The sequence below is a fragment of the Streptomyces pseudovenezuelae genome, assembly GCF_001513955.1.
Lineage (GTDB): Bacteria > Actinomycetota > Actinomycetes > Streptomycetales > Streptomycetaceae > Streptomyces > Streptomyces pseudovenezuelae.
Genome location: NZ_KQ948144.1, coordinates 1,343,041 through 1,399,600, shown reverse-complemented (window position 1 = coordinate 1,399,600; position 56,560 = coordinate 1,343,041). Strand labels below are relative to the sequence as shown.

Genomic DNA, 56,560 nt, shown 5'->3' with positions numbered 1-56,560 from the left:
TATTTCATGCTGGTCGTGCTGGGGGTGCTCGGGACCGGACTGGTGGCAGGGGTGTTCTGCGCGTTCTCGGCGTTCGTGATGAGAGGGCTCGCCGCGTTGCCGCCCGCGCAGGGCGTCGCCGCGATGAACGCGATCAATGTGAGCGCCGTGCGGCCGCCGTTCATGGCCGTGTTCGCGGGCTCCGCGGTGCTGTGCGCGGTGATCGCGGTGGTGACGTTCGTGCTGTGGCCGGACGAGGGGACCGTGGAACTGCTGGTGGGCAGCGCGCTGTATCTGTTCGGCGCCTTCGGGCTGACGACGGTGGCGCACGTGCCCCGCAACGACGCCCTGCTCAGGCTGGATCCGGGCACCCCGGAGGCGACGGCGTACTGGCCGACGTACGTGCGCGAGTGGACGATGTGGAACCACGTGCGCGCGATCGCCTCGGGCGCGGCGGCGCTGGCGTACATACTGGCCCTCACCTGAGCGCACGCACCGCTTCGCCGGCTCGGAGAAGACGCCGTCCCCGGTTGCTCACCGGCGCTCCCCGGCACTCCCCGGCACTCTGCGCGAGTGGCCGAGGAGTCGTATCGTGGCCGGAAGATGTTCCGCAGGAGTGCCGCTCGATGACGCACGGCCACGTCGGACGCGTCAGCGTCACCAGCGTGAGCGAGGAAGACGGCCATGGCCGATCCCAAGGGATTCATGACCACCCCGCGTCAGGACTGGCCCCGCCGGCCGGTCGAGGAGCGGGTCCGGGACTGGGACGAGGTGTACGTCCCCGGGGCGCTGCTGCCCATCATCACCGAACAGGCGGATCGCTGCATGGACTGCGGCATCCCGTTCTGCCACGAGGCCTGTCCGCTGGGGAATCTCATCCCGGAGTGGAACGACCTGGTCTCGCGGGAGGACTGGCGGCAGGCCGCCGACCGGCTGCACGCGACGAACAACTTCCCCGAGTTCACAGGGCGGTTGTGTCCGGCGCCGTGCGAGGCGGGGTGCGTGCTCGCCATCAACCAGCCGGCGGTCACCATCAAGAACGTCGAGGTGGCCGTCGCGGAGCAGGCCTGGGAGCTCGGGTTCACGCCGCCCCGGCCGCCGGACCGGCTGTCGGGGCGGACCGTCGCGGTGATCGGGTCGGGGCCGACCGGGCTCGCCGCGGCCCAGCAGTTGACGCGGGCGGGACACACGGTGGCCGTCTACGAGAAGGACGACCGGCTCGGCGGGCTGATGCGGTACGGCATCCCCGAGTTCAAGATGGAGAAGCACCATCTGGAGCGGCGGATCGAGCAGATGCGGGCCGAGGGGACGAAGTTCCGCACGTCCACGGCGGTCGGGCGGGATGTCGGAGCGGCGGAGCTGCGCACGCGGTACGACGCGGTCGTGATCGCCACCGGGGCCACGGCGTGGCGTGAACTGGACGTGCCGGGTCGGGAGTTGGCCGGGGTGCAGCAGGCCATGGAGTATCTGCCGCTGGCCAACCGGGTACGCGAGGGGGATCTGGCGGTGTCCCCGATGTCGGCCGCCGGGAAGCATGTGGTGATCGTGGGCGGGGGTGACACGGGGGCGGACTGTCTGGGGACCGCGGTGCGCGAAGGCGCCGCTTCCGTGACCCAGTTGGACATCTACGCCCAGCCGGGGGGCGAGCGGGACGAGGATGCCGAGCCATGGCCCACGTATCCGAAGATCTACCGGTTGTCGGCGGCGCACGAGGAGGCCGGTGAGCTGCGGACGGCGCCCGCGGCCGACGCGGACGCCCGGTTGTTCGCGGCGTCCACGCTGCGCTTCACCGGGGACGCGGACGGGCGTGTGCGGTCGCTGCACCTCGTCGAGGTGGACGCGGCGCGGCGGCCGGTGGAGGGCACGCAGCGGACCCTCCCCGCCGAGCTCGTGCTGCTGGCGCTCGGTTTCTCCGGGCCGGACCGGGGGGACGGCCTGGTGGAGCAGTTGGGGCTGGAGATGGAGCCGCGGGGGACGGTGGCGCGGGATGCGGGGTTCGCCACGAACGTGCCGGGGGTGTTCGCCGCGGGGGACGCCGCTCGGGGGCAGTCGTTGATCGTGTGGGCGATCGCGGAGGGACGGGCGGTCGCGGCGGCGGTCGACCGCCATCTGACGGGCAGCTCGCAACTGCCGGCGCCGATCGGGCCGTACGACCGTCCGATGACGGTGTAGGGCGGGCGCGGCGCGGCCGCCCGGCCGCTCACCGCCGCTCGTCCGTCCCCGCCACCTTCGCCGTCGCCAGGGCCACCCTGTTCCAGGTGTTGATCGTGAGGATCAGGGACAGTACGTGGGCCAGTTCCTGCTCGTCGAAGCTGGCCGCGGCCTGGGCGTAGACCGTGTCGGGGACTCCGCCGTCGGCCACCAGCGTGACCGCCTCGGTGAGGGCCAGGGCCGCCTGCTCCTTCTCCGTGAAGAAATGTCGGGCCTCGCGCCAGACCGGGACCATGTGGAGGCGGTCCTCCGTCTCGCCGGCCTTGCGGGCGTCGTTGGTGTGCATGTGGAGGCAGTACGCGCAGTGGTTGAGGTGGGAGGCGCGGATCTGGATCAGCTCGACGAGCGCGGGGTCGAGGCCCTCGCGGGCCGCCGTGTCGAAGCCGATCAGGGCCCGGAACACCTTCGGGGCGGCCTTCGCGAGGTTCAGTCGAGCCGTGCCGGTCAGCTGCGGGTTCGTCGTCGTCATGTGACCAATCTACGGCCCGGAAAGACCTGCTGTAGGGTGCATTTCCATGGCAGAATCGTGGGTCAATTATGCGGAGCGGATCGGCTCCGACCTGCACCTGGAGCTCTCCGGTCCGGGGAGCAGGCGGGCCGCGCTCATCAGGGCTCTGCGGGACGCGGTACGCGGCGGGCGGCTCGCCCCGGGCACCCGGCTGCCGCCGTACCGCTCGCTCGCCGCCGACCTCGGCGTCGCCCGCAACACCGTGGCCGACGCCTACGCCGAACTGGTCGCCGAGGGCTGGCTCACCGCCCGGCAGGGCTCCGGCACCCGCGTCGCCGAACGGGCCCGGCCGCCGCACTCCGCCGTACCCCCGAAAGCACCCGCAGCACCCGCACCCTCCGCACGCACCGATGCCCCGCACCGCGGCCGGCCCGCCCGGCACGACCTCCGCCAGGGCACCCCGGACGCCTCCTCCTTCCCCCGGTCCGCCTGGCTCGCTTCCTACCGCCGGGCCCTCCAGCAGGCCCCCAACGAGGTCTTCGGCCCCGGCGACCCCGCCGGGCGGCCGGAGCTGCGAGCGGCCCTGGCGGCATACCTCGCCCGCGCGCGCGGCGTGCGGACGGAACCGGACCGGATCGTCGTCTGCTCCGGATTCGCGCACGCCCTGCGTCTGCTCTTCGGGGGTCGGAGCGGGCAGATCCTGCGCGGTCCGCTCGCCGTCGAGGCGTACGGACTGCCCTTCCACCGGCAGCTGCTCGCGGCCGAGGGCGTACGGACCGTGCCGCTCCCCCTCGACGAACACGGGGCGCGCGTCGACCGGTTGACGCGCGAGCGGGCCGTGCTACTCACGCCCGCACACCAGTTCCCCACCGGCGGTCCGCTGCACGCCGAGCGCCGGGCCGCGGTGGTCGACCGGGCACGCGCGCGTGGCGTGGTGGTGCTGGAGGACGACTACGACGGGGAGTTCCGCTACGACCGCAAGCCCGTCGGCGCCCTGCAGAGCCTCGATCCCGAGCAGGTGGTCCTGATCGGCTCGGTCAGCAAGAGCCTGTCGCCCGCGGTGCGGCTGGGGTGGATGGTGCTGCCCGAGCGGTACGTCGGCGACGTGCTCGCGGCCAAGGGCGAGCGGGAGGCCTGGGCGAGCGTGCTCGACCAGCTGGCCCTCGCCGACCTGATCGTCTCCGGGTCCTACGACCGTCATGTACGGCGGATGCGGCAGAGGTACCGCGATCGCCGGGACCGGCTCGTCGCCGCGCTGGCCGAGCGGGCGCCGCACGTGCAGGTCAGCGGGCTGGCGGCGGGCCTGCACGCGGTGCTGCGACTGCCGCCGGGCACCGAGCGGTCCGCCCTCGGGGCCGCGGCCCTGCACGGAGTGGCGCTCGACGGGCTCGCGGATTTCCGCCACCCGGACACGGACATGCCGGCCGACGACGGTCTGGTCGTGGGGTACGCGACGCCTCCCGAGCATGCGTACGGGGCGGCGCTGGAGGCGCTGTGCGGGGCGTTGGCGTCGAGTGGGACGCGGGGGTCGTGAACCGTGGATGGGGGGTGGGGCGAGCAGCTGCCGCCCCTCCCCCCACCCGTCAGTGCTTGCTCATCAGTGATTACCAGCAGTGATTACCCAGCAAGGGAGCAACGAGGTCAGGAGAGCAGGAAGTCGGCCACCCCCGCCTTCGCGCCCTCGATGAACGCGGTCATCTCGTCGGTGGTGTAGATCAGCGCCGGTCCGTCCGGGTCGGTGGACTGGCGCACGGCGATCCGGCCGTCGGCGAGCTTCATCGCCTCCAGGCAGTTGCCGCCGTTGCCGCCGCTCCACGGCTTGTGCCAGCCTTCGCTCCCCAGCTCCCGGGCGGGCATGCCGTTGTAGACGCGGAGGCGGGGCTTGATGCGATTCATTCACAGCTCCTTGCGGAGATCCCGGAGGATCTCCTTCGTGCGATGTGCCGTAGCGGCCTGCGCCGCCATGCGGTCCATGACCTCGAGGTGGGTCGCCACCTCTACGCGCGCGTCCAGATAGATCGCGCCGGTCAGGTACTCGCTGTAGACCATGTCCGGAAGTTCGGGCACGGCGAATCGGAAGAGCACGAAGGGCCCGTACGTGCCGGGGTGCGGCCCGCTCGCGAACGGGGCGACCTGGAGCGTCACGTTGGGCAGCTTCGTCGCCTCGAGCAGTTTGTCGATCTGCGCACGCATCACCTCCGGGCCGCCCACCGGGCGGCGCAGCACGGTCTCGTCCATGACCACCCACAGCCGGGGCGCGCCCTGACGGGTGAGCAGTCCCTGCCGTTCCATGCGCAGGGCCACATGGCGCTCGATGTCCTCGGGGCTGGTCTGGCCGATGGCGCCCGAGCGCAGGACGCCACGCGCGTAGTCCTCGGTCTGGAGCAGACCGGGCACGAAGTGCGGTTCGTACTCGCGGATGAGCGCGGCCGCGCCCTCCAGGCTGACGTGCATCGAGAACCAGCCGGGCAGCACGTCGTGGAAGCGCTGCCACCAGCCGGGACGGTTGGCGTCCTCGGCGAGCTGGACGAAGTCCTCGGCCTCCTGGTCGGAGACGCCGTAGGCCTTCAGCAGCAGCTGGAGGTAGGGGATCTTGAGCCCGACCTCGGCCATCTCCATACGGCGGACGGTGGCGGGGGCGACCCGGAGGATGCGGGCGGCCTCCTCACGCTTGAGCCCGGCGCGTTCCCGCAGGTCCAGCAGGCGCCGACCGAGGACGACCTGGCCGACCGTCGGCGCGGACCGCGGTTCGCTCACGCTCCACCTCCACGAAGTCATGTACGGGCGTCACAGCCACCAGCATGCTGACAGGCCAGCGGCGCCATTCGAAGACCTAATTCGAAGATCTGTACGGATACGAATACCGCTGCGTACGGATCTCCGGTGATCCCAACTGGCGCCGCTCGACATGCTGTTGCGAGCAGTGTGCCACGGCCTCTTACCGCGTCACACAGCACTCTGCATTTTTCAGAGTGACACTTGCCAAGTGTTCACGACGGGGCGATAGTGGCAAGCGTGATTCCGTCCCCGCCCTTAGGAACAGACGCTGCCGAAGACCGCCCCCAGGGTCTCGGTGCCGCCGCGGGAGCAGGCCTCTCCAGGGCCGCTGCCCGGCGCCGGTTCCGTTTCGAGCTGGCCGCGCACCCGGGGTCTCCCGCGCAGGCCAGACGCCTGACGAGGGCGCGACTGACCCATTGGTCGGTCTGCGAGGACACCTGTGACTCAGCTGCCCTGGTGGTCTCCGAGCTGGTGACCAACGCCATCGTGCACACCGCGAGCAGCCGTGTGGTCTGCGAGCTGCACGACAACGACGACCTGGTGCGCATAGCCGTACGTGACGAGGGCTGCGCGCCGGGTGAACCGCATCCGTCCCCGCAGCGCGGCGAAGAGGAGCACGGGAGGGGACTGCTCCTCGTCGACTCCCTCTGCCACGCGTGGGGCGCCCACGAGCACGGTCCCGGTCTGCTGGTCTGGGCGGAGCTGCCGCGCAAGGCGGACGAGCCCCGCGCGGACACCGGCCCGCGCAACGACCTGGGCTGGGGGGCCCGCCCCAAGCCGGTTCCCTCGGGGGAGCCGGGTCAGGGCGACGAGGCCGAGGAGCACCACAGAGCGACGCCCGAGGGGGATGCTCGCGAGCACGGAGCGGGGGGCGCGGGCGCATGGGCGTGAGCAGCGGGTCCGGCGGCCAGGTGCTGACCCTGGACACGCTGGTCCGCCTCGGACGTGGGCTGCGGACGCCGGGGACGCCGTACAAGCTGGCCGTGCCCGAGGGGATGACGGTGCCGCTGGGCTGCGACGCGGTGGGGGTGCCGGCGCCGCTGGGCCGGGAACTGGTGTCCCGGCTGCCACGGGTCGGGTGCGTGTACGCCGATGCCACGCACTGGTGGTGGCTCGTTCCCGCCGACTCCGACTACGCGCTCGAGTGGCCCAGGCCTGCCCAGTACGCCACCGGGGCGGTTGTTCCGGACGCCCCGGTGGTGCCCTCTCTTGTGCGTCGGGGCACGGGGACCCTGCCGTACACGCCGCCGATACCGCTGTACCTGGCGTTGTGCCGGCTGACGGGGACGACGCCCAACTGGTCCCGGCCGGTCAGCTCAGCCGGTTAGCCGCGGGGGCGGGCCCGCGAGGGCTGGTCGCGCCCACGCGGCGGAGCCGCACATCGGCACAGCCCCGAAGGTGTGCGCCCGCGCGCTGCCCGTAATTCCCTCTGCGCCCTGCCCCCGACCAGTCCGCCCCGCCATAGTTGCCCCCGTCCAGCGATCGGGGGAGGTCCACGGTGGGGAAACAGCCGAACGCCGAGCAACCCGGGGTCTCCGAGTCGGAGCGGCTGCTCTTCGGGGGACCGCTGCGCTACGACACGGGGTGGAACTCGCACTCCGACGCGTTCCTGGAGCTGGGGTTCCGGGCCATGGTGGGGCGGTTGCCGGCGCTGCTGTCGGGCAGCCTGCGGCTGGCCTGGCAGGCCGACCGGCAGGCCGCGCGGATCGTGCTGGTCGCCGAGGTCTGCCGGGGTCTGACGCAGGCCGTGAGCCTGCTCGCGGTCAACAGTGTGCTGGGGCGGCTGATCAGCGGGGGCGCGCTGGAGGACCGGCTGCGGGGTGCCGTGCCCGCGCTGGTGACGATGGCCGCCGTCATGCTCGTGGGAGCGGTGTTGCGGGCGGCGTCCACGTACGCCACCGGACGCCTGGAGCCCAAGGTCGAGCGGGTGGCGACCGAGCGGTACCTGGAGCGGGCGGCCACCGTGGAGCTGGCCGCGATCGAGGACCACGCCTTCCACAAGCTGCTGGACACCGCGCAGTACGGCGCCACCTCGGCCCGCCGCATGATCTCGTTCGCGACCCGAGTGGTGAACGCGATGATCTCGCTGATCGCGGCGGCGGGCGTGCTGACCGTGCTGCACCCCGCGCTGCTGCCGCTGCTGGTCACGATGACGATCCCGAGCGGCTGGGGCGCGCTGACGATCGCGCGCCGCCAGTACGAGTCCTTCCACACCTGGGTGCAGCACGTGCGGGCGGGCCGGCTGCTCGGCGCCCTTTTGATCGAGCCGGAGTCGGCGCCGGAGATCCGGGTCCACGGGGTGGGCCCGTTCCTGCTCAGGCACTATCGCGCGATGGCCGAGACGGCGGAGGCGGAGCAGGCCCGGCTGGCCCGGCTCGCGGCCCGCACCGGGCTGATCGCGGCGGCCTGGACGGGCCTGGCGACGGTGGCGACGTACGCGACTCTCGGCGGGCTGCTGCTGGGGGGCGCGATGGCCCTGTCGGTGGCCGGAACAGCCGTGATCGCCGTCCGCACCGGCTCACAGAGCCTGAACACCCTGGTCGTCGAGATGAACGCGCTGCACGAGGAGGCCCTGTTCGTCGGCGACCTCCAGCGGCTCTACGAGGAGGCGTCCAAGTGGGCGATCCCGGTGGGCGGGACCGCGCTCCCGGACGATCCGCGCGAGATCCGCTTCGAGAACGTCACCTTCGGCTACCCGGGTGACACCGCCCGCCCCGCGCTCGACGACGTGACGCTCACCCTGCCGCTCGGCAAGATCGTCGCGCTGGTCGGCGAGAACGGCTCGGGCAAGACCACCCTGGTGAAGCTGCTCGCGGGACTGTACGCCCCCGACCGGGGCCGGATCCTGTGGGACGACGTCGACGCGGCGCACGCGGACCGGCGGCTGCTCGCCGAGCGGGTCGCGATGGTCGCCCAGGACTTCAAGCGGTGGCCGTTCACCGCCCGCGTCAATGTGGCGGTGGGCCGTTCGTCGGCGCCGCTGACCGACGAGCGGGTGTCCGGCGCGGTCGCGGAGGCCGGGGCCGGGGAGGTGCTGGCCGATCTGCCTCGCGGCCTGGACACGCTGCTGGCCCGCAACTTCAGCGGCGGGCACGAGCTGTCGGGCGGGCAGTGGCAACGGCTCGGGATCGCCCGGGCCGCCTACCGGCGGGGCCACATCCTGATCGTGGACGAGCCGACGGCCGCCCTGGACGCCCGGGCCGAGCTGGAGGTCTTCGAGAAGATCCGCGCGCTGGCCGGCACCGGCCAGACGGTCATCCTGATCACTCACCGGCTGGCGTCCGTACGCCACGCCGATCTGGTGCACGTCCTGGAACAGGGCCGGCTCGTGGAGTCGGGCACGCCCGACGAGCTCCTGGCCTCCGGTGGCGTGTACGCGGAGCTCTACTCGCTCCAGGCTGAGCAGTTCACGGCAAAGGTGCCCGCCAAGGAGGCGGGCTGACCTCATGCGAGGGCGTCGGCCGCTGCCTCGCCACTGCGGACGATCACCAGGAACGTGTCGGTCGCCAGGTCCATGACGACCTCCGCCGGCAGCCCCTCAAGACGCCTCGCCTGCGCGAACTCCTCCGCCGGCCACGATCCACGCGGCCCGCCAGCGGGAAAGCGTTCGAGCACTGTTCGCCCGTTCACCACCCTGCACCTCCAGAAAGCGTGTACTCACCCGTAGGAGCACTTGTAGGAGTTAACGCCTTCCGGAGCCCGAAAGCCTCGGTGAGTTGCCGTACTGAGACGTAGTTGACACGGGTTCAGCGCGAAGCGTGAGAGTTCGATTACTCAACGGTCACATCTGTCGCTCTTTGTGTCAGTCCTCGTACTCATCGTGATACCTGATGCGTACGCTGCCTGCGGGCGCGCCGAGAGCGGACGCGCGCCCCTTGGGTTCCTCCCACTCCTCCTGCCGGCCCAGCGCCGTGAGGTCGAGGAAGCTGGTGGTCGAGCCGAGTCCGTCGAGGCCGCGCTCATAGGTCGAGTAGGTGTGAAAGACCCGGTCGCGGTCGCGCAGGAAGCAGCTCACGCCGGGCCGCTCGGCCAGCTCCCCGTCGATCTCCAGGGTGGCCTCGAAGTCGTGGTTGAAGTCACCGCCGTAGGACGAGTACCAGGGCAGGGTCCATCCCATCCGCGCCTTGAACGGCAGGATTTTCGTGTACGGCGCTCTCGACACGGCCGCGAACGTCGTCCCGCGTGCCTTCAGATGGGCGAGATGCCCGATCTGGTCCAGGAACGCGGAGCAGCTGCGGCAGCCCGCGTCCCACTCCGGCGCGAACATGAAGTGGTAGACGACGAGCTGGCCGCGCCCCTCGAAGAGGTCGAGCAGGGTGGCCTTGCCGTCGCCGCCCTCGAAGACGTACTCCTGCTCCACCTCGACCATGGGCAGTCCGCGCCGCTCGGCGTTGAGGGCGTCCCGCGCACGCGTGGCCGCCTTCTCCCTGACCAGCAACTCCGCGCGCGCCGCGCGCCATTCGTCCCGCGTGACGATCTCCGGAAGCGCCATGGGGTCCCTCCTGTACGACGGTCCGTTCGGGGTGGTGACCGCGGGGAGGAGCGGAACTCATCGGTGACGCGGGAGATTCCTTCCGGACGACACCCGCGGCGCGAGCAGCCGGCGGGTCGCCAGGGCGATCTCGGTCTAGGCGCGGGCCGGCGGGACGCCCGGGCAGCAGTGGATGCACTGGCCGAGGGCGAGGAGCCCGGAGGCGTCCCGGGGCAGGTCGAGGCGGTCGGGGCCGGGGAAGCGGGCGGGGTCGTGGTCGGCGGCGGACGGGGAGACCCGGACCGTCTCGCGTGCGGGGCGAGGGCGGTGGTGATGCGGCCACCGGCGGCGCCGCGCTGCCGTAGCGCGAACTCCAGGGAATCCTCCCGCCCTTGGGGCCCCTGCGAGGAGAAGTGGGCCTGTCCGAGGTGCGCGCGGATGCCGCACTCCTCGACGACCGCGGCGACGGCGTCCATCGAGAAGTAGTGGTCGGCGAAGCAGGTGACCCCGCCCCGGATCATCTAGGCGCAGGCGAGCCGGGCCCCCAACTCCACGTCCTTCTCGGTGAGGTTGGACTCGATCGGCCAGACGACGTCGTTGAACCACTCCTCGGTCGGCAGGTCCTCGGCGATCCCGCGCAGGGCGACCATGGGCGCGTGGGTGTGGCAGTTGACGAGCCCGGGAAGGGCGATCTGCCCCCGCGCGTCGATGCGTTCCACGGCGGGCAGTTCCGCGGCCCGCGCGCTGCTGGTCACCGACGCGACGACACCGTCCCGTACGACGATCGCCGCGTCCTGCGTGAACCCGACCCGCTCTTGATCGTCGTGCGTGAGCACCGTGCACGGGGAGATGATGAGACCTGCGGGAGAAGGCGTCATACAGGCACCGTACGACGCGGTCGTGTCCTCGCAGTGGGTGGACCGCGCATTCCGTCGCCGCTCTGTCGCGGCGGCGCGGGCGCGGGCACCCTGGCCTCACCACCGCCCGTCGTACGCCTTCCGGAAGGGGTCCGGCATGCTCGTCGGCACCTGGAACCTAGAGAATCTGATGCTGCCGCACAGCGGCGACGGCGCTCCGGCGACCGAGGCCGCGTACGAGGCGAAGGTGGCGGCCCTCGCCTCCGTGATCACCGCGCTAGACCCGGATCTGCTGGGAGTGCAGGAGGTCAGGCAGGAGGAGACGCTCGCCGACCTGGCCAAGGCGGCCGGCGGACAGTGGCACATCGCGCTCTCCCGGCACGCGGACCGCAGGGGCATCCGGGTGGGCTTCCTGAGCCGTACCCCGATGCGGACACGGCGGGACACCCATGTGTTCGCGGAGAAGCTGCGCCCCGTGCAGGGTGACGACGGCACCGAACCCGACGCGCACGACGGCGAGACCAGCCGCGGCTTCCTCGCGGTGGAGACCGACACCGGGGACGGGGTGCTCCATGTGGCGGTCGCCCATCTCAAGTCGAAGCTGCTGTCGTATCCGGGAGCCGGGGGCAAGAGCCGCTTCCAGCCGCACGACGAGGCAGAACGGGCCCGCTTCGGCGCCTACGCCCTCTACCGGCGGGCGGCCGAGGCGGCGACCCTGCGCGCCGTCGCGGACTTCCTCCTGGAAGGCGCCGGGACCGAACGGGACGTGATCGTCCTCGGTGACATGAACGACGTGGTGAACGCGGCCACCACCCAGATCCTGCTCGGCCCGCCCGGCTCCGAGCTCGACAAGCCGCGCGCGTTCGCCAAGTCCGACCTGGGCGACCCGTTCCGGCTGTGGGACATCGCCCCGCGCATACCGGAGGAGCGCCGCTTCTCCCGCGTCAGCTTCGGACGCGCCGAACTGATCGACCACGTCCTGCTGAGCCATCGTCTGGCCAGGCGTATCGAGGAGGCGGGGACCGGTCTGCCCGAGCACCGGGACGACGCCCTCGTCCTGCCGTCGGTGGACGAGGATCCGCGCAAGCGCGTGGGCACACCCGGTTCGGACCACGCCCCGGTGTGGGTACGGGTGTGACTCCTAGCCGGCGAGGGGCACTTCGGGCAGCCGGACCTCCACGCGCCCCCGGCCCTCGTCGAGCCGGCCGAGTTCGTCGAGCAGTTCGGTGAGCCGGTGGACCTGCTCGGGGGTGAGCCGCCCGGAGTCGTCGAGGTGGACCGCGCACGCGGTGGTCGTGTCGACGATCCGCTCCAGCACGGCGACGATCTCGCCGGTGCCCTCCGAGTGCCGGGCGAGCGCGGGGAGTTCGGCGGCGGCCAGGGCGATGGCGGTGCGCGCCTCGGCGAGGGCGCGATAGGCCTCCCGGCGCAGGGTCCAGCGCCGGGCGCGGGTGTCCTCGGTGGGTGTGTCCTCGGTGGGTGTGTCCTCGGTGCGGGTGCCCTCAATGCGGGTGTCCTCGGCGCGGGCGTCTCGTACGGCTGGTTCGGCGCCTCGCGGGACAGGCCGCCCGGCCTCCCGTAGCACGGGCCGCTCGGTCTCCCGCAGGACATGCGCGAGGTACGCCTCCGCCGCTCTGCCCGCCGCGGCCAGCCGGGACCGCACTCCCCCGCCCCGCTGTCCCGGCATCGGCAGATGCCCGACGAGCAGCACGATGGCGCAGGCGAGCAGGGTCTCGGTGATGCGGCTGGCGGAGGCCTGGGGCTCGCCGCCGACCATCACGAGCGCCAGCACGAGGACGGTGACGACGGCGGTCTGCGCGGCGAAGTGCCGGGTGGCCACGGGAATCAGGGCCCCGCTGACGGCGACGAGCGCGATGAGCCCTTCGGGCCGCGGCAGCACGAGCGCGAATCCGGCGAAGACCAGCGCACCCAGGACGGTCCCGGCGGCCCGGCACAGCACCCGGGAGGCGAGCGGGCCGAGGTCGGGCTTGACGAGGAAGACGGCGGTGGCGGGCAGCCAGTACCAGTGCGCGTGCTCCCCGTACCAATGGGAGTGGTGCAGAGCCTGCGCCACGGCGGCGCTGGCCCCGAAGCAGAGGGCGACCCGCAGCCCGTACTCCCGGCCGCCGGCCCCGAAGACGGACCGCAGCAGGTCCCGGCCGGTGAGCCGGCGCGTGTGCAGATCCTCGCCCCGCCCGCGGTCGAACGCCTCGGCGGCCCGCAGCAGGGCGTCGTCGAGCGCCCGCAGCGCGGGCCCGGACCGGTTGGGCGCGGGCAACGGCCCGGTGTGCGTGTTCTCCCGTACGGCGGCGGCGAGCCGCCGGGGCCCCGCGGAGGCGCGCCCGGGCACCGCTTCCTCCGCCCAGGCGAGTGCGGTGGCCGCCTCGGCGAGCGGCAGCGCGGCCGCGTACTGCGCGTGCAGCCGCCGCTCGGCGGCCGAGCTGGCGTACCGCCGCAGCCGGGGCCCGGTGAGCGCGTCCTGTGCGTGGTCGAGCGCGGCGGTGAGCGCGACGCGGCGGTCGGTGGCGTGCTCGGTGCCCACGGCGTCGAGCAGGCCGGCGACGGCCTCGTACACCGCGGCGACCGCCTCCCGCTCGCCGTCGAACCGGAAGTCCCCGGCGAGGGATCCGGGCGTGGGCAGCGCGAGCCGCAGCGCGAGCAGCCAGCAGCCCCCACCGAGATAGGCGACGGCCCGCAGCCATCCCTCCTCCGGCAGCGGCATGCCCGCCCCGATCGCCGACGCGACGAGCACCTGCGTACCGGCTCCGGAGGCGACGGGCCCGACGGCGCTGACACCGCCGGCGACCAGCCCGACGAGGGTGAGCAGAACGGTGAGGGTCACGGCCCCCGTGTACTCCCCCGCGTACGTCCCGACGATCATCCCGACCGCGCCGGCGAGCGCGGGCACCCCGATCCTCTTCACGGAGACCCGCCGGCTGCCGGGCCGGTCGTTGATCCCGGCCAGCATGGCGGCGATGGCGGCGACGACACCGAGGGAGGTGCGGTCGGCGAGCACTCCGGCCAGCAGCAGCGGCCCGGCGGACAGGGCCCCGCGCACCACGGCACTCCAGGGAATCGGCCCGCGCTGGGCACGAAGGGCGTGGGCGAGCCAGGGCGGTAGGTGCATCCGTACGGCGGGGCGGGACACGGGGCTCCTGTCGTCGGGGGAGGCGGGGGTGCGCCTTCGGGCGACGGTGGCCGGGCGGTGAGCGGTGACCTCCACGGTAGATCCCGTTCCTGGAGGCTCCGGGACTGTTGTGTTACCCGCGTGTGACGATGCATGCAAAAGCCACGTTCTTTATGAACGCAACCCGGAGACCGACAAGGGGACGGACGTGCAGCCGCCGCTCAGTCCACGCGCTCGAACAGGTCCCGCATCTCCTTGACCGCGCGGACGGCCGCCTCGGGCGATGCCGTCAGGGACGCGACGACCCGGTCGGCATCCCGCAGCCCGGCCCGTTCCAGCAGCCGCTTCTCGTTGGTCACCCACTCCCCTCGCGCCGCCAGCACCGAGTGCCCCATCTGTACGGCGGCCGTGGCGAGGGCGCCGGCCGTCTCGGTGAGGCGGCCGGCCGGGGCGTGGTTGGCCTCGGTGTAGGCGAGGGTGAGGCGGGCGGTGTCCCGCCACCGGGCGGCGGCGGAGCTGCGGAGCTTGGCCGGGTAGGCCGCCGGGCGGGGCAGGTCGCCCCTGAGGACCTGGTTGACGGCGAGTTCGGCCACGATCAGGTAGGTGGGGATCCCGGCCAGGTGGAAGAGCAGGGGCTCCACCCGGAAGCGTCCTTGCTCCGCCTCGGCCGACTCCCGTTCCACCACGTCGAGATCCCGGTAGTGGACGTCGACCCGCCGCCCGTCGATCGTCAGCCACGCGCCCCCGTTGAAGACGCCTCCGCCCCAGCCGCCGACCTCGGAGACCTCACCTTCCCAGCCGATCGCGCGAAGGCCGGCGGGGTCGAAGTCGCCGCGGTAGTAGATCGCCAGGTCCCAGTCGCTGTCCGGCCGTTCGGTGCCCTGGGCGCGGGAGCCGCCGAGCGCCACGGCCCGGACGGTGGGCAGTGCGGCGAGACGGTCCGCGGTGGCGTCCAGGAAGGCGGCGTCGGGGAGGGCGGGGGGCATGGGCGCAGCGTACGGAGAAGGCCGGCGTCCGCTCCACGCAATTACGCGATCGGCGACGGCCCGGGGCACAGCCGGGGGCCGTTGTCAGTGGCGCGCGTTATCAATGAAGTCGTCACTGAGTGTCACGACGAGGGGGGATCGACGATGACGGCGTACGAGAAGGACCCGGGTCCGCGAACGCCCCGCACCCATCTGTCCACTGCCGGACTGCGGGCGCGCGGCTGGAGCGCCGGGATGATCCGCCGGCTGCTCGGCGAGCCCGATCTGCGGCGACCCAACCCGTTCTTGCGTACGGCCCCGCCGACCCGCCTCTACAGCGTCGAGCGGGTCGCCGCGGCCGAGCGGAGCGAGGAGTTCAGGGCGGTGTCGGCGGTTGCCGCCCGACGGCCCGCGGCGATGCAGGAGGCCGCGCGGCGCAGACGACGGAAGGTGCTCGCCAGGATCGCGGCGGAGTCGACCGAGACGCCGGCGCTCGCCCCGGCGGCGATCTCCCCGGGGCACCCGGATCGTGCACAGGAGTGTGAACACCGGCGGGGCCCGGAAGTTCGGGGCCCGGAAATTCAGGTGCGCTCCCGTCCCCCGGCCCCCGATGATCGAAAGGTTGTCCGTCGTCCGCCACAGGAGTCCACGTGATCGAGCGCGTCACCGCCCCGGCCCTCTTCCCGCCGCCGACCTACTCCCACGCCTCCGTCGTCGAGGCCGGCACCAAGCTGGCGTTTCTCGCCGGGTCCGTTCCGCTGGACGCCAAGGGGAACCTCGTGGGGGAAGGGGACCCCGCGCGCCAGGCCGAGCAGGTGATCGCGAACCTGCGGGAGCAACTGCACGCGGTCGGCAGCGACTTGGAGCATGTCCTGGCGACCGATGTTCATGTCGTGAGCAGCGAGCCCGCGGTGCTGTCCACCGTGTGGGAGGTGGTCGAGGCGTCCGGGCTGAGCGCCGGCCCGCACGCGTCGACGCTGATCGGGGTCGCCTGCCTCGGATACACGGGCCAGTTGGTGGAGATCACGGCCACGGCCGTGGTGCCGGAGAAGGCCTCGCGGTGAGCTCGGTCGTCATCCGCAGGGCCACCGCCTCCGACGCCGCCGCCTCGGCCGACGTCTATCTGCGTTCCTTCGCCGCCGCGTTGCCGACGGTCGTACGGCCCCGGTCCGACGACGAGGTGCACGCCTACATCCGGGACGTCGTCGTGCCATCGCACGAGACATGGGTGGCCGTGGCGGAGGAGCAGGTGGTGGGTCTCATGGTCCTCGACGGTGACCTGCTGTCCCAGCTGTATCTCGACCCGGGCTGGCGAGGCCGGGGCATCGGCGACCGTTTCGTCACGCTCGCCAAGGAGCGCGGCCCGCAGGGGCTGAGCCTGTGGACCTTCCAGGTCAACAAGCCGGCCCACCGCTTCTACGAGCGGCACGGCTTCGTCGAGGCCGAACGCACCGACGGCAGCGGCAACGAGGAGCGGGAGCCGGACGTGCGGTATGTGTGGCGGCCCTGAGCCCCCGGTCAGTCCGACTGCGCTCCCCACACCCGCCTCTTCGGCACCGGCCTCGCATACCCGCCCGCCCGGCTGGTGCTGAGCCCCAACCCCACCAGCGACTCCGCCAGCTTCACCGCCGCGCCCACCCCGTCGACCACCGGAAGCCCCAGCTTCTCCCCCACGGTCCGCTGAAGTCCGGTCATCCCGGCGCACCCCAGCACCAGCACCTCGGCGCCGGCCTCCCGTACCCGCTCGGCGGCCGTCAGGAAGGCGGCCTCCGTACGGTCGGCGTCCCCCAGGTCGAGCACGCCCAGTCCGGTCCCGACGACGGCGGCACAGTTGCGCCCCACCCCCGCCAGTTCCAGGCTGTCCTCGATCTGCCCGCAGGAGCGTTCCAGCGTGGTCACCACGCCGTACCGGCGGCCGAGCAGACAGGCCAGATGGGCGGCGGCCTCGGTGATGTCGACGACCGGTACGTCCACCAACTCCCGGACCCCCTCGCGGCCGTGCTCGCCGAAGCCGGCCATGACGACCGCGTCGTAGGAAGGGCCCTCGTACGTGCGCAGCAGGTCGATGACCGCCGCCGCGGAGAGGTAGCTGTCGAGCCAGCCCTCGGCGGACTCGGGGCCCCAGGCGGGGGTGAGTCCGAGCACGGTGGTGCCCGGGCCTGCGGCGGCCCGGGCACCTCGTACGATCTCCTCGGTCATCTCCTGCGTGGTGTTGCAGTTGGTGACGACGATCCGCACGCTTATCAGACCTCCACGGCCTCGGGGACCGCACGAGCCGCTCGCTCGCTGCGGCACAGCAGTGCGTACAGGCCGGCCGCGAGGGCCGTACCGATGAACCAGGAGTACGGGGCCACGTCGCTGAACGTCTTCACCAGGGCGAGGACGCCGGCGACGGCCGCCGCGGGCAGGAACGCCCACAGGGCCTTGGGGTTGACGCCCTTGCGGTAGTAGTAGCGGGAGCCGGGCTCGGCCTTGAACAGTTCGTCGACGTCGACGCGGCCCTTCTTGACCCAGTAGTAGTCGAGCATGATCACGCCGAACAGCGGGCCGAGGAAGGCGCCGAGGCCGCCGAGGAAGTAGTTGACGACCGTGGGGTTGGAGAAGAGGTTCCACGGGGTCACGACCAGGGCCGCGACCGTGCTGATCATGCCGCCGACCTTGAAGGTGATCTTCTGCGGCCAGACGTTGGCGAGGTCGTACGCCGGTGAGACGAAGTTGGCGACGATGTTGACGCCCATGGTGGCGACGGCGAAGGTGAGCGCGCCGAGGACCATCACCCAGGTGTTGCCGACCTTGGCGACCAGTTCGGCCGGGTCGGTGATGGCCTCGCCCCAGACCTCCAGCGAGCCCGCGGTGACGATCACGGAGACGACCACGAAGGCCGTGGAGTTGATCGGCAGGCCCCAGAAGTTGCCGCGGCGGACGGTCTTGTAGTCCGGCGCGAAGCGGGAGAAGTCGCAGAAGTTGAGCATCAGTGTGCCGTAGGTGGCGAGGATCAGTCCGATCGCGCCGAACCACTGCCGCCACTGCTCGCCGACCGAGACCGGGTGCGGGGTGCTGGTGAGCGAGATGCTCCAGCCGGCCTTGGCCAGCACCCACACGGCGAGGGCGATCATGACCAGCCAGATCGCCGGGCCGCAGAAGTCCTGGAACTTCCTGACCGACTCCATGCCCTGGCTGATGATCAGCGCCTGGACGAGCCAGAGGGAGAGGAAGGAGACCCAGCCGAGCGCGTCGAGTCCGAGAAAGGAGCTGTGGGTCCAGGACTCCAGGCCGGGCCAGGCGGCCAGCAGCATCACGTTGACCGCGACGGAGGCCAGGTAGGTCTGGATGCCGTACCACATGATGGCGATCACGGCCCTGATCAGGGCCGGGATGTTGGCGCCCCACACGCCGAAGCTGATGCGGCTGACCACGGGGAACGGCACGCCGTGGCGCTGGCCGATCTTCCCCATCCAGTTCATGCCGACGTAGATGAGCACGAAGCCGACGAGCAGGGAGGTGAAGACCTGCCAGACGTTCATGCCGAGGACCAGCAGTCCGGCCGCGAAGGTGTAGTTGCCCAGGTTGTGGACGTCGGACATCCACATGGCGAAGAGGTCGAAGACCTTCCAGTTGCGCTTGCCCGCGGGGGCGAGGTCTTCGTTGGTGAGCCGGGGATCGGGGACGAACGCTGGTGTGCCGGTGGCTTCGGCACGGTCGGCGAGGGACACAGGGCCTCCAAGGACGGGGGACAGGAGGGTGGCGGCCGCCTGGCATCCGGTTTTGGTATACCAAACTGCCGACATGGTCCCGCCGTCAAGAGTCCCGGCCGATGTCGCGTCTGTTAAGGCTCCGTAAAACAGCTCCGGCGTCAACGCCGGCTCCCGCGTCGGAGAAGATGGCTCCATGAGCTCCACGACGAACACCGAGCCCCTCGGCGCCGTCCGCGAACGCGTCCTGACCACCCTGCGGCAGGAGATCATCGCGGGCGCACTGCGCCCGGGCGACCGGCTGGTCGAGCGGGAGCTCGCCGACCGCTTCGGGGTCTCCCGGGTGCCGGTCCGCGAGGCGATCCGCGCACTGGTCGCCGAGGGCTTCGTGCACTTCGAGACCCCGCGCCGGACGGTCGTACGACGGCTGACCCCGAACGACGTCAAGGAACTCTTCGAGCTGCGCGAGGCGTTGGAGGTGTACGCCGCGGGGCTCGCCGCGGCCCGGGCGACCCCGGAGGATCTCGCCGAGGTGGAGCGGCTGCTCGATCTCGCGGCGACCGCGACCGAGGCGGGCGACGCGGAGACCATCACGGACGTCAACAGCCGTCTGCACGACAGCATCGTGGCGATGGCCCGCAACAGCCTGCTGGTCGAGGCCCTGGAACCGGTTGCGGGACGGCTGCGCTGGATGACCCGGCGCAACGAGGAGTGGCCCCAACTCCTCGTCGAACACCGCGACCTGTACGAGGCGATCGCCTCGGGCGATCCGGACCGGGCCCGCGCGCACGCCCTCGCGCACGTGCGCACCAACTACGAGTCGACGGTACGGCAGTTGTTCGGGGACGCGGGCGCGACGGTCTAGCGGTTCCAGCCGCGCGCGTAGGTGTCCGTCGCCCGCACCAGCGCCTCAACGGCTCCGGGGGCCCCGGGGCTGTGCCCCGCCTCGTCGATCACCGTCAACTCGCTGCCCGGCCAGGCGTGATGAAGCCGCCAGACGGTGCCGAGGAGGTTGCCGAAGTCGAGACTGCCCTGGACGAGGGTGCCGGGAATGTCCTTCAACAGGGGCGCGTCACGCAGGACTACGCCGTCCTCGTCGAGGAAGTGACCGTTGCCCCAGTAGTGGGTGACGGTACGGGCGAAGCCCGCGCGGAACACCGGATCCTCGAAACGCTCGACCGACCCGGGCGGGGCGGGAATGGTCGCCGTCTCCCAGTCCGTCCAGGCTCGTGCCGCCCGCTCGCGGACCTCCGCGTCGGGCGACTCCAGCAACCGGTTGTAGGCGGCGGCGAGGTTCCCGTCCCGTTCGGCAACGGGCAACTCGCCGACGAACCGTTCGAACGCCTCGGGGAAGATCTTCCCCATTCCCCTGGTGAGCAGGGCGACTTCGGCGTCGGACCCGGTGGCGATCCCCGTCAGCACGATCTCCGTCACGGCCTCCGGGTGCGTCTGGGCGTACCGCAGCCCCAGCACCGAACCGAACGACAGCCCCCACACCAGCCACCGCTCGATCCCCAGATGCCGCCGCAGCAGCTCCAGGTCCGCGATGAGATGCGGGGTGGTGTTGACGCTCATGTCGGTGTCGTACGCGCTCGCGGGCGGCGTCGACCGCCCGGCGCCCCGCTGGTCGAGGAGCACGATCCGGTACGCGGCGGGGTCGAACAGCCGCCGCGCCCAAGGCGTGCAACCGGACCCCGGCCCGCCGTGCAGCACCACCGCCGGCTTGCCGTCCGGATTCCCGCAGGTCTCCCAGTACACGTGGTTGCCGTCGCCGACGTCGAGCATGCCGTGGTCGTACGGTTCGATCTCCGGGTAGAGAGGCATCCGGCGACCCTAACCGTCGTGAGGCGGCCGCGTCGTCCCGATTTCGCCGGTGAGGCCGTGCAGACCCGCCGCCTCGGCCGCCCTGCGCAGTACGTCCCGCAGCATCTCGGGCGTGAGCTTGCCGGTGAAGGTGTTGCGCTGGCTGACGTGGAAGCAGCCGAAGAGTTCGAGGCCGTCGAGCGGGACGCGCGTCCCGTGCCCGAAGGCGGGCCGCGGCCGGGGCACGGTCCAGCCGGCCGCCGTGAACGCGGGCAGCGCCGCCTGCCAGCCGAAGGCGCCGAGCACGACCACGGAACGGAGTGTGGGCCGCAGCAGGTTCAGCTCCTGGACCAGCCAGGGCCGGCAGGTGTCGCGCTCGCCGGGGGTGGGTTTGTTGGCGGGCGGGGCGCAGCGCACGGGCGAGGTGATCCGCACGCCCCGCAGCTCCAGTCCGTCGTCCGCGGTCACGGCGGTCGGCTGCGAGGCGAGCCCGATGTCGTACAGCGCCCGGTACAGCACGTCTCCGGAACGGTCGCCGGTGAACATCCGCCCGGTACGGTTCCCGCCGTGCGCGGCCGGAGCGAGTCCGACGATCAGCATGCGCGCGTCCGCCGGCCCGAAGCCGGGCACCGGCCGCCCCCAGTACGTCCAGTCGGCGAACGCGGCCCGCTTGGTCCGGGCGACCTCCTCCCGCCAGTCGACCAGACGGGGGCAGGCACGACAGCCCGAGATCCGGCGGTCGAGATCGGCGAGGGCGTCCACGCGTCCACGGTACGGGCAGGTCGCCGGGGCGGCGGCCGGGCGGCGGTGGCGGGCCGTCCTGACGGGGACCGCCCGGAAAACCCACCCGGGGTGCGCGGTCCCGCGTACTAAGGTCGGAGCCATGGCTGTGGAACGTACCGACGACAACGAGACCGGCGCGACGGCCGACGGTCCCGGCGCGCGGGTCGCCGACCGGGACCCCGCGGCTCCCGGTGCCGTGGCCGCCGAATCGCCGGACCCGAAGATCGCCGCCGCCGTCGCCGCCGCGGAGGCCGCCGGGCCGCAGAACGGCGAGAGCGTGCGGATCGACAGCTGGATCTGGTCCGTACGCCTGGCCAAGACCCGTTCCGCCGGAGCCACCGCCTGCCGGGGCGGGCATGTGCGGGTGAACGGCGAGCGTGTGAAGCCCGCCCACTCCCTGCGCGTCGGCGACGAGGTGCGCGTCCGCCAGGAGGGCTGGGAGCGGGTCGTCGTGGTCAAGAGGCTGATCCGCAAGCGGGTCGGCGCCCCCGTGGCCGTCCAGTGCTACGTCGACAACTCTCCCCCGCCCCCGCCCCGCACGCCCGTCGCCCCCGCCGGCATCCGCGACCGCGGCGCCGGCCGCCCGACCAAGCGCGACCGCCGCGAGCTGGAACGCCTGCGCGGCCTCACGGAGGGCAACCGCCGGGGCCGTTTCGCCGGACCGAGCGGACCGGGCGGACCAGGCGGACCGGGCGGATCCGACGGCCCGGAGGGATCCGGCAGCCCGGAGGCCGCGGGCGGCTCGGACGAGGCGGGCAATGCGGGCGCCGCGGCCCGCCGTTCGGACCGGAGCCGGCGCGCGGGCCGGGGCGGGAACGCGGACAGGAGCGGGCGCTCGCGCTGAGCGGCCCCTCGGGCTCTCGGCTCCTCGGAACCCGGCACCGAACCCCACCCGTCGGTCACCACACCCCTCGGTCACCACACCGAGGCCGGGTCCCCCGCGCTTCCGGCAGGGGACCCGGCCTCGGCGCGCCGGCCGTGGGCCGCTCTCCTCATGCCCGTCGTCGCACCAGCCGCAGCAGGTCGGCATTGTGCCGCCGCCGGGCCCAGGCGATCAGGGCGAGCGGGACGATCAGGATGAGCGGAGTCGCCGCGTTCTCCCCGTCGAAGTAGGTGAGCTGCACGACGAACGCGCCGACCATCAGCCCGCTCAGCGCCACGGCCGCCACCGACTGCAGCACCGGGATCAACAGGGCGATCCCACCGGCCAGTTCGAGCACCCCGATGGTGTACATCCCGGCGCTGCCCCAGCCCATCCGGTCGAAGCCCTCGGCGGCCGAGGGGTGCGCGATCAGCTTGGGGAGCGCGCTGGCGACGACGTAGAAGAGGGCGAGCACGACCTGCAGGGTGCGCAGCGCGATCCGGGCCCGGCGGCCTCGCGGGGTCGGGGACTCGGCGATGACGGGGGCGGTGGAGGCGGCGGTGCGGGTGACGGGGACGGTGGTCTCGGACATCGGGGTCTCCTGGGGGAAGCGGTCCGTGGTGCTGTCGCAGGGGTAGACCCCGGCCCCGGCCCGAACTCATCGCCGGGCTAGAGGGGAAACCAGCCGTGCCCGATGTACCAGTGCCCGCCGGCCCTCAGATGGTCGCCCACGGCCCGCTCAAGCGCCGTCCTCCGTGGCAGGCTCTCCACCGACAACTCCGGGTCCCCGAACACGAACTGCACCGGCTCGGTGTCCTCCGGCTTGTCCTCGGGGGCCGTCCGGAAGCGCTCCTGGAACCGGACGATGTTGGAGTCCGCGGGCAGGTACTCCTTCAACTGCGGGTCGAGCAGCCAGGAATGACACAGCGCGGCGCGATACGGCTCCTCCGGGAAGTGCCGGGCGAAGAACTCGGCGGCCAGGGCCAGCGAGCGATCGCAGGCCTCCGGTGACAGCGGGCCGAGGAAGTCGGGGATGTGCAGGCTCAGACAGGGCGTACCGGGAGCGAGGTCCAGTCCGGCCGCCGCGAGCGTGCGGCTGTTCCACGGCCCGTACCGCGTGCGCTCGAACTGGAGTCGCCCCAGCTGGTACAGCTCGCCCCGCGAGTGGCGGGTCAGCCAGCGCGGTGACTGCACGCCGGCCCTGTCGTACCGTCTGCGGTGCACGGCCATGTTCCGGCCGAGGTCGGCGAGGGTGCGCCGGGACACCTCGGCCGGGATGCCGCGCTCGCGGTGGTACGCGCGCGTGTGGGGCAGCGCCGCCACGAACACGTAGACGGGGAAGCAGCGCTGGAGGGCTCCGGCGGGCCAGTCGAGCTCGGGCAGGACGACCGGATCGTCGGCCCTGCCCATGTCCCGGACGAGTTCGTCGACGGAGTGTTCCAGGAACCGCCGCAGCTCCGGGTCGTCCATGACCCGTCGGCCCATCCGCACGAGTTCGTTGACGTCCTCGTGCGGTACGGCCAGTTCCACCAGCACCTCGGCCAGTTCGTCGGCATCCGGAAGCACGCGGTGACCCCCTCATCGGCCCTTTGGTCAGCATCCGTTCCGAAGAGTACGTTGCAGAGGAGGGGTGGTGATCCCGATGCGTACAGGCAGTGAGCCCACGACAGCGCGCAGTGCGCTGCGGGCACGGTTCTGGCTGAGCGTGTGGGGGCTGGTCTGGGCGGTCTTCGGCACGGCCGCGTTCGCGCTGGCGGGCCGCCCCGGGTGGGCGATCGCCTGCGGGGTGCTCTGGCTGGTGATCACCGTCGACACGACGGTGATCCTCCGGCACATCCGGCAGGGACCGCACTACCAGCCGGGCCCCGACATCCCGCCGTACCGGCCACCGGAGAGCCGGCCCCGGTAGCGGGCCGGCCCGCTCAGGAGTCGAAGCGCGCGGCCTTCAGGAACTCCGGATTGGGATCCAGCGCTGCCGCCAGCCGGAAGTGCCGCCTGGCCTGGTCGGGCCGTCCCTGGCGCTCGTAGGTGCGGGCGAGCGCGAAGTGGGCGAAGGCGTTGTCCGGCTCACGCTCCAGGACGATGGTGAACTCCAGCTCGGCGGGCCGCAGTTGCGCGGCGGCGAAGAACGCCCGCGCGCGCAGCAGCCGGGCCGCGGTGTTCTCCGGGTGGGCGGCGATGACGGAGTCGAGCAGCTTCACCGCGCCCCGCGGGTCCCGCGCGGAGAGCAACTGCTCGGCTGCGCGGTAGTCGATGACATGCGTCTCCGGAGTACGTCCGGTCGATCCGCTGATCTCGGGCACGGCTCAGTCCTTCCCTCACTGGAAGGGTTCAACGCCCGGACCGGGGGGCGCTATTCCTGGGACGCCCGGGACGCGCGGGCCCGCCGCAGGAGATCGCCCCATACGTCCCGCACGCGTCGGCGCAGCTCATCCAGGGGTACGTCGTTGTCGATCACGATGTCCGCGATCTCCAGGCGCTTCTCGCGCGTCGCCTGGGCGGCCATGCGTGCGCGTGCGTCCTGCTCGGTCATGCCGCGCAGCCCGACGAGCCGGTCGAGCTGGGTCTGGGGGCCGACGTCGACGACGATCACGAGGTCGTAGAGCGGGGCGAGGCCGTTCTCCGTGAGGAGCGGGACGTCGTGGACGACGACGGCGTCCTCGGCGGCGGCTGATTCGAGTTCCTGGGAGCGGGCGCCCACCAGGGGATGCACGATCGAGTTCAGTACGGCGAGCCGCTCCGGGTCGGCGAAGACGACGGAGCCCAGCCTGGGGCGGTCGAGGCTGCCGTCCTCGGCGAGTACGTCCTCACCGAAGGCATCCACGACCGCGGCGAGTCCGGGCGTGCCCGGCGCGACGACCTCGCGTGCGATGCGGTCCGCGTCGATCAGGACGGCACCGTGCTCCACGAGGAGCTTCGACACCTCACTCTTGCCGGCGCCGATACCGCCGGTCAGGCCCACCTTCAGCATGACCGGAAGCCTAGACGCTCGGCACGCGTCAGTTGTCGCCTTCCCTCTCGGCCAGGAAGCGCTCGAACTCCATCCCGATCTCGTCGGCCGACGGAATGTCCACGGGCTCGGCGAGCATGTTGCCCCTGGTCTCCGCGCCGGCCGCCGCGTCGTACTGGTGCTCAAGACCCTGGACCAGGGCCACGAGGTCCTCGTCGCCCTCCTGGATCTGGCGGTCGATCTCGGTCTGGGTGCGGTGGGCGTCGGTGCGCAGGGCGTGGGCGATGCCGGGCAGGACCATGCCGGTGGCGGCCGTGATGGCCTCCAGGGCGGTCAGGGCGGCGTCCGGGTAGGGCGAGCGCGCGATGTAGTGCGGGACGTGTGCGGCGACGCCCAGGACGTCGTGGCCGGCCTCCATGAGCCGGTACTCGACCAGGGCCTCGGCGCTGCCCGGCACCTGGGCCTCCTCGAAGGGGCTGCGGTGGCCGGGGACGAGGTCGTGACGGTTGCCGTGCGGGGTGAGGCCCACGGGACGGGTGTGCGGAACCCCCATGGGGATGCCGTGGAAGTTCACGGACAGCCGGACGCCGAGCCGCTCCACGATCTGCTGGACGGCCGCGGCGAAGCGCTCCCACTCCACGTCCGGCTCCGGGCCGGACAGCAGCAGGAAGGGCGCTCCGGTGGCGTCCTGGACGAGCCGCACGTCGATCGTGGGCTCCTCGTACTCCGTCCAGCGGTCGCGCTTGAAGGTGAGCAGCGGACGGCGGGCGCGGTAGTCCACCAGCCGGTCGTGGTCGAAACGGGCCACGACCTGGTGGGGCAGCGTGTCGAGCAGTCGCTCGACGATCTGGTCGCCGGTCTCGCCCGCGTCGATGTATCCGTCGAAGTGGTAGAGCATGACCAGGCCGGCCGACTCCTGCGCGAGCGCCATGTCGACGACGGCGAGGCCCTTGGGCTCCCATGCGTACAAACCCTGCGGATCAAGCACAGTGACCGCTCCTCCTCGTGTTCATACTGCACAACACGCCCTGGAACAGCGGCATTCCCACCCGAGCGCTTGATCAGGCCATCTGTTGCGGCCTTTTCATGACAGGGGGTGAGCGCAACGCGCCCCGTAAGGGGCGCGGGGAACTGCGCGGGAAGCCCCACCGGGCCCACAGCCGAAAACCGACCCGGACAACACTGAGGGGCCGCACCTCGAAAGGTACGGCCCCACAGTTACCGGCTAAACCTCAGCGGCAAGCGTTCAGCTCTGGCCACCGGCCAGCTTCTCGCGCAGCGCGGCGAGCGCCTCGTCCGAAGCCAGCGCGCCGGAGGTGTCCGCACCCTCGGAGGAGTACGAACCGCCACCGCCGCCGCCACCCGCGGCCGGAGCGGCGCCCGCAGCGTCCCCGCCCTCGGCGGCGGCAGCCGCGTCGGCCTCACGGGACTTGATGACCTGCTGCTGGTGCTGCTCGAAGCGGGTCTGCGCCTCGGCGTACTGGTTCTCCCACACCTCACGCTGGGATTCGAAGCCCTCGAGCCAGTCGTTGGTCTCGGGGTCGAAGCCCTCGGGGTAGATGTAGTTGCCCTGGTCGTCGTACGACGCGGCCATGCCGTACAGGGTCGGGTCGAACTCGACCGAGGCCGGGTCCGAACCGAAGGCCTCGTTGGCCTGCTTCAGCGAGAGGCTGATGCGACGGCGCTCGAGGTCGATGTCGATGACCTTGACGAAGATCTCGTCGTTGACCTGGACGACCTGCTCCGGGATCTCCACGTGGCGCTCGGCCAGCTCGGAGATGTGGACCAGACCCTCGATGCCCTCGTCCACGCGGACGAACGCACCGAACGGAACCAGCTTCGTGACCTTGCCGGGCACGACCTGGCCGATCTGGTGGGTGCGGGCGAACTGCTGCCACGGGTCTTCCTGGGTCGCCTTCAGCGACAGGGAGACACGCTCGCGGTCCATGTCGACGTCGAGGACCTCGACGGTGACTTCCTGGCCGACCTCGACAACCTCGGAGGGGTGGTCGATGTGCTTCCAGGAGAGCTCGGAGACGTGGACCAGACCGTCGACGCCACCCAGGTCCACGAAGGCACCGAAGTTGACGATCGAGGAGACCACACCGGAGCGGACCTGACCCTTCTGGAGGGTCGTGAGGAACGTCTGGCGAACCTCGGACTGGGTCTGCTCGAGCCAGGCACGGCGGGACAGGACCACGTTGTTGCGGTTCTTGTCCAGCTCGATGATCTTGGCCTCGAGCTCCTTGCCCACGTAAGGCTGGAGGTCGCGAACGCGGCGCATCTCGACGAGGGAGGCCGGCAGGAAGCCACGGAGGCCGATGTCGAGGATGAGACCACCCTTGACGACCTCGATGACGGTACCGGTGACGATGCCGTCTTCTTCCTTGATCTTCTCGATGGTGCCCCAGGCACGCTCGTACTGGGCGCGCTTCTTCGAGAGGATCAGGCGGCCTTCCTTGTCCTCCTTCTGGAGAACAAGGGCCTCGATCTCATCGCCCACGGCGACGACCTCGTTGGGGTCGACGTCGTGCTTGATGGAGAGCTCGCGGCTCGGGATAACGCCTTCGGTCTTGTAACCGATGTCGAGCAGGACCTCGTCCCGGTCGACCTTCACGATGACGCCGTCGACGATGTCGCCGTCGTTGAAGTACTTGATCGTCTCGTCGATCGCGGCGAGGAAGGCTTCCTCGTTACCGATGTCGTTGACCGCTACCTGCGGAGTGGTAGAGGTGGTCTCGGTGCTGCTCGTCATGTGGGAAAGGGCTCCGGTACGGACAGTGAGTCGTAGGTACTGCTTACGCCGGGAGCCTGTTTCGCTCTGAAGAAGCCGGACAGCCAAGGAAGCGCCACACAAAACCACTGGTGGCGCCTCGACAACCGAGGGGACATACAACAGATGCGAGCGCAGCCTGCTACGTCTGAGGAGCGCAGGCCCGCAGCGCAACTTGTAGCATACGGGGGCAGCCGGACAGGGTCAATGCGCGAAGGCGCACACCCGGGGCGGATCGCCGCATACCCGGCACAAAACCTGTCTCACGAGGCCACGCGGGCCCGGCGGAGCCCCATTCGTGACGTCCGTCGCGACGGGTCGGACGGAAGAGCCCGCAGACTAATACGAGGGAGCCGATCATCCAAGAGTCCGCATCACACCCGCAGGATTCCGGCCCTGACGCCGAGTCGCAGGCCACCCGCCGTGACGCGGACGTCACGGAGAGCGCCCGCGCCAACCGCGGCTGGTGGGACCGCAACGCGGACGAGTACCAGATCGAGCACGGCACGTTCCTCGGCGACGACCGCTTCGTGTGGGGCCCCGAGGGCCTCGACGAGGTGGAGGCCGAGCTGCTGGGCCCGCCCGAGGACCTCAAGGGCAAGGACGTCCTGGAGATCGGCGCCGGCGCCGCCCAGTGCGCGCGCTGGCTGGCCGAGCAGGGCGCCCGCCCGGTCGCCCTCGACATCTCGCACCGCCAGCTCCAGCACGCCCTGCGCATCGGTTCGTCCTTCCCCCTGGTGTGCGCCGACGCGGGCGCGCTGCCCTTCGCGGACGGCTCCTTCGACCTGGCCTGCTCGGCGTACGGCGCGCTGCCGTTCGTCGCCGAGCCGGTACTGGTCCTGAAGGAGGTGCGCCGCGTCCTGCGCCCGGGCGGCCGCTTCGTCTTCTCCGTCACCCACCCCATTCGCTGGGCCTTCCCGGACGAGCCCGGCCCCGAGGGCCTGTCCGTCTCCGCCTCCTACTTCGACCGCACGCCCTACGTCGAACAGGACGAGGAGGGCCGCGCGGTCTACGTCGAGCACCACCGCACGATCGGCGACCGGGTCCGTGACGTGGTCGCGGGCGGCTTCCGCCTGGTCGACCTGGTGGAGCCGGAGTGGCCGGTCTGGAACACCTCGGAGTGGGGCGGCTGGTCCCCGCTGCGCGGCAACCTGATCCCGGGCAGCGCGATCTTCGTGTGTGAACGGGACTGACGCGCCAGGGGTTCGGGCGTCCGTACGACACTAGGGGCGTGATCCGTTACGACGCCCTGGACGCCCTTCCCGTACGCAGCGCCCTGCCCGCGCTGGGCGACGCCCTGGAGGGGCACGGCACTGCGGTCCTCGTGGCACCGCCGGGCACCGGCAAGACGACCCTCGTCCCGCTGGTGCTCGCGGGTCTGCTGGACTCCGGCGCACCCGCGCGGAAGGTCGTCGTCGCCGAGCCCCGCCGTATCGCCGCCCGCGCGGCGGCCCGGCGGATGGCGTGGCTGCTGGGCGAGCAGGTCGGCGCGAGCGTCGGCTACACCGTGCGCGGCGAGCGGGTGGTGGGACGCCACACGCGCGTGGAGGTCGTCACCACGGGCGTGCTGCTCCAGCGGCTTCAGCGCGACCAGGAACTGACGGGCGTGGACGCGGTGGTGCTCGACGAGTGCCACGAACGGCATCTGGACGCGGACACGACGGCCGCCTTCCTGTGGGACGTACGGCAGACCCTGCGGCCGGAGCTGCGCCTGGTGGCCGCGTCCGCGACGACCGACGCCCAGGGCTGGGCGCAGCTGCTGGGCGACGCCCCCGTGGTGGAGGCGCAGGGCGTCTCGCATCCGGTGGAGGTCGTGTGGGCGCCGCCGCCGCGTCCCGTGCGCCCGCCGCACGGCATGCGGGTCGATCCCGCGCAGCTCACGCACGTCGCGTCGGTCGTACGGCGGGCGCTGTCCGAGCGGGCGGGGGACGTGCTGTGCTTCCTGCCGGGCGTGGGCGAGATCGCGCGCGTGGCCGGTCAGTTGGGCGATCTCGGGGACGTCGAGGTGCTGCAGGTGCACGGGCGGGCGCCGGCGGCCGTGCAGGACGCGGTGCTGGCGGGCGGTGAACGGCGTCGGGTGGTGCTCGCGACCTCCGTGGCCGAGTCATCCCTGACCGTGCCGGGCGTGCGGGTGGTCGTCGACTCGGGGCTCGCGCGGGAGCCGCGCGTCGACCACGCGCGCGGGCTGAGCGCGCTCGCGACCGTGCGGGCCTCGCAGGCCGCCGGACGGCAGCGGGCGGGCCGGGCCGGGCGGGAGGCGCCGGGTGCGGTGTACCGGTGCTGGGCGGAGGCCGAGGATGCCCGCCTGGCGCGTTTCCCGTCGCCGGAGATCAAGGTGGCCGACCTGACGGCGTTCGCGTTGCAGGTGGCCTGCTGGGGCGATCCGGACGCGTCCGGCCTCGCCCTGCTGGATCCGCCGCCGGGCGGGGCGATGGCCGCCGCGCGGGAGGTGCTGACGGCTGTCGGAGCGGTGGACGCGGCCGGCCGGGCGACCGCCCGGGGTACGCGGCTGGCCCGCCTGGGCCTGCATCCCCGGCTGGGACGGGCGCTGCTGGACACCTCCGGGGCGGGCGCCGAGGCGGTCGCGCTGCTGTCGGAGGAGCCGCCGCGGGAGTACGGCGACGACCTGGCGGCCGCCGTACGGACCGCTCGGCGCGGTGGTGACGCCTATGCGGGACGGTGGCGGTCGGAGGTACGGCGGCTGCGCTCCGCCGCGGCGGAGTTCGCCGGGCCGGGCGCGGGCAACGACGGTCTCGTCGCCGCGCTCGCCTTCCCCGAGCGGGTCGCCAGGGCCGACTCGGGCTCCTATCTCATGGCCTCCGGCACCCGCGCCGAACTCTCCGACGGTTCCCCGCTGCGGGGCTCGCCCTGGATCGCCGTGGCCGTGGCGGACCGGCCCGTCGGAAAGGGGCACGCGCGGGTGCAGCTCGCCGCCGTGATCGACGAGGACACCGCCCGGTCGGCGGCCGCGTCCCTGTACTCCGAGCGCCAGGAGGTGCACTGGGCCGACGGGGACGTCGTGGCACGCCGGGTGGAGCGGCTCGGGGCGATCGAGCTCGCGGTACGGCCCCTGCGGGACGCCGACCCCGTCCTCGTACGCGAGGCCCTCCTCGAAGGGCTCCGCCAGGATGGGCTGCGGCTGCTGCGGTGGACGCCCGACGCGGACGTCCTGCGGCAGCGGCTGGCGTTCCTGCGCCACCACCTGGGCGACCCGTGGCCCGACGTCGGCGAGGACGCGCTGCACGCGCGCGTGGACGAATGGCTGGAGCCCGAGCTGAGCCGTGCCCGGCGCCGGGCCGACCTGGCGCGCATCGACGCCGGACAGGCCCTGCGCAGGCTCCTGCCCTGGGTCTGCGGCGAGGCGACACGGCTGGACGAGCTGGCGCCGGAGCGGATCGCCGTACCGAGCGGGTCCAGGGTCCGGATCGACTACGGCACCCCCGAACAGCCGGTGCTCGCGGTGAAGTTGCAGGAGATGTTCGGGCTGCAGGAGTCGCCCCGGATCGCCGGCGTGCCCCTCCTGGTCCATCTCCTCTCCCCCGCCGGGCGCCCCGCCGCGGTCACCGCCGACCTCGCCTCCTTCTGGAAGGACGGCTACCAGGGTGTGCGGGCGGAGCTGCGCGGCCGGTACCCGAAGCATCCGTGGCCCGAGGACCCGGCGGGCGCCGAGCCGACGCGGTACACCAACGCGCGGCTCAGGCGGTGACCGGTTCGGGCTCGTCGACCCTGGTGGGGGCGGGGCGGCGGTCGCGGGCCTCCAGCCACAGCGACAGCGCCAGCAGCAGGACGCCCAGGACCAAAAAGCCCCACGGCAGGTAGGAGGTCATGAGGAGGACGAGGGTGCGGTTCGACTCGACCAGGTCGACGGTGTGCCGGATGTAGTCCTCGCGCATCTTCACGTCGCCGGCGAAGACCGTCACCTTGTCGCGTCCGCCGAGCAGGGTGCCGCCGCGCAGTTCCTCCTTGTGGAGTTCCTCGCCGTAGACGGGCGCACCGGTGACGGGTTCGACCCAGAACCTGCGGACCGTGGTGTACCACCGGGTGGTGCCCGTCTTGGCGAGGGACGCGGGGGTGATGCCCTGGACCGGCATGGTCTTCGGGAAGGGCACCTTGGTCCAGGGGATGGTCTGCTCGAAGTAGTAGACGTCCAGGCCGCGGAAGTTCCGGGTGCCCATGTAGTGGATGGGGGCCGAGGTGCGGGCCTGGGCGTCGAAGTACACGTAGTCCCGTTTCTCGGTGAGGAAGGGCCACTTGAACTCGATGCCCGCGCGCTTGACGGGGTCGCCGTCGACCATCTCGCCGGTGGCGTGGACGGGGTCCTGGGTGTGGGCGTCGAAGATGTAGCGCTCGGGGATCTTGGAGACCATCTTGCCGTCGGGTCCGACGACATAGGACAGCCCGTCCCAGACGACGACATCCTTCCCGGCGGTCTTCTCGATCTTCTCCGAGGCCTCCACGTTGCCCTTGAGCGTCTGCACGATGGTGATCTTGGAGACCTTCTTCGCGGTCATCGAGCCGTAGTCGAGGAGGGTCGCGTCCTTGGCCTCCAGGACCATGTCCTGGTACTGGTTCGCCGGGATCTTGGCGAGGCGCGGGAAGGCGTACCAGCGCAGCAGCGGGGACAGCGCCGCGAAGAACACGGCGAGGGCGAGCAGGACCAGGCTGGTCTTGCGGCGCATCTCGGCCTCCCGGGCGGACGGTTACGGGTGTGCGGGGACGGTCGTCAGCAGGGGTTTCGGAGAGGTCCCGCCCGTCTGCCGGCCCATCGCGGTGATCGTGAGGACCAGGGCGAGCGCGAGGGCGAGACCGGTGGCGGCGGCGATCAGGGCGCGCATGTCTGCCTCCCTGCGGGCGGGAACTGATACATCGTCAGGTCCGGCACCGTAGCAACGCCCGGGCGAGATGAGAACAGGTCGCACACGCACGGAGGGCGCCCGGTCCGCCGTAGCGGAAAGGACGCCCTCCGGAGTGGTCCGCGTACTACGAACTCGCGCTGGGGCTCGGCGAGGGGCTCGCGGAGGTGTCCGCGGCCGCCGCCACGGTCAGCGTCACGTCGAGCGTCGCACCGCCCGCGGTGGTGATGCGGAGCACGAAGGTGCCGGTGGTGTCGTCGGAGTAGAGCTGCGGCAGCTTCAGCAGTCCGTCCGCGTCCGTCGTGAGGCCCGTCAGGGTGCGGACGGTCTTGCCGTCGGCGTCCTTGAAGTACGGCCCCTTGTCGTTCTCGGTCGCGTCGTCGGCCGACTTGATCAGGGTGGCGGTGACGGCGACCTTGTCGGCGACGGCCTTCTTGTAGGTGGCCTTCACCTGGACCGCGTCGGCGAACTGGCCGCCGGGGGTGCAGGTCAGCGCGGTGTCGGTGGTGCGGACGAGGACGTCGGCGACGCGCTGGGTGACGGTGGCCGAGTAGATCGGCCCGGTGACCGTACGCCCGATGAGGGTCGCCCTGACCGCGAAACTGCCGGTGGTCTCGCCCGCCTGGAGCGCGGGCGCGGTGGCCACGCCGGAGCTGTCGGTCAGCGCGGTGGCGACCTTCTCGCCGCCGGTGAAGGTGGCGTCGGTGTCGCCGACGATCGTGTAGCGGATCCGGACCTTGGCGACGCCCTTGCCGGCGGCGTTCTCCGCCTTGGTGCTGATCTTCTCGGTGAACGCGTCGCCGGCCATGGCGGCGAGCTTCGCGGTGCCCGAGTCCGCCAGGTGGTCCACGGACTGGGTGGGGGTGGCGGGAGTCGTCGGGGGCGGCGTGGTGGGGGTCCCCGGCGAGGGCGGGGTGGTCGACGGCGGGGTCGGGCTCGGCGAGCCGGGCCTGCTCGGCTTCGAGGTGTGCGGCGTCGAGGGCGACGCCGGCGTGGAGGGCGAACCGCTGCTGCCGTCGCTGCGGCTGTCCGGGACGGTGCCGGTGCCGTCGGGGATCTCGTGGGTGCCCTTGCGGAAGTACTCAAGCCAGGACCGGACCGTGTTGAGGTAGGCCCGCGACGGGTTGTAGCTGAGGACCGCCCTGTCCAGGTCACCGTCGGTCGACAGGTCCCAGCCGTTGCGGCACAGGTAGTGGCCGGCGGCGAGGGAGGCGTCGTAGACGTTGTTCGGGTCCTTCACCCCGTCGCCGTTGCCGTCACGCCCGGCCCACGCCCAGGTGGACGGGATGAACTGCATGGGCCCGACGGCCGAGTCGTAGGCGCTGTTGCCGTCGTAGGCGCCGTTGTCGGTGTCCTTGATGAGCGCGAAGCCGTTGCCGTCGAGCTGCGGGCCGAGAATCCTGGAGGTCGTGGTGCCGTCGGCGTCGACGCGGCCGCCGCGGGCCTGGCCCGACTCCACCTGACCGATGGCGGCGAGGAGTTGCCAGGGCAGGTTGCAGCCGGGCTTGGACTCCTGGAGTTCGGCCGCGGCCTTCTTGTAGGCGTCGAGGACGGTCGCGGGTATGCCCGCCTCGGACTCGACCGGAGCGGAGGTGGAGGTGCCGTCGGTCGGCGCGGGGCTCGGGGTGTTCAGCGGCGGCAGGTCCGTGTAGTACGGCGACTTGCCGGTCGCGCCGTTCCCGGCGGACGGGTCGGGAGAGGCTTCGGCACCGGCGGCGGTCGATCTGCCGTTGTCGTCGGCCGTGACTCCCGGGGCCTGGGAGGCGGACAGTGCCGCGACCGCGAGTGCCGCCACGGCGGTGGTCGTCGCCCCTTTGGCCAGCCTCCTGCCGAATTGCGCCGCCATAAAGTGAACCCCTCCTGTGGACGCCCGAGCGTCCGTCTCCGTCAGTCGCTCTCGTCCAGTTGTGACAGTCGAACCGTCCTGGAGGTTGCCCCTGTGACGCGTGACAATTCCTGATTCGCTCGTTCGACCGAGCTCCCCAGCGCGGTGACCCGTGTGACCCTACGACAACTTCCTTTTCACGGACACCGGTTCGTGCCCGATATTCACCGGTTGGCCATGTTCGATCGGTGCGGGCCCGCGTCACCCATACTGGACGGAGCCGATCACCCGGGCCGCCGCCCGGCCAACACCCGCCGCGAGGAGCCCCGTTGCCGTTCACCTTGAGCCATGCGGCGGCGGTACTGCCCGCGGTGCGCACCGACGGAACGGGGCGGGGCCGACTGGTTCCGGCCGTGCTCGTGGCCGGATCCTTCTCGCCGGACATGACCTATTACGCGGCAAGTGTCGTGCCCGGGGCGATGGAGTTCGGCACCGTCACGCACTCCTTCCCGGGCGTCTTCACGATCGACGTGCTCGTCGCCTGGGCGCTGGTGGGCCTGTGGCTGCTGCTGCGGGAGCCACTGGTGGCCCTGCTGCCCCGCGGGCGGCAGGGCAGACCGGCGGCGCTGCTGCGCTGCGGCACGCCCCGCGCACGCGTGCATACGGCTCTGACCGCGCGCTGGTACGCCTCCGCCACCGTCGGAGCGCTGACGCATGTCGTGTGGGACGCGTTCACGCACCACGACCGGTGGGGGATGCGGCTGTTCCCCGTCCTGGGCCGGGAGGTGGCCGGCTCCCCTCTGTACTGGTATCTCCAGTACGGCGGTTCGGCACTGGCCGCAGTGGTGATCACCGTGTTCTGCGTGCGCGCACTGCGCCGGGCACCCGTGGCGACCCCGCCGCGGGGCGTCCCCGTGCTGTCGGTGCCGGACCGGTGGTGGGCCGTGACCGTCATCGGAGGCTGCATGACCGTCGGCGCGCTGCGGCGGGCCTCGCGGTGGTGGGCGGAGTGGGGCGCCACCGCCAAGCCCTGGGAACTGATCCCGGCCCTCTGCTTCGGCGCGGGCGCCGGCCTGGTGCTCGGGGTACTGCTGTACGCCGCGGGCGTCAGGCTGTGGCGCCCGGCCCCGGCGTCCGACGCCCGGGAAGAAACCCCTCTCCCGCTCGCTCGCTGACGACGTCCGCGGCCGCGGTGAACACCGTCATGGTGGGCAGCGGACGGGACCGGGGCAGCAAGGTGAGCGCGAGAGCGAGATAACCCAGCACCAGCTCGGCCCACAGCCGGGGTCCGGACGCCTCCTCCTGTCCCCCCGCGCCGCGGCGCCGGCCTCTCCCGAGACGAACCGGGATACGGGGGCCTGCCGCCCTGGCTCGCGCCGTACGCAGGAGCGCCGCCAGATCGAACGGAACACGAGCGGTACTCGCGGCGACCGCATGAACCGGAACGGACCGCTGCGCGGGGGCCGGCCGGCGGTGGAGCATGCGTATACCCATGACGGCATCCTGGCCGGGGGGCGAGGTGAGGGGGTTGTTGTGGGGTCCACGCGAGTGACGGTCGCCGGGCAGCTGCGCTGGGCTTGGGCGGGGCGCCTATGGGGGTGCGGGGTTCGGTCGTGGTGCGGGTGCGCGTCCGTCGTGGCTGGTCGCGCAGTTCCCCGCGCCCCTAGGGGGGTGCAGTGACGCGTGCCACGACGAAGCGTTGGCCGGGTGCGGCGAGAAGGGGACGGGGTGGGGGGTGTCCGCCCGCAGCGGCCGGCGTCCGTTACAGGGAACAGCCAAAGCAGCAGAACCGCCGGACCGAGGACGGATACCCCCCACCCCGTCCCCGACCCACAACCCACCCACCCCCCAGGGGCGCGGGGAACTGCGCAAAAACGCCCGCCCCCACACACCCGCACCCAACCGCCGGAGGCTAGTGCGCTGCGGACTCCCAGTCCGCCCCATCTCCCACCGAAACCCCCAACGGCACCCGCAGACGCACAGCGTCGGACATCTCCCGTCGGACGATCTCCTCCGCGACCCCCCGCTCCCCCGGCGCGACCTCCAGCACGATTTCGTCGTGGACCTGCAGCAGCATGCGCGAGGCGAGCCCGGCCTCCCGCAGCGCCCCGTCCACCTTGAGCATCGCGATCTTGACGATGTCCGCCGCCGTGCCCTGGATCGGCGCGTTGAGTGCCATCCGCTCGGCCGCCTCACGCCGCTGCCGGTTGTCGCTGTTGAGGTCGGGCAGATACCGCCGGCGCCCGAAGAGCGTCGCCGTGTACCCGGTCGCCCGCGCCTCGTCGACGGCCCGCCGCAGATAGTCCCGCACCCCGCCGAACCGCTCGAAGTACGCGTCCATCAACGCCCGCGCCTCTCCCGCGTCGATGTTCAGCTGCTGCGAGAGCCCGAACGCGGACAGCCCGTACGCCAGCCCGTACGACATGGCCTTGATCTTCCGCCGCATCTCCGCGTCGACCCCACCGGGCTCCACGGCGAACACCTGCGAGGCGGCGGTCGTGTGCAGGTCCTCCCCCGAGGTGAACGCCTCGATGAGTCCCTCGTCCTCGGACAGGTGGGCCATCACCCGCAGCTCGATCTGGCTGTAGTCCGCGGTCATGAGGGACTCGAAGCCGTCCCCCACCACGAACCCGCGCCGGATCGCCCGCCCCTCGTCCGTACGGACCGGGATGTTCTGGAGGTTCGGATCGGTCGACGACAGACGCCCTGTCGCCGCGACCGTCTGGTTGAACGTCGTATGGATACGGCCGTCCGCGGCGATCGTCTTGATCAGGCCCTCGACGGTCACCCGCAGCTTGGCCTGCTCACGGTGCCGGAGCATGATCACCGGCAGTTCGTTGTCCGTCTGGGTCGCCAGCCACGCGAGCGCGTCGGCGTCCGTGGTGTACCCGGTCTTCGTCTTCTTCGTCTTCGGCAGGCCGAGCTCACCGAAGAGAACCTCCTGGAGCTGCTTGGGCGAGCCGAGGTTGAACTCGTGACCGGCCGCCGCGTGCGCCTCCTTCACGGCCTGCTGCACCGCCCCGGCGAACATCTGCTCCATGGCTTCCAGGTGAGCCCGGTCGGCGGCGATGCCGTGCCGCTCCATGCGGGCCAGCAGGGCGGAGGTGGGCAGCTCCATGTCCCGCAGCAGATCCGCCGCCCCGACCTCCTCCAGGCGGCCCTCGAAGGCCGTACCCAGATCGAGGACGGCCCGCGCCTGGATCATCAGCGCCTCGGCCTCGGCGCCGTCGTCCGCACCGAAGGCGAGCTGCCCGTCGGCCGCGGCGGCGGGCGCCAGCTCACGGCCCAGGTACTCCAGCGACAGTGCGTCCAGGTCGAAGGACCGGCGCCCCGGCTTGACGAGGTACGCGGCCAGCGCGGTGTCCATGCCGACTCCGGCGACGCTCCAACCGTGCTCGGCGAAGACCCGCATGGCGCCCTTGGCGTTGTGCAGCACCTTGGGCCGCCCGGCGTCGGCGAGCCAGGCCGCCCACGCCCGCTCGTCGGCCTCGTCCAGCTCGGACGGGTCGAACCAGGCGGCGGCCCCGCCGGACGCGGCGAGCGCGACCTCGGCGACCGATCCGGTGCCCAGCGCCCAGGTGTCGACCGTGGCGAGACCGAGCGGCTGCCCCGCGCCGTGCTCGGCGAGCCAGGCAGCCAGCTCACCGGTGCCGAGCACCGTGCCGTCCACCGCCACGCCGGGCGCGGCGACCGGGGCACCCTCGGCCTCCTCCGCGCCGGGGTCCACGGCCAGCAGCCGCTCCCGCAGCGAGGGGTTCCTGATCTCCAGGGTGTCCAGGATCATCGCGAGCGACTTGCGGTCGTACGGGGCGCGCTCCAGGTCGGTGACCGTCTTCGGCAGCTCCACCGTGCGCACCATCTCGGTGAGGCGGCGGTTGAGCTTGACGGCCTCCAGGTGGTCGCGGAGGTTCTGCCCGGCCTTGCCCTTGACCTCCTCGACGCGCTCGACCAGCTCCACGAACGAACCGAACTGGTTGATCCACTTCGCGGCGGTCTTCTCGCCGACGCCGGGGATGCCGGGGAGGTTGTCGGACGGGTCGCCGCGCAAGGCGGCGAAGTCGGGGTACTGGGCGGGCGTCAGACCGTACTTCTCGAACACCTTCTCCGGGGTGAACCGGGTCAGCTCCGAGACGCCCTTGGTCGGGTACAGCACGGTGGTGTGCTCGGAGACCAGCTGGAAGGAGTCGCGGTCGCCGGTGACGATCAGCACGTCGAAGCCCTCGGCCTCGGCCTGGGTGGCGAGCGTGGCGATGACGTCGTCGGCCTCGAAGCCGTCGACCGCGAAGCGCGAGACGTGCATCGCGTCGAGGAGCTCACCGATCAGCTCGACCTGGCCCTTGAACTCGTCCGGGGTCTTGGAGCGGTTGGCCTTGTACTCCGTGAACTCCTCGGAACGCCAGGTCTTGCGGGACACGTCGAAGGCCACCGCGAAGTGCGTGGGCTCCTCGTCGCGCAGGGTGTTGGCCAGCATCGAGGCGAAGCCGTAGATCGCGTTCGTCGGCTGGCCGGTCGCGGTGGTGAAGTTCTCCGCGGGCAGCGCGAAGAACGCGCGATAGGCCAGCGAGTGCCCGTCCATGAGCATCAGGCGCGGGCGGCTGCCGCCGGGGCTGTTGTCGGTCTTCTTCGCTGCTGTCTCTGCCACGCCCCCGATCCTGCCACGCCCCACTGACAGTCGGACCCGCCCGCCGCCGACGCCACGCGAGGCCGGACGCCGTCACCGCTCACCGTGGGCCCGGCAAACGCCGTTGTCACCGGCGCGTGCGAGGATCGGAGACGTACCTCACAGGTGTGTGCGAAGGAGAGAGCCCGATGGCCACGAAGCCGCCCAAAGGTGATCCGGTTCAGGACGCTCCGCAGGTCACCGACCCCAAGCACGCGGCGGCGGGACTGCCCGCCATCGGGCACACGCTGCGGATGGCGCAGCAGCAGATGGGCGTGAAGCGCACCGCGCTGACACTGCTGCGGGTCAACCAGAAGGACGGCTTCGACTGCCCCGGCTGCGCCTGGCCGGAGCCCGAGCACCGGCACGCGGCCGAGTTCTGCGAGAACGGCGCGAAGGCGGTCGCCGAGGAAGCCACCCTGCGCCGGATCACCCCCGAGTTCTTCGCCGCGCACCCCGTCGCCGACCTCGCGACCAGAAGCGGCTACTGGCTCGGGCAGCAGGGGCGGCTCACCCACCCCATGTACGTCCCCGAGGGCGGCACCCACTACGAACCGGTGACCTGGGAGCGCGCCTTCGACATCATCGCCGAGGAGATCGCCGCCCTCGGCTCTCCCGACGAGGCCGTCTTCTACACCTCGGGCCGCACCAGCAACGAGGCAGCGTTCCTGTACCAGCTCTTCGCCCGCGAGCTCGGCACGAACAACCTGCCGGACTGCTCCAACATGTGCCACGAGTCGTCCGGTTCGGCACTCAGCGAGACCATCGGCATCGGCAAGGGCAGCGTCCTGCTCGACGACCTCTACCAGGCCGACCTGATCATCGTCGCCGGGCAGAACCCCGGGACCAACCACCCCCGCATGCTCTCCGCGCTGGAGAAGGCCAAGGCGAACGGCGCGAAGATCATCAGCGTCAATCCGCTGCCCGAGGCCGGCCTGGAGCGCTTCAAGAACCCGCAGACCCCGCAGGGCATGGTCAGGGGCGCCGCCCTCACCGACCTGTTCCTGCAGATCCGCATCGGTGGCGACCAGGCCCTCTTCCGCCTCCTCAACAAGCTGATCCTGCAGACGCAGGGAGCCGTCGACGAGTCCTTCGTCCGCGAACACACCCACGGCTACGAGGAGTTCGCCGAGGCCGCCCGCGCCGCCGACTGGGACGAGACACTCACCGCGACCGGTCTCACGCGCGCGGAGATCGAGAAGGCCCTCGCCATGGTCCTCGCCTCCGAGCGGACCATCGTCTGCTGGGCCATGGGCCTCACCCAGCACAAGCACTCCGTGCCGACCATCCGCGAGGTCGTCAACTTCCTCCTCCTGCGCGGCAACATCGGCCGTCCCGGCGCCGGCGTCTGCCCGGTCCGCGGCCACTCCAACGTCCAGGGCGACCGCACCATGGGCATCTTCGAGCGCCCCGCGCCCGCCTTCCTGGACGCCCTGGAGAAGGAGTTCGGCTTCGCCCCGCCCCGCGAGCACGGCTTCGACGTGGTGCGCGCCATCCGCGCCCTGCGCGACGGCGAGGCCAAGGTCTTCTTCGCCATGGGCGGCAACTTCGTCTCCGCCTCGCCCGACACCGACGTCACCGAGGCGGCCATGCGGCGGGCCCGGCTGACCGTGCACGTGTCGACCAAGCTCAACCGCTCGCACGCGGTCACGGGCGCGCGTGCCCTGATCCTGCCCACCCTCGGCCGCACCGAGCGCGATCTCCAGGGCAGCGGCGAGCAGTTCGTGACCGTCGAGGACTCCATGGGCATGGTGCACGCCTCCCGCGGCCGCCTGGAGCCCGCGAGCGGACAGCTGCTGTCCGAGCCCGCCATCGTCGCCCGCCTGGCCCGCCGGGTCCTCGGGGAGAGCAGCAGGACCCCCTGGGAGGAGTTCGAGAAGGACTACGCCACCATCCGCGACCGCATCGCCCGCGTGATCCCCGGCTTCGAGGACTTCAACGCGCGCGTGGCCCGCCCCGGCGGCTTCACCCTGCCGCACGCCCCGCGCGACGAGCGCCGCTTCCCCACCGCCACCGGCAAGGCCAACTTCACCGCCGCGCCCGTCGAGCACCCCGAGCTGCCCGAGGGCCGGCTGCTGCTGCAGACACTGCGCTCGCACGACCAGTACAACACCACGATCTACGGCCTCGACGACCGTTACCGGGGCATCAAGAACGGCCGCCGGGTGGTCCTGGTCAACCCCGAGGACGCCGACCGGCTCGGGCTCGCCGACGGGTCGTACGTCGACCTCGTCAGCGAGTGGAAGGACGGCGTGGAGCGGCGGGCTCCCGGGTTCCGGGTCGTGCACTACCCGACCGCCCGGGGATGCGCGGCCGCGTACTACCCCGAGACCAACGTCCTGGTTCCGCTGGACGCGACCGCCGACACCAGCAACACCCCGGCCAGCAAGTCCGTCGTGGTGCGTCTGGAACAATCGGCGACCGACTGAGCGTTTGCTCAGCGCAGACAGTCGTAGCTACCAGGACGAACGGAGCCCGCCCATGGGTGAGCAGCAGCACGCCACGTTCCCGCAGGAGGTCATCGACGAGTACGCGGCGCTCGGCGTCGACCTCGTCGCCATGTTCTCCGCCGGGCACCTGGGCACCCGCATGGGCGTGCAGATCGTCGAGGCCTCGGCGGACCGGGTCGTCGGCACCATGCCCGTCGAGGGCAACACCCAGCCGTACGGCCTGCTGCACGGAGGCGCCTCGGCCGTGCTCGCCGAGACCCTCGGGTCCGTCGGCTCCATGCTGCACGCCGGAAGCTCCAAGATCGCCGTCGGCGTCGACCTGAACTGCACCCACCACCGCGGGGTGCGCTCGGGGCTGGTGACCGGGGTGGCCACACCGGTGCACCGCGGACGGTCCACCGCGACCTACGAGATCGTGATCAGCGACGAGGAGCAGCGCCGCGTCTGCACCGCCCGCCTCACCTGCCTCCTGCGGGACGCCCCCACCCGCTGAGAACCGTCCGGCGCACCACGTCGGCGTCGCGCGAACCGGCCCACCCCCCTGCGACGCCGACGTCACCTGCCGGCCCACACTCCCGCACAACCCCGGGGCCCCGGGACCGCAAGAGAATCCGGCCGCCCGACCAGCCCGACATCACGCGTGCCGCCCCACCCCTAGAAGCCCCCCGCCAGCGACTCCCCATGCCGGAGCACCCCCGGCCGCCAGTACCGGCCACGCGACCAAGCCGGCAGCGCGCCCGCCTCTCCGCCCCCGGCACCCTCCCCTGCCTCGCGCCGCCCCCACGCCCTCCCGCACAACCCGGGCCGCCCCGCCCCTCGAAGCCCCCGACAGCGACTCCCCACGCCGGGGCAACTCCGCACGGACACCCCCCGCCGCCCGTACCGGCCACGCGACCAAGCCGGCATCGCGCCCGCAGAACCGCACAGGACGCGATCCGTCCCGGCCTCACGCCGCCCCCACGCACCACCCCCACTCACCCCCGCCCAAAACCAAGATCTCCCGCCCCGCAGATCCGGCCCGACAGACAGGCGCCGGGGCGTGCTCCGGCTGGGCACGGGCCCCCGGCTCGCCTACCGTTCTCCCATGACCGGTATCGGCCCCGTCGAGCCCGTCGACTCCTCCGATCGCGAGGAGAGTTACGACGTCATCGGCACCGACGGGCCCCGGCTGACGGACCGTTGGAGCGCGCGGTGGCGCGGCCTGCCGCCGCGCACCCGCAGGGCCACCCTGACCGCCACGACAATCGCCCTGCTCGCGGCCGGAGTTCTCCTCCCCCGCACCCTCTCCGGGGACCAGCGCCCCGAACCCGAAGACACCCCCGTCCCCTGGCCCGCCAACGTCACCGCCTGGCGGTACCTGGGACCCGCCGGACTGCCCGAACCCCCCGGCACCCGCCCCACCAGCGGCCGCTTCCGCTTCGCCGTCGACGTCCGCGGCGGGCCCCCCGTCACCCTCCAGGTCACCGGCGCCGCATTCACCGGCCTCACCGCCCACGCCCTGCCCGACGCCTTCACCGTGCACCCCGGCACGACACGCCGGGTCACCGTGGAGATATCGGTTTCGGACTGTTCGGTGCTGCCCCAGAATGCCGACCTACCATTTCTTGACGTAACGCTCCGTAACGCGCGCGCAATACAGCATCACAGCTTCATCTTCGGCCAGGCGTACTCCCGCGACCTTTTCCGGCTCCTCCGGGGCGCCTGCGCCGCGACACCGGCGCCACAGCCCGGACGGCCAACCGGAAGTGCAGGTTCTCAAAATGCGGACTGAGGGAGTAACCCACCAAACCGGCTGAGAGCCCCCTCCACGGAAGCCCGTCATCCATCACGTCATAACAAGAAAGTCACAAGCCAGTCCACAGCCATGCCGCTGCCCGCAAACCGGGCTTAGAGTCACGGCCAGTCACCGCTCCATCGGGAGTTCGGTAAAGCGCGGGCACCAGCCGCACCCACGAGGGCGCGCCTGCCTGCGGAAAGGAATGATTGTGCGACGTTCCATGGTGATCCTGACCTCCGTCATGGCGACGGGGGCTCTCACACTCACCGCCTGCGGCTCCCGAGACGACAAGGGCGGCGACAGCGACAACGGGGGTGGCACCACCCTCACCATCGGCGTGGACGCCCCGCTGTCCGGCGAGAACTCCACCACCGGTCTCGGTATCCAGTACGGCGCCCAGATCGCCGTCGACGACGCCAACAAGAACAAGCTCGTCCCCGGCGTCACCTTCAAACTGAAGGCCTTCGACGACAAGGCGCAGCCGGCCACCGGCCAGTCCAACGCCACCGCCATCACCGGCGACAAGACCGCCGTCGGCGCCGTCGGCCCGCTGAACTCCGGCGTCGCCCAGTCGATGCAGCAGGTGTTCGCCTCGGCCAACATGGTCGAGATCTCCCCCTCGAACACCAACCCCGCCCTGACCCAGGGCAAGGACTGGCAGACGGCCAAGAAGCGTCCCTACAAGACGTACTTCCGCACCGCCACCACCGACGAGCTCCAGGGCAGCTTCGCCGCCGACTACGCGTACAACGGCCTCAAGAAGAAGAAGGTCTTCGTCGTCGACGACAAGCAGACCTACGGCGCCGGCCTCGCCAAGATCTTCAACGAGCAGTTCAAGAAGCTCGGCGGCAGCGTGGTCGGCACCGACCACGTCAACACCGGCGACAAGGACTTCGGCTCCCTCGTCACCAAGATCAAGACCTCCAAGGCCGACCTGGTCTACTACGGCGGCCAGTACGACGAGTCCTCGCTGATCACCAAGCAGATGAAGGACGGCGGAGTCAAGATCCCGCTCTTCGGCGGCGACGGCATGTTCGCCTCCACCTACATCGAGACCGCGGGCGCCGCCTCCGAGGGCGACCTCGCCACCGCCGTCGGCGTCCCCGCCGACACCCTGCCCGCCGCCAAGACGTTCATCGAGACGTACAAGTCCAAGGGCTACAAGGGTGACTACGGCGCCTACGGCGCGTACTCCTACGACGCCGCCACCGCCATCATCAAGGCCGTGAAGGCCGCCGTCGACGCCAACGGCGGTAAGGTCCCCAGCGACATCAACGCCCTGCGCTCCTCCGTCGTCGACGGTGTCCAGAAGTCCGACTTCGAGGGCATCTCCGGCAAGGTCTCCTTCGACGAGTACGGCGACACCACCAACAAGCAGCTGACCGTCTACCAGGTCACCAAGGGTGCGTGGAAGGCCGTGAAGACCGGCACCGCCAGCTAGTCCCGGCCTCGACGGCAACAGCACCACCTCACCACGGGCCGCGCGGAAGGGGACCCCGACCGCGCGGCCCTTGCCACACCCCACCCCAGCACGCCACACGTGCACACGACCACCAGCGACAATGGAGGCCACGCGGTGAACACCCTGCCGCAGCAGCTGGCCAACGGGCTGCTTCTAGGCTCGATGTACGGGCTGATCGCCATCGGCTACACGATGGTGTACGGCATCGTCCAGCTCATCAACTTCGCGCACGGCGAGATCTTCATGACCGGCGCCTTCGGCGCCTTCACGGTCTACTTCTACATCCTTCCCGACGGCGTCTCGATGGCCGTCGCCGTCCCCCTGATGCTGGTCGGCGGCGGCATCGTCGCGATCCTCATCGCGGTCGGAGCGGAACGGTTCGCCTACCGGCCCCTGCGCGGAGCACCACGGCTCGCACCGCTCATCACCGCGATCGGCCTCTCCCTGGCCCTCCAGGAAGTCGTCCGCAACTTCTACCCCGGCGCCGACCGCGCGGTCGCCTTCCCCGGCCTCGACGCCACCCACGAGATCGGCTCCGTCACCATCAAGGACGCCGACATCTTCCTCATCGTGGCCGCCATCATCTGCATGTCCGCCCTCGCCTTCTTCGTCCGCAAGTCCCGCACCGGCCGCGCCATGCAGGCCACCGCCCAGGACCCGGACACCGCACAGCTCATGGGCATCGACACCAACCGCATCATCGTCATCGCCTTCGCCATCGGCGGCTTCTTCGCCGCGGTCGCAGCCGTCGCCTACGGCCTCAAGTACGGCAACATCGACTACCGCATGGGCTTCCTGATGGGCCTCAAGGCCTTCACCGCCGCCGTCCTCGGCGGCATCGGCAACATCTACGGCGCCATGCTCGGCGGCCTCGTCCTCGGCGTCGCCGAGACCCTCGCCTCCGCCTACATCGACGGCATCCCCGGCATGGACAAGCTCGGCGGCCAGAGCTGGGCCAACGTCTGGGCCTTCGCCCTCCTCATCATCGTCCTCCTCGTCAGGCCACAAGGCCTGCTCGGCGAACGCGTAGCGGACAGGGCGTGATCACGATGACCGACACCACCACCCGCGGCCTGATCCCCCTGCCGCTCGCAGCGGCCCGCGCACTCCTCCTCGCCGGAGGCATCGCCACCGCCGCCTCCGCCTTCCTCGCCTGGACCTGGACCAGCGAGTTCCCCGGCGACCTCACCTACACCGGCTACCCCGGCGGCCTCCAGTGGCTGACCTTCATCGCCGGCCTCCTCACCACGGTGTTCGCCCTCGCCGCCTACGACGTCCCCGGCCTGCGCGGACTCATCCCCGCCCGCAACAACGCCCCCCTGGTGCTCACCGCCCTCGGCGGCTTCGGCGTCACCTGGTACACGGTCGTCTCGATCGCCGCCGAACTCGGCGGACTCGCCAACCTCGAACCGGGCGGCTGGATCGCGGCCATCGCCTCCCTCCTCCCCGTCATCGGCGCCTTCGCCCTCCCCGAGCCCCGCACCTCGAACACCGACGCGCTGCTCAAGGCCTACATCGCCAAGCCCGACAACATCCCCGCACCCGCACCCATCAGCCCCTGGGTCGAGCGCGCCATCATCACCCTCGCCACCATCGTCGGCCTCGCCGTCTTCACCTACGGCATCGACACCGAATACGGCGAACTCTTCGTCGGCTTCCTCATCGTCGTCGTCTTCGCCGTCTGGGCCCTGCACACCGCAGGCCTCATGGACCGCTTCTCCCGGATCGTCGCCCACAACCGCAGCTTCACGCTCGCCATGGGCTTCGCCGCCGCGATCGCGTTCCCCTTCACCCAGACCGACGACCACTACGCCAACATCGGCGTCAACATCCTGATCTTCGGCACCGTCGCCCTCGGCCTCAACATCGTCGTCGGCCTCGCCGGACTCCTCGACCTCGGATACGTCGCCTTCCTCGGCGTCGGCGCCTACACCGCCGCCCTCGTCTCCGGCTCCGAGTTCTCCCGCTTCTCCGGCGTCCACTTCCCCTTCTGGGCCGCCGCACTCGCCGGCGCCGCCGCATCGCTCATCTTCGGCGTCCTCATCGGCGCCCCCACCCTGCGCCTGCGCGGCGACTACCTCGCCATCGTCACCCTCGGCTTCGGAGAGATCTTCCGCATCGCCGTGAACAACATGGACGGCGAATCCGGCCCCGACATCACCAACGGCCCCAACGGCATCCCGTCGATCCCGGACCTCAACTTCTTCGGGTTCAACCTCGGCCAGGCCCACGACATCGCCGGCTTCACCATCGGCCGCTTCGCCAACTACTACCTGCTCATGGTGCTGATCATGGCCATCGTGGTCCTGGTCTACACCCGCGCCGCCGACTCCCGAATCGGCCGCTCCTGGATCGCCATCCGCGAGGACGAGACCGCCGCCACCGCCATGGGCATCAACGGCTTCCGCGTCAAGCTCATCGCCTTCGCCCTCGGCGCCGCCCTCGCCGGCCTCGCCGGCACCGTCAGCGCCCACGTCACCTACAGCGTCGTCCCGACGCCGTACCAGTTCGCGGGCTCGACACCCCCCAACTCGGCGTTCCTCCTCGCCGCCGTCGTCCTCGGCGGCATGGGCACCGTCGCAGGCCCCATCCTCGGCGCGGCACTCCTGTACCTGCTCCCGGAGAAACTCGTCTTCCTCCAGGACAAGTCACTGCTCGCCTTCGGCATCGCCCTCATCCTGCTGATGCGCTTCCGCCCCGAAGGCATCATCGCCAACCGCCGCCGCCAACTCGAATTCCACGAGACCGGCCAACTCGACGTACCAGAAACAACAACACTGACCGGCGAACCGGCCGCCGTCACCAAGGCGGGGGCGTGAGCACCGTGACGACACCAGTACTCGAAGCCCGCAACGTCACCATGCGCTTCGGCGGCCTCACCGCCGTCCGCTCGGTCGACTTCACCGTCAACGCAGGCGAAATCGTCGGCCTCATCGGCCCCAACGGCGCCGGCAAGACCACCTTCTTCAACTGCCTGACAGGCCTGTACGTCCCCACGGAAGGCACGGTCTCCTACAAGGGCACCGTCCTCCCGCCCAAGCCCCACCTCGTGACCCAGGCCGGCATCGCCCGCACCTTCCAGAACATCCGCCTCTTCGCCAACATGACGGTCCTCGAAAACGTCCTCGTAGGCCGCCACACCCGCACCAAGGAAGGCCTCTGGTCCGCCCTCCTGCGCGGCCCCGGCTTCAAGAAGGCGGAAAAGGCCAGCGAAGAACGCGCCATGGAACTCCTGGAGTTCATCGGCCTGGAGGCCAAGCGCGACCACCTCGCCCGCAACCTCCCCTACGGCGAACAGCGCAAGCTCGAAATCGCCCGCGCCCTCGCCTCCGAGCCCGGCCTGCTCCTCCTCGACGAACCCACCGCCGGCATGAACCCCCAGGAGACGCGAGCCACCGAAGAGTTGGTCTTCGCCATCCGCGACAAGGGCATCGCCGTCCTCCTCATCGAGCACGACATGCGCTTCGTCTTCAACCTCTCCGACCGCGTCGCCGTCCTCGTCCAGGGCGAAAAACTCGTCGAAGGCACCTCCGACGTCGTCCAGGCCGACGAACGCGTCATCGCCGCCTACCTCGGCGAACCCTTCGAAGGCGACCCCGGCGCGAGCGAAACCGCCGAAGTCGACGCGGCGGAAGCGCAAAGCACCACCAGCACCAAGGGAGAAGGCCAGTGACCGCACTCCTCGAAGTCGAGGACCTCCGGGTCTCCTACGGCAAGATCGAAGCCGTCAAAGGCATCTCCTTCAGCGTCGAAGCCGGCCAGGTCGTCACCCTCATCGGCACCAACGGCGCCGGCAAGACGACAACGCTGCGGACACTCTCGGGCCTGCTGAAGCCGACCTCCGGCAAGATCCTCTTCGACGGAAAGCCCCTCAGCGGCGTACCCGCCCACAAGATCGTCTCCTTCGGACTCGCCCACTCCCCCGAAGGCCGGCACATCTTCCCCCGCCTGACCATCTTCGAGAACCTCCAACTCGGAGCGTTCCTCAGGAAGGACAAGGAAGGGATCGAAAAGGACATACAGCGCGCCTACGAGCTCTTCCCGATCCTCGGCGAACGCCGCAACCAGGCAGCGGGCACCCTCTCCGGCGGCGAACAGCAGATGCTCGCCATGGGCCGCGCACTCATGTCCCAGCCGAAGCTCCTGATGCTGGACGAGCCCTCCATGGGCCTCTCCCCCATCATGATGCAGAAGATCATGGCGACCATCGTCGAACTCAAGTCCCAGGGCACGACGATCCTCCTCGTCGAACAGAACGCCCAGGCCGCCCTGTCCCTGGCCGACCAGGGACACGTCATGGAGGTCGGCAACATCGTGTTGTCCGGCACCGGCCAGGACCTGCTGCACGACGAGTCGGTCCGCAAGGCGTACCTCGGCGAAGACTGATTTTCGGCCGTACGACCGAGGCCCGCGCCCCCTGCTGGGGACGCGGGCCTCCGTCTTTGTCGCGTTCGGCTCAGCCCTTGTTCGCCTTCTTCTCATCGGCGTCCTGAATGACCGCCTCCGCGACCTGCTGCATCGACATGCGCCGGTCCATCGACGTCTTCTGGATCCACCGGAACGCGGCGGGCTCCGTCAGACCGTACGACGTCTGAAGAATCGACTTCGCCCGGTCCACCAGCTTGCGCGTCTCCAGACGCAGCGTCAGGTCGGCGACCTCGTTCTCCAGCTCCCGCAGCTCCGTGAACCGCGACACCGCCATCTCGATAGCCGGCACCACATCGCTCTTGCTGAACGGCTTCACGAGATACGCCATCGCACCGGCGTCCCGAGCCCGCTCCACCAGGTCGCGCTGCGAGAAAGCGGTGAGCATCAGCACGGGGGCGATGCGCTCCTCGGCGATCTTCTCAGCGGCGGAGATACCGTCCAGCTTGGGCATCTTCACGTCGAGGATCACGAGGTCCGGCTTGTGCTCACGGGCGAGCTCGACGGCCTGCTCGCCGTCACCTGCCTCGCCTACGACGCTGTAGCCCTCTTCCTCCAGCATCTCTTTGAGGTCGAGCCGGATCAGGGCCTCGTCCTCGGCAATGACGACACGGGTCGTCAGCGGAGGCACGTGCGACTTGTCGTCGTCGGGCGCGTCTACGGGCTGGGGCGACTCGGGGGCGGTCACGGGGGCTCCTCGTTCAGGGGCGGGGTACTGCTGACAAGAGACTACCTAGCTGCGGTAAGGTGGGGGCAAGGCGGGTGACCGCCGACCTTCGTATCGAAGGGGCCCCGGTAGCCCAGCGGTAGAGGCCATGGATTCAAAACCCATACAGCGTCGGTTCGAATCCGACTCGGGGCACTTTTCCTTGGATTCCAAGGTCGCCACTTGGAAGCGGATGTCCACGTTCTCGTGAACATCCGCTTTTTGCTGCGTGTCGCCGCAATGAACCTCGCAGAGTTGCGGGCATGGGACAACAGCACAGCCCTTCGATTCGCGCTCAAGCTGTCGCGCTGATGCGTCAGGGCATCCCCAACCGAACAGTCGCGGAGCGTCTGAACCTCCCACGCGGAACCGTCGGCTGGTGGCGCAGCGAAGACCGCAAGGCGCGCCGCGAGACATACCAGCAGTCCACCGACTGCCCTCGATGCACAGGGCGCCTGTTCGACGAACGGGCGTACGCCTACCTGCTGGGCCTCTACCTCGGGGATGGCCACATCATCTCGAAGCCCAAGCAACACCACCTGTCCGTCTTCTGCAACGCAACGCAGCCTGGCCTGATCGCTGCCGCTGAAGACGCAATACGCAAAGTGATGCCAATGCCCAGGGTCAATCAGCGCCACAAGGGCGGATGCGTCGAGGTCAAGTCGTACACCAAGCACGGGACATGCATGTTCCCCCAGCACGGCCCCGGCAAGAAGCACGAGCGCTCCATCGCCCTCGCCCCCTGGCAGCGGGTCATCGTCGACGCGCACCCCTGGGAGTTCATCCGGGGCCTCATCCACTCCGACGGATGCCGTATCACCAACTGGACGACCCGTCTCGTAGCCGGTGAGCGGAAGCGCTACGAATACCCCCGGTACTTCTTCACCAACCTGTCGGGCGACATCATCAGGCTCTTCACCGACACCCTTGACCAGGTGGGCGTCGACTGGAAGCGGGCGAACAGCCACAACATTTCGATCGCCCGCAAAGCCTCCGTAGCCCTGATGGACACCCACGTAGGCCCCAAGTACTGACCCCTATTTAGGACTGTCGTCCTCCCCGATGTGGTGCACGCGGACCAGGTTCGTCGAGCCCGACACCCCGGGCGGGGAGCCGGCCGTGATCACGACCACGTCGCCCTTCTCGCAGCGGCCGTACTGCAGGAGCAGCTCGTCCACCTGGTCCACCATCGCGTCCGTGGTGTCGACCTGCGGGCCGAGGAAGGTTTCCACGCCCCAGGTCAGGCTGAGCTGGGAGCGGGTCGCCGGTTCCGGGGTGAAGGCCAGGAGCGGGATCGGGGACCGGTACCGGGAGAGGCGGCGGACCGTGTCGCCCGACTGGGTGAAGGCGACCAGGAACTTCGCGCCGAGGAAGTCGCCCATCTCCGCGGCCGCCCGGGCGACGGCCCCGCCCTGGGTGCGGGGCTTGTTGCGTTCGGTCAGCGGGGGCAGGCCCTTCGCGAGGATGTCCTCTTCCGCGGCCTCGACGATCTTCGCCATCGTCCGGACCGTCTCGACCGCGTACTTGCCGACGCTCGTCTCGCCGGACAGCATCACCGCGTCCGTGCCGTCGATGACCGCGTTCGCGACATCGGACGCCTCCGCGCGCGTGGGGCGGGAGTTCTCGATCATGGAGTCGAGCATCTGGGTGGCGACGATCACCGGCTTGGCGTTCCGCTTCGCCAGCTTGATCGCGCGTTTCTGGACGAGCGGTACCTGTTCCAGCGGCATCTCGACGCCCAGGTCGCCGCGCGCGACCATGATGCCGTCGAAGGCGGCGACGATGTCGTCGATGGCCTCGACGGCCTGTGGTTTCTCCACCTTGGCGATGACAGGGAGCCGGCGTCCCGCGGAGTCCATGATGCGGTGGACGTCCTCGATGTCGCGGCCGCTGCGGACGAAGGACAGGGCGATCACGTCGAAGCCCATGCGCAGGGCCCAGCGGAGGTCTTCCTCGTCCTTCTCCGAGAGTGCCGGGACCGAGACGGCCACGCCGGGGAGGTTGAGGCCCTTGTGGTCCGAGACCATGCCGCCCTCGATCACTCTGGTGTGGACGCGGGGTCCGTCCACGGAGGTGACTTCCAGGCAGACTTTGCCGTCGTCGACGAGGATGCGTTCGCCCACGGAGACATCGGTGGCGAGGCCGCCGTAGGTCGTCCCGCAGGATCGCTGGTCGCCCTCCGCGCCCTCCTCCGCGGTGATGGTGAAGGTGTCGCCGCGTTCAAGGAGTACGGGTCCTTCGGTGAAGTGGCCGAGGCGGATCTTCGGGCCCTGAAGGTCGGCGAGGAGGCCGACGCTGCGGCCGGTCTCGTCGGAGGCCTTGCGGACGCGGTGGTACCGCTCCTCGTGCTCGGCGTAGCTGCCGTGGCTGAGGTTGAAGCGGGCTACGTCCATTCCGGCGTCGACCAGGGCTTTGATCTGGTCGTATGTGTCGACGGCGGGGCCCAGGGTGCTGACGATCTTTGCTCGGCGCATGTTTCGAGCCTAGACCTTACCGACGGGTAGGGAATTGGGTGGGCATGACTACTCAACAACCTTTGGGTGAAGGGTTGTTGACAAGGGTTGAAGTGTGCGCTGCTGCGCTCCGATGAGCATTCCGAATGCAAATTCGAGTGGTTCTCACAGTTGGGGTGGTGCCATGGTGAAGCGTGCGTTGACCTGGGCGTGGACGTGTTGGCGTTGGGGTTCGAGGTCGAGGGGGGCGGCTCCCGCGTCCGCGTGGGCTTCGTAGGCCATGGAGCGGGCGCGGCTGGCTTTGCCGACGAAGCGGGGTTCGGGGTCCTCGGCGCCGATGTCGGCGAGTTCCACCAGGGAGGCGAGGGAGGTGCCCAGAGCTTCGGCGTACTCCTTGGCCCGCTGGACGGCTTCCCGTACGGCCTGTTGGCGGGCTTCCCGGTAGGCGGGTGAGTCGCGGCGCAGGGCCCACCACGGTCCGTCGACCGTGGTCAACTCCTGGTCGGCCAGTCGGGTCGTCAGTTCTCCCAGTGCGGTGAAGTCGGTCAGTTCGGCTGTGATGTGGACGCGGCCGTGGTGGGCGTGGACGCGTTCGCCGCGGCCGTGTTCCTTGAGTTCGGGGGTGACGGAGAAGGAGCCGGTTTCGAGGTGTTCGACGGTGTCGCCGTAGGACTTGAGCAGGTCGAGGGCGGTGGCGTTGCGGCGGGTGAGGTCGTCGAGGGCGGTGCGGCGGTCCTTGCCGCGGGAGGTGACGGTGATGCTGATGCGGGCGATCTCGGGGTCGACTTCGAGGTGGGCTTCGCCGCGGACGGCGATGCGGGGGGCGTCGGGGGTGCCGTAGGGAACGGAGTCGGTGGCCATAACGACCCACTGTGTCAGTTGTTGGCCGGTTACGGACCTGGTCGGTCGCTGGTTGGGTCATCAGATCGAAACCTGCGGGGACTGTTGCCGTTCGCCATGTGCGGGTCAGAATCTACGCGCGTTGTTGACCGTTCCCCGAGGAGATCAAGACATGGCCTTGAACCGCAGGAAGTTCCTGGAGAAGTCCGCCGTGACCGGTGCCGGTGTGGCGCTGGCCGGTGCCGTGGGTGCCCCGGCGGCCCAGGCCGCGGAGGTCGGCAAGGGGCGCGAGAAGCGGTACTCGCTGACCGTGATGGGCACCACCGACCTGCACGGTCATGTCTTCAACTGGGACTACTTCAAGGACGCGGAGTACAAGGACACCGCGGGCAACGCGCAGGGTCTGTCGCGGATCTCGACGCTGGTGAACCAGGTCCGTGCGGAGAAGGGCCGCTGCAACACTCTGCTGCTCGACGCGGGCGACACGATCCAGGGCACGCCGCTGACGTACTACTACGCGAAGGTCGACCCGATCACCGCGAAGGGTGGTCCCGTCCACCCGATGGCCGCCGCGATGAACGCGATCGGGTACGACGCGGTGGCGCTCGGGAACCACGAGTTCAACTACGGCATCGAGACGCTGCGGAAGTTCGAGGAGCAGTGCGACTTCCCGCTGCTCGGGGCGAACGCGCTGGACGCGAAGACGCTGAAGCCCGCTTTCCCGCCGTACTTCATCAAGACCTTCCGTGTGAAGGGCGCGCCGCCGGTGAAGGTCGCGGTGCTGGGTCTCACCAATCCGGGGATCGCGATCTGGGACAAGGCGTACGTGCAGGGAAAGCTGACGTTCCCGGGGCTCGAGGAGCAGGCGGCGAAGTGGGTGCCGAAGCTGCGGTCGATGGGTGCGGACGTCGTGGTGGTGTCGGCGCACTCGGGTTCGTCGGGGACGTCGTCGTACGGTGACCAGCTGCCGTACGTCGAGAACTCCGCGGCGCTGGTGGCGCAGCAGGTGCCGGGGATCGACGCGATCCTGGTGGGGCACGCGCATGTGGAGATCCCGGAGCTCAAGGTCACCAATGCCAGGACCGGGAAGACGGTCGTGCTGTCGGAGCCGCTGGCGTACGCGGAGCGGCTGTCGCTGTTCGACATCGAGCTGGTCTTCGCGAAGGGCCGCTGGAGCGTCGAGTCCGTCGCGTCCAAGGTGCTGAACTCGAACTCCGTCGCCGACGACCCGAAGATCACCAAGCTGCTGAAGGCCGACCATGACGTGGTCGTGAAGTACGTGAACCAGGTGGTCGGTACGGCGACCGAGACGCTGACGACGGTGGAGGCGCGCTACAAGGACGCGCCGATCATCGACCTGATCACGAAGGTCCAGGAGGACGTGGTCAGGGCGGCGCTGGCGGGCACGGAGTACGCCTCGCTGCCGGTCATCGCGCAGGCCTCGCCCTTCTCCCGTACCTCGGAGATCCCGGCCGGCGAGGTGACGATCCGGGATCTGTCGAGTCTGTACGTGTACGACAACACGCTGGTGGCGAAGCTGCTGACGGGTGCGCAGGTCAGGGCGTATCTGGAGTACTCGGCGGAGTACTTCGTGCGGACGGCGGCGGGTACGGCGGTCGACGTGGAGAAGCTGACGAACGCGAACAACCGTCCGGACTACAACTACGACTACGTGTCGGGGCTGTCGTACGACATCGACATCGCGCAGGCGGCCGGGTCGCGGATCAAGAACCTGACCTGGAACGGTGCGGCGTTGGACGACGCGCAGAAGTTCGTGTTCGCGGTGAACAACTACCGGGCGAACGGTGGCGGGGCGTTCCCGCACGTGGCCTCCGCCACCGAGCTGTGGTCGGAGTCGACGGAGATCCGGACGCGGATCGCGGAGTGGGTGACCGCGAAGGGTGTGCTGGACCCGAAGGACTTCGCGTCGGTGGACTGGAAGCTCACGCGGGACGGTACGCCGGTGTTCTAGAGGTCCAGGAGGGTGGTGTCCACGGCGTCGGCGATGGCTTTCGCGCCGGCGTCGTTGACGTGGAGGCCGTCGCCGGCGTTGTACTCGGCGCGGATCCGGTCGGGTTCGTCCGGGTCGGCGACGGCGGCGGCCACGTCCACGATCCCGTCGAAGGGGTGGTCGTCGCCGAGGAGCCAGGCGTTGACCTCGGCGCGCACGGCCTGGCCGCGCGGGGTGTCGTAGCCCTCGTGCACGGTGCCCCGGTAGGGGCCGATGGTGGCGCCGATGACGGTGAGTCCCGCGGTGTGGAGGCGGTCGGCGAGGGTGGTGAGGCCGGTCTTGAGCTCGGCAGCGGTGGGGCCTTCGGCGGGTTCGGGGTGGGCGAAGTGGCCGGGCAGGCCGAGGTCGTTGAGGCCGATGTGGACGATGACGTGGCTGACGCCGGGGACGGCGAGGACGTCGTGGTCGATGCGGGCGAGGAGGTGTTCGCCGACGGCGTCGGTGAGGAGCCGGTTGCCGGAGATGCCCGCGTTGACGATCCAGCCGTGGTCGAGGCGGCGGCTGAGCTGTCCGGGGAAGCTGTTGTCGGTGCCGGGGGTGGTGGCGGCGCCTTCGATCCAGGAGTCGCCGAAGGCCACGGCGATGCGGGTGCCGGCGGGGGCGAGGACGTCGACGCCGGCGAGGAGGTGGCCGGTGGCGAACTCCTCGGCGTCTTCGAGGAGTTGTGCGGAGAGCTGGTTGCCGGGGACGGCGTGTCCGGTGTCGTAGGGGATGGCGGTGAAGGTGGTGGGTCCGGTGTCGCCGGGCAGGTAGAGGCTCACCGAGAGTTCCTCGCCGGCGGTCACCGGTAGCTCTACGGGGTCGCTGACGATGTCCTCGCCTGCGGGGAGGGTGACGGTGGGTGCGCCGGAGAAGTGGAGCGGGGTGTCGCTGCCCGGGTCGATGCCGCTGCCTTTGGTGCGCAGGGCGAGGTGGGCGCCGCCGATCCGCAGGGGGGTGGCGCCGTAGCGGTTGGTCAGGCGGACGCGGACCGCCTCGCCGCCGCCTGCCAGACGCAGGGACTGGCGGACGGTCTGGTCGGTGAAGCCGCGGGACTCGAAGAGGGCGAGGCTCTCGTGGGGGCTGATGGCGGCGGCGCGGTGGGCGGCGGTCCAGGTGGTCGTCATGTGGGAGCCAACCGGAGCGGTGCCCGGGTTCTTCCGCCGCCGCCGGTTTTCCTACCGTCCTTCGACGAGGGGTGTGAGGACGGGGGCCTTGCGGGCGGGTGGGACGCGGGGCAGCCGGTCTTCGAGGCCGAAGGTGGTGAAGGCGGTGCGGGTGGGCAGGGGGTAGGCGTCCTTGCCGGTGAGGGTGTTGAGGATGGTGGCGCTGCGCCAGGCGGCGAGGCCGAGGTCGGGGGCGCCGACGCCGTGGGTGTGGCGTTCGGCGTTCTGGACGTAGACGTGGCAGTCGGCGCCGG

The 56,560-nt window shown here is 70.9% G+C and carries 51 protein-coding genes, 1 tRNA gene and 2 pseudogenes (1 of these 54 cut by a window edge); 27 read left to right on the top strand and 27 right to left on the bottom strand.

Annotation, left to right across the window (positions count from 1 at the left end):
- Positions 1-465, top strand: partial view of an anthrone oxygenase family protein gene (locus AQI94_RS06155; RefSeq protein WP_031061061.1) — the 3' portion only. 15 nt of this gene lie to the left of the window's left edge; 465 of the gene's 480 nt are visible here — the last part of the coding sequence; its start codon lies off the left edge, out of view; it ends in the stop codon at positions 463-465.
- A gap of 198 nt (positions 466-663) precedes the next feature.
- Positions 664-2,151: a glutamate synthase subunit beta gene (locus tag AQI94_RS06150; RefSeq protein ID WP_031061064.1), complete on the top strand. Its 1,488-nt coding sequence runs from the start codon at positions 664-666 to the stop codon at positions 2,149-2,151.
- Positions 2,152-2,179: 28 nt separating this feature from the next.
- Here the strand turns inward: AQI94_RS06150 and AQI94_RS06145 are convergent, their stop codons facing one another.
- The gene (locus AQI94_RS06145) at positions 2,180-2,659 is read right to left on the bottom strand and encodes a carboxymuconolactone decarboxylase family protein (protein ID WP_031061066.1); all 480 of its coding nucleotides are present in this window, start codon (positions 2,657-2,659) and stop codon (positions 2,180-2,182) included.
- A 46-nt stretch (positions 2,660-2,705) separates the two neighbouring features.
- Between AQI94_RS06145 and pdxR the strand changes: the two genes are divergently transcribed.
- Positions 2,706-4,172, top strand: coding sequence for a MocR-like pyridoxine biosynthesis transcription factor PdxR (gene pdxR, locus AQI94_RS06140; protein WP_062229613.1), 1,467 nt, complete (start codon positions 2,706-2,708; stop codon positions 4,170-4,172).
- A 107-nt stretch (positions 4,173-4,279) separates the two neighbouring features.
- On the opposite strand, the gene AQI94_RS06135 is transcribed toward pdxR, so the two are convergent.
- Both AQI94_RS06135 and AQI94_RS06130 read right to left on the bottom strand, forming a co-directional pair.
- Positions 4,280-4,534, bottom strand: coding sequence for a DUF397 domain-containing protein (locus tag AQI94_RS06135; RefSeq protein WP_031061076.1), 255 nt, complete (start codon positions 4,532-4,534; stop codon positions 4,280-4,282).
- Positions 4,535-5,395 (bottom strand): helix-turn-helix domain-containing protein, encoded by an 861-nt coding sequence (locus AQI94_RS06130; protein ID WP_031061080.1) that lies wholly within the window; start codon positions 5,393-5,395, stop codon positions 4,535-4,537.
- A gap of 249 nt (positions 5,396-5,644) precedes the next feature.
- On the opposite strand from AQI94_RS06130, the gene AQI94_RS06125 reads away from it, so the two are divergent.
- From AQI94_RS06125 to AQI94_RS06115, 3 genes are all read left to right on the top strand, one after another.
- Entirely contained in the window at positions 5,645-6,307 is a 663-nt protein-coding gene (locus tag AQI94_RS06125) for an ATP-binding protein (RefSeq protein ID WP_051833045.1), read from the top strand.
- A complete protein-coding gene (locus AQI94_RS06120) occupies positions 6,298-6,744 on the top strand; it encodes a hypothetical protein (RefSeq protein WP_031061086.1) in 447 nt (148 codons plus the stop codon). Before AQI94_RS06125 ends, AQI94_RS06120 begins: the two co-directional genes overlap by 10 nt.
- 170 nt (positions 6,745-6,914) lie before the next feature.
- On the top strand, positions 6,915-8,858 hold the full coding sequence (locus AQI94_RS06115) for an ABC transporter ATP-binding protein (protein WP_031061089.1): 1,944 nt from the start codon (positions 6,915-6,917) through the stop codon (positions 8,856-8,858).
- 2 nt (positions 8,859-8,860) lie between these two features.
- Here AQI94_RS06115 and AQI94_RS42555 read toward each other — a convergent pair whose 3' ends face one another.
- The 3 genes and pseudogenes from AQI94_RS42555 to AQI94_RS06105 form a co-directional block, all read right to left on the bottom strand.
- Positions 8,861-9,046, bottom strand: coding sequence for a hypothetical protein (locus AQI94_RS42555; RefSeq protein WP_031061093.1), 186 nt, complete (start codon positions 9,044-9,046; stop codon positions 8,861-8,863).
- A gap of 172 nt (positions 9,047-9,218) precedes the next feature.
- Entirely contained in the window at positions 9,219-9,908 is a 690-nt protein-coding gene (locus AQI94_RS06110; RefSeq protein ID WP_031061096.1) for a DUF899 domain-containing protein, read from the bottom strand.
- 221 nt (positions 9,909-10,129) lie between these two features.
- Positions 10,130-10,765 (bottom strand): annotated as a pseudogene (locus AQI94_RS06105) (amidohydrolase family protein); the annotation flags it as partial.
- Between the two features lie 136 nt (positions 10,766-10,901).
- On the opposite strand from AQI94_RS06105, the gene AQI94_RS06100 reads away from it, so the two are divergent.
- Positions 10,902-11,882 carry an endonuclease/exonuclease/phosphatase family protein gene (locus AQI94_RS06100; protein ID WP_031061097.1) on the top strand — a complete coding sequence of 327 codons (981 nt, stop codon included), beginning with the start codon at positions 10,902-10,904 and terminating at the stop codon, positions 11,880-11,882.
- A 3-nt stretch (positions 11,883-11,885) separates the two neighbouring features.
- On the opposite strand, the gene AQI94_RS06095 is transcribed toward AQI94_RS06100, so the two are convergent.
- Together AQI94_RS06095 and AQI94_RS06090 are read right to left on the bottom strand one after the other, a co-directional pair.
- Complete coding sequence (locus AQI94_RS06095) at positions 11,886-13,871, bottom strand: FUSC family protein (RefSeq protein WP_062229644.1); 1,986 nt, start codon at positions 13,869-13,871, stop codon at positions 11,886-11,888.
- A gap of 221 nt (positions 13,872-14,092) precedes the next feature.
- Entirely contained in the window at positions 14,093-14,857 is a 765-nt protein-coding gene (locus AQI94_RS06090; RefSeq protein WP_031061530.1) for a nucleotidyltransferase domain-containing protein, read from the bottom strand.
- Between the two features lie 144 nt (positions 14,858-15,001).
- Here AQI94_RS06090 and AQI94_RS06085 point away from each other — a divergent pair, with 144 nt between their 5' ends.
- From AQI94_RS06085 to AQI94_RS06075, 3 genes are read left to right on the top strand one after another with little or no spacing between them, the layout of a single operon-like run.
- Positions 15,002-15,490, top strand: a complete 489-nt coding sequence (locus tag AQI94_RS06085; RefSeq protein WP_159050631.1) for a hypothetical protein — start codon at positions 15,002-15,004, stop codon at positions 15,488-15,490.
- A complete protein-coding gene (locus AQI94_RS06080) occupies positions 15,487-15,900 on the top strand; it encodes a RidA family protein (protein WP_031061527.1) in 414 nt (137 codons plus the stop codon). Before AQI94_RS06085 ends, AQI94_RS06080 begins: the two co-directional genes overlap by 4 nt.
- A complete protein-coding gene (locus AQI94_RS06075; protein WP_031061514.1) occupies positions 15,897-16,346 on the top strand; it encodes a GNAT family N-acetyltransferase in 450 nt (149 codons plus the stop codon). The genes AQI94_RS06080 and AQI94_RS06075 overlap by 4 nt, the downstream gene beginning before the upstream one ends.
- Before the next feature lie 8 nt (positions 16,347-16,354).
- Here AQI94_RS06075 and AQI94_RS06070 read toward each other — a convergent pair whose 3' ends face one another.
- On the bottom strand, positions 16,355-17,074 hold the full coding sequence (locus AQI94_RS06070; protein WP_031061512.1) for an aspartate/glutamate racemase family protein: 720 nt from the start codon (positions 17,072-17,074) through the stop codon (positions 16,355-16,357).
- A 5-nt stretch (positions 17,075-17,079) separates the two neighbouring features.
- Positions 17,080-18,549: an NCS1 family nucleobase:cation symporter-1 gene (locus AQI94_RS06065; RefSeq protein ID WP_031061511.1), complete on the bottom strand. Its 1,470-nt coding sequence runs from the start codon at positions 18,547-18,549 to the stop codon at positions 17,080-17,082.
- Between the two features lie 175 nt (positions 18,550-18,724).
- Here AQI94_RS06065 and AQI94_RS06060 point away from each other — a divergent pair, with 175 nt between their 5' ends.
- Positions 18,725-19,393, top strand: a complete 669-nt coding sequence (locus tag AQI94_RS06060; RefSeq protein WP_031061509.1) for a GntR family transcriptional regulator — start codon at positions 18,725-18,727, stop codon at positions 19,391-19,393.
- On the opposite strand, the gene pip is transcribed toward AQI94_RS06060, so the two are convergent.
- Positions 19,390-20,352 carry a prolyl aminopeptidase gene (gene pip / locus AQI94_RS06055; protein ID WP_031061507.1) on the bottom strand — a complete coding sequence of 321 codons (963 nt, stop codon included), beginning with the start codon at positions 20,350-20,352 and terminating at the stop codon, positions 19,390-19,392. The two genes, AQI94_RS06060 and pip, sit on opposite strands and share 4 nt — an antisense overlap.
- A gap of 9 nt (positions 20,353-20,361) precedes the next feature.
- A complete protein-coding gene (locus AQI94_RS06050) occupies positions 20,362-21,093 on the bottom strand; it encodes a uracil-DNA glycosylase (protein ID WP_037945419.1) in 732 nt (243 codons plus the stop codon).
- A 121-nt stretch (positions 21,094-21,214) separates the two neighbouring features.
- On the opposite strand from AQI94_RS06050, the gene AQI94_RS06045 reads away from it, so the two are divergent.
- Positions 21,215-21,958: an RNA-binding S4 domain-containing protein gene (locus AQI94_RS06045; protein WP_079062531.1), complete on the top strand. Its 744-nt coding sequence runs from the start codon at positions 21,215-21,217 to the stop codon at positions 21,956-21,958.
- A 148-nt stretch (positions 21,959-22,106) separates the two neighbouring features.
- Here AQI94_RS06045 and AQI94_RS06040 read toward each other — a convergent pair whose 3' ends face one another.
- On the bottom strand, positions 22,107-22,568 hold the full coding sequence (locus tag AQI94_RS06040; RefSeq protein WP_031050564.1) for a DoxX family protein: 462 nt from the start codon (positions 22,566-22,568) through the stop codon (positions 22,107-22,109).
- Positions 22,569-22,645: 77 nt separating this feature from the next.
- A complete protein-coding gene (locus AQI94_RS06035) occupies positions 22,646-23,542 on the bottom strand; it encodes an acyltransferase domain-containing protein (RefSeq protein ID WP_031050566.1) in 897 nt (298 codons plus the stop codon).
- 76 nt (positions 23,543-23,618) lie between these two features.
- Between AQI94_RS06035 and AQI94_RS06030 the strand changes: the two genes are divergently transcribed.
- Entirely contained in the window at positions 23,619-23,885 is a 267-nt protein-coding gene (locus tag AQI94_RS06030) for a DUF6343 family protein (RefSeq protein WP_031050568.1), read from the top strand.
- Positions 23,886-23,898: 13 nt separating this feature from the next.
- On the opposite strand, the gene AQI94_RS06025 is transcribed toward AQI94_RS06030, so the two are convergent.
- From AQI94_RS06025 to rpsA, 4 genes are all read right to left on the bottom strand, one after another.
- Positions 23,899-24,279 carry a tetratricopeptide repeat protein gene (locus AQI94_RS06025; protein WP_031050570.1) on the bottom strand — a complete coding sequence of 127 codons (381 nt, stop codon included), beginning with the start codon at positions 24,277-24,279 and terminating at the stop codon, positions 23,899-23,901.
- A gap of 50 nt (positions 24,280-24,329) precedes the next feature.
- Entirely contained in the window at positions 24,330-24,947 is a 618-nt protein-coding gene (gene coaE / locus AQI94_RS06020; RefSeq protein ID WP_031050572.1) for a dephospho-CoA kinase, read from the bottom strand.
- A 28-nt stretch (positions 24,948-24,975) separates the two neighbouring features.
- Positions 24,976-25,914, bottom strand: coding sequence for a PAC2 family protein (locus AQI94_RS06015; RefSeq protein ID WP_031050574.1), 939 nt, complete (start codon positions 25,912-25,914; stop codon positions 24,976-24,978).
- A gap of 258 nt (positions 25,915-26,172) precedes the next feature.
- A complete protein-coding gene (rpsA, locus tag AQI94_RS06010) occupies positions 26,173-27,681 on the bottom strand; it encodes a 30S ribosomal protein S1 (protein ID WP_031050576.1) in 1,509 nt (502 codons plus the stop codon).
- 374 nt (positions 27,682-28,055) lie between these two features.
- Here rpsA and AQI94_RS06005 point away from each other — a divergent pair, with 374 nt between their 5' ends.
- Positions 28,056-28,892: a class I SAM-dependent methyltransferase gene (locus AQI94_RS06005; protein ID WP_051832452.1), complete on the top strand. Its 837-nt coding sequence runs from the start codon at positions 28,056-28,058 to the stop codon at positions 28,890-28,892.
- A 38-nt stretch (positions 28,893-28,930) separates the two neighbouring features.
- Positions 28,931-31,405, top strand: coding sequence for an ATP-dependent helicase HrpB (gene hrpB, locus AQI94_RS06000; RefSeq protein WP_062229611.1), 2,475 nt, complete (start codon positions 28,931-28,933; stop codon positions 31,403-31,405).
- Here the strand turns inward: hrpB and AQI94_RS05995 are convergent.
- The 3 genes from AQI94_RS05995 to AQI94_RS05990 all read right to left on the bottom strand — a co-directional run bounded on the left by AQI94_RS05995 (position 31,395) and on the right by AQI94_RS05990 (position 34,398).
- A complete protein-coding gene (locus tag AQI94_RS05995) occupies positions 31,395-32,378 on the bottom strand; it encodes a DUF3068 domain-containing protein (RefSeq protein ID WP_031051682.1) in 984 nt (327 codons plus the stop codon). The genes hrpB and AQI94_RS05995 overlap by 11 nt on opposite strands.
- Positions 32,379-32,399: 21 nt before the next feature.
- Positions 32,400-32,534 (bottom strand): SPW_0924 family protein, encoded by a 135-nt coding sequence (locus AQI94_RS43865; protein WP_107064294.1) that lies wholly within the window; start codon positions 32,532-32,534, stop codon positions 32,400-32,402.
- 145 nt (positions 32,535-32,679) lie between these two features.
- Positions 32,680-34,398 carry a lytic transglycosylase domain-containing protein gene (locus tag AQI94_RS05990; protein ID WP_031051683.1) on the bottom strand — a complete coding sequence of 573 codons (1,719 nt, stop codon included), beginning with the start codon at positions 34,396-34,398 and terminating at the stop codon, positions 32,680-32,682.
- Between the two features lie 308 nt (positions 34,399-34,706).
- Between AQI94_RS05990 and AQI94_RS05985 the strand changes: the two genes are divergently transcribed.
- Positions 34,707-35,552: a DUF4184 family protein gene (locus tag AQI94_RS05985; protein WP_031051684.1), complete on the top strand. Its 846-nt coding sequence runs from the start codon at positions 34,707-34,709 to the stop codon at positions 35,550-35,552.
- 737 nt (positions 35,553-36,289) lie between these two features.
- Here the strand turns inward: AQI94_RS05985 and polA are convergent.
- The gene (gene polA, locus AQI94_RS05980; protein ID WP_031041916.1) at positions 36,290-39,019 is read right to left on the bottom strand and encodes a DNA polymerase I; all 2,730 of its coding nucleotides are present in this window, start codon (positions 39,017-39,019) and stop codon (positions 36,290-36,292) included.
- A gap of 167 nt (positions 39,020-39,186) precedes the next feature.
- Here polA and AQI94_RS05975 point away from each other — a divergent pair, with 167 nt between their 5' ends.
- The 8 genes from AQI94_RS05975 to AQI94_RS05940 all read left to right on the top strand — a co-directional run bounded on the left by AQI94_RS05975 (position 39,187) and on the right by AQI94_RS05940 (position 49,112).
- Positions 39,187-41,466, top strand: a complete 2,280-nt coding sequence (locus tag AQI94_RS05975) for an FdhF/YdeP family oxidoreductase (RefSeq protein ID WP_031041920.1) — start codon at positions 39,187-39,189, stop codon at positions 41,464-41,466.
- 52 nt (positions 41,467-41,518) lie between these two features.
- Positions 41,519-41,980: a PaaI family thioesterase gene (locus tag AQI94_RS05970; RefSeq protein ID WP_031041923.1), complete on the top strand. Its 462-nt coding sequence runs from the start codon at positions 41,519-41,521 to the stop codon at positions 41,978-41,980.
- A gap of 591 nt (positions 41,981-42,571) precedes the next feature.
- Positions 42,572-43,258, top strand: a complete 687-nt coding sequence (locus tag AQI94_RS05965; protein ID WP_031041925.1) for a hypothetical protein — start codon at positions 42,572-42,574, stop codon at positions 43,256-43,258.
- Between the two features lie 226 nt (positions 43,259-43,484).
- Positions 43,485-44,705 carry a branched-chain amino acid ABC transporter substrate-binding protein gene (locus AQI94_RS05960; protein ID WP_031041927.1) on the top strand — a complete coding sequence of 407 codons (1,221 nt, stop codon included), beginning with the start codon at positions 43,485-43,487 and terminating at the stop codon, positions 44,703-44,705.
- A 135-nt stretch (positions 44,706-44,840) separates the two neighbouring features.
- Positions 44,841-45,770 carry a branched-chain amino acid ABC transporter permease gene (locus AQI94_RS05955; protein ID WP_031041929.1) on the top strand — a complete coding sequence of 310 codons (930 nt, stop codon included), beginning with the start codon at positions 44,841-44,843 and terminating at the stop codon, positions 45,768-45,770.
- A gap of 5 nt (positions 45,771-45,775) precedes the next feature.
- Positions 45,776-47,545, top strand: a complete 1,770-nt coding sequence (locus AQI94_RS05950; protein ID WP_051832040.1) for a branched-chain amino acid ABC transporter permease — start codon at positions 45,776-45,778, stop codon at positions 47,543-47,545.
- Between the two features lie 41 nt (positions 47,546-47,586).
- Positions 47,587-48,399: an ABC transporter ATP-binding protein gene (locus AQI94_RS05945; RefSeq protein ID WP_199814307.1), complete on the top strand. Its 813-nt coding sequence runs from the start codon at positions 47,587-47,589 to the stop codon at positions 48,397-48,399.
- Positions 48,396-49,112, top strand: coding sequence for an ABC transporter ATP-binding protein (locus tag AQI94_RS05940; RefSeq protein ID WP_031041935.1), 717 nt, complete (start codon positions 48,396-48,398; stop codon positions 49,110-49,112). Before AQI94_RS05945 ends, AQI94_RS05940 begins: the two co-directional genes overlap by 4 nt.
- 70 nt (positions 49,113-49,182) lie before the next feature.
- On the opposite strand, the gene AQI94_RS05935 is transcribed toward AQI94_RS05940, so the two are convergent.
- On the bottom strand, positions 49,183-49,839 hold the full coding sequence (locus AQI94_RS05935) for an ANTAR domain-containing response regulator (RefSeq protein WP_031041938.1): 657 nt from the start codon (positions 49,837-49,839) through the stop codon (positions 49,183-49,185).
- A gap of 101 nt (positions 49,840-49,940) precedes the next feature.
- On the opposite strand from AQI94_RS05935, the gene AQI94_RS05930 reads away from it, so the two are divergent.
- Positions 49,941-50,013, top strand: a tRNA-Leu gene (locus AQI94_RS05930).
- A gap of 155 nt (positions 50,014-50,168) precedes the next feature.
- Positions 50,169-50,891: a hypothetical protein gene (locus AQI94_RS05925; protein WP_051832037.1), complete on the top strand. Its 723-nt coding sequence runs from the start codon at positions 50,169-50,171 to the stop codon at positions 50,889-50,891.
- A 3-nt stretch (positions 50,892-50,894) separates the two neighbouring features.
- On the opposite strand, the gene pyk is transcribed toward AQI94_RS05925, so the two are convergent.
- Together pyk and AQI94_RS05915 are read right to left on the bottom strand one after the other, a co-directional pair.
- Positions 50,895-52,331: a pyruvate kinase gene (pyk, locus tag AQI94_RS05920; RefSeq protein WP_031041943.1), complete on the bottom strand. Its 1,437-nt coding sequence runs from the start codon at positions 52,329-52,331 to the stop codon at positions 50,895-50,897.
- A gap of 144 nt (positions 52,332-52,475) precedes the next feature.
- A complete protein-coding gene (locus tag AQI94_RS05915; RefSeq protein WP_031041946.1) occupies positions 52,476-53,171 on the bottom strand; it encodes an SIMPL domain-containing protein in 696 nt (231 codons plus the stop codon).
- Between the two features lie 151 nt (positions 53,172-53,322).
- On the opposite strand from AQI94_RS05915, the gene AQI94_RS05910 reads away from it, so the two are divergent.
- Positions 53,323-55,122: a bifunctional metallophosphatase/5'-nucleotidase gene (locus AQI94_RS05910; protein ID WP_031041949.1), complete on the top strand. Its 1,800-nt coding sequence runs from the start codon at positions 53,323-53,325 to the stop codon at positions 55,120-55,122.
- On the opposite strand, the gene AQI94_RS05905 is transcribed toward AQI94_RS05910, so the two are convergent.
- Positions 55,119-56,267: a GDSL-type esterase/lipase family protein gene (locus tag AQI94_RS05905; protein WP_031041951.1), complete on the bottom strand. Its 1,149-nt coding sequence runs from the start codon at positions 56,265-56,267 to the stop codon at positions 55,119-55,121. The genes AQI94_RS05910 and AQI94_RS05905 overlap by 4 nt on opposite strands.
- Positions 56,268-56,318: 51 nt before the next feature.
- Positions 56,319-56,560, bottom strand: a pseudogene (locus AQI94_RS45490) (lysine 6-monooxygenase); the annotation flags it as partial.

Excerpts from the sequence above, each read along its gene's own strand:
- AQI94_RS06085 (WP_159050631.1), top strand. The coding sequence starts at position 15,002 with ATGACGGCGTACGAGAAGGACCCGGGTCCGCGAACGCCCCGCACCCAT.
- coaE (WP_031050572.1), bottom strand. The coding sequence starts at position 24,947 with ATGCTGAAGGTGGGCCTGACCGGCGGTATCGGCGCCGGCAAGAGTGAG.
- rpsA (WP_031050576.1), bottom strand. The coding sequence starts at position 27,681 with ATGACGAGCAGCACCGAGACCACCTCTACCACTCCGCAGGTAGCGGTC.
- AQI94_RS06120 (WP_031061086.1), top strand. The coding sequence starts at position 6,298 with ATGGGCGTGAGCAGCGGGTCCGGCGGCCAGGTGCTGACCCTGGACACG.
- AQI94_RS05965 (WP_031041925.1), top strand. The coding sequence starts at position 42,572 with ATGACCGGTATCGGCCCCGTCGAGCCCGTCGACTCCTCCGATCGCGAG.
- AQI94_RS05945 (WP_199814307.1), top strand. The coding sequence starts at position 47,587 with ATGCGCTTCGGCGGCCTCACCGCCGTCCGCTCGGTCGACTTCACCGTC.
- AQI94_RS05915 (WP_031041946.1), bottom strand. The coding sequence starts at position 53,171 with ATGGCCACCGACTCCGTTCCCTACGGCACCCCCGACGCCCCCCGCATC.
- pdxR (WP_062229613.1), top strand. The coding sequence starts at position 2,706 with ATGGCAGAATCGTGGGTCAATTATGCGGAGCGGATCGGCTCCGACCTG.
- pyk (WP_031041943.1), bottom strand. The coding sequence starts at position 52,331 with ATGCGCCGAGCAAAGATCGTCAGCACCCTGGGCCCCGCCGTCGACACA.
- AQI94_RS06110 (WP_031061096.1), bottom strand. The coding sequence starts at position 9,908 with ATGGCGCTTCCGGAGATCGTCACGCGGGACGAATGGCGCGCGGCGCGC.
- AQI94_RS06100 (WP_031061097.1), top strand. The coding sequence starts at position 10,902 with ATGCTCGTCGGCACCTGGAACCTAGAGAATCTGATGCTGCCGCACAGC.
- AQI94_RS05960 (WP_031041927.1), top strand. The coding sequence starts at position 43,485 with ATGGTGATCCTGACCTCCGTCATGGCGACGGGGGCTCTCACACTCACC.
- AQI94_RS06040 (WP_031050564.1), bottom strand. The coding sequence starts at position 22,568 with ATGTCCGAGACCACCGTCCCCGTCACCCGCACCGCCGCCTCCACCGCC.
- AQI94_RS06145 (WP_031061066.1), bottom strand. The coding sequence starts at position 2,659 with ATGACGACGACGAACCCGCAGCTGACCGGCACGGCTCGACTGAACCTC.
- AQI94_RS05995 (WP_031051682.1), bottom strand. The coding sequence starts at position 32,378 with ATGCGCCGCAAGACCAGCCTGGTCCTGCTCGCCCTCGCCGTGTTCTTC.
- AQI94_RS05990 (WP_031051683.1), bottom strand. The coding sequence starts at position 34,398 with ATGGCGGCGCAATTCGGCAGGAGGCTGGCCAAAGGGGCGACGACCACC.
- AQI94_RS06150 (WP_031061064.1), top strand. The coding sequence starts at position 664 with ATGGCCGATCCCAAGGGATTCATGACCACCCCGCGTCAGGACTGGCCC.
- AQI94_RS05970 (WP_031041923.1), top strand. The coding sequence starts at position 41,519 with ATGGGTGAGCAGCAGCACGCCACGTTCCCGCAGGAGGTCATCGACGAG.
- AQI94_RS05910 (WP_031041949.1), top strand. The coding sequence starts at position 53,323 with ATGGCCTTGAACCGCAGGAAGTTCCTGGAGAAGTCCGCCGTGACCGGT.
- AQI94_RS06060 (WP_031061509.1), top strand. The coding sequence starts at position 18,725 with ATGAGCTCCACGACGAACACCGAGCCCCTCGGCGCCGTCCGCGAACGC.
- AQI94_RS05975 (WP_031041920.1), top strand. The coding sequence starts at position 39,187 with ATGGCCACGAAGCCGCCCAAAGGTGATCCGGTTCAGGACGCTCCGCAG.
- AQI94_RS43865 (WP_107064294.1), bottom strand. The coding sequence starts at position 32,534 with ATGCGCGCCCTGATCGCCGCCGCCACCGGTCTCGCCCTCGCGCTCGCC.
- AQI94_RS06045 (WP_079062531.1), top strand. The coding sequence starts at position 21,215 with ATGGCTGTGGAACGTACCGACGACAACGAGACCGGCGCGACGGCCGAC.
- AQI94_RS05925 (WP_051832037.1), top strand. The coding sequence starts at position 50,169 with ATGCGTCAGGGCATCCCCAACCGAACAGTCGCGGAGCGTCTGAACCTC.
- AQI94_RS06030 (WP_031050568.1), top strand. The coding sequence starts at position 23,619 with ATGCGTACAGGCAGTGAGCCCACGACAGCGCGCAGTGCGCTGCGGGCA.
- AQI94_RS06090 (WP_031061530.1), bottom strand. The coding sequence starts at position 14,857 with ATGCCCCCCGCCCTCCCCGACGCCGCCTTCCTGGACGCCACCGCGGAC.
- pip (WP_031061507.1), bottom strand. The coding sequence starts at position 20,352 with ATGCCTCTCTACCCGGAGATCGAACCGTACGACCACGGCATGCTCGAC.
- AQI94_RS06135 (WP_031061076.1), bottom strand. The coding sequence starts at position 4,534 with ATGAATCGCATCAAGCCCCGCCTCCGCGTCTACAACGGCATGCCCGCC.
- AQI94_RS06095 (WP_062229644.1), bottom strand. The coding sequence starts at position 13,871 with ATGCACCTACCGCCCTGGCTCGCCCACGCCCTTCGTGCCCAGCGCGGG.
- AQI94_RS05905 (WP_031041951.1), bottom strand. The coding sequence starts at position 56,267 with ATGACGACCACCTGGACCGCCGCCCACCGCGCCGCCGCCATCAGCCCC.
- AQI94_RS05950 (WP_051832040.1), top strand. The coding sequence starts at position 45,776 with ATGACCGACACCACCACCCGCGGCCTGATCCCCCTGCCGCTCGCAGCG.